General features: G+C 62.6%; 61 protein-coding genes and 5 pseudogenes (1 of these 66 only partly in view). 11 read left to right on the plus strand and 55 right to left on the minus strand.

Features of this window, described 5'->3' with window-relative positions; genetic code table 11:
- Positions 1-667: 667 nt before the first annotated feature.
- The 6 genes from HIJ39_RS04005 to HIJ39_RS04030 all read right to left on the minus strand — a co-directional run bounded on the left by HIJ39_RS04005 (position 668) and on the right by HIJ39_RS04030 (position 8,118).
- Positions 668-952 carry a hypothetical protein gene (locus tag HIJ39_RS04005; RefSeq protein ID WP_169096958.1) on the minus strand — a complete coding sequence of 95 codons (285 nt, stop codon included), beginning with the start codon at positions 950-952 and terminating at the stop codon, positions 668-670.
- 363 nt (positions 953-1,315) lie between these two features.
- Complete coding sequence (locus tag HIJ39_RS04010; protein ID WP_169096960.1) at positions 1,316-2,851, minus strand: TniQ family protein; 1,536 nt, start codon at positions 2,849-2,851, stop codon at positions 1,316-1,318.
- Positions 2,829-3,800, minus strand: a complete 972-nt coding sequence (locus HIJ39_RS04015; protein ID WP_169096962.1) for an AAA family ATPase — start codon at positions 3,798-3,800, stop codon at positions 2,829-2,831. The genes HIJ39_RS04010 and HIJ39_RS04015 overlap by 23 nt, the downstream gene beginning before the upstream one ends.
- 21 nt (positions 3,801-3,821) lie before the next feature.
- Positions 3,822-5,741, minus strand: a complete 1,920-nt coding sequence (locus tag HIJ39_RS04020; protein WP_169096964.1) for a hypothetical protein — start codon at positions 5,739-5,741, stop codon at positions 3,822-3,824.
- The gene (locus tag HIJ39_RS04025) at positions 5,728-6,423 is read right to left on the minus strand and encodes a TnsA endonuclease N-terminal domain-containing protein (protein WP_169096966.1); all 696 of its coding nucleotides are present in this window, start codon (positions 6,421-6,423) and stop codon (positions 5,728-5,730) included. Before HIJ39_RS04025 ends, HIJ39_RS04020 begins: the two co-directional genes overlap by 14 nt.
- 105 nt (positions 6,424-6,528) lie before the next feature.
- Positions 6,529-8,118, minus strand: a complete 1,590-nt coding sequence (locus tag HIJ39_RS04030) for a hypothetical protein (protein WP_169096968.1) — start codon at positions 8,116-8,118, stop codon at positions 6,529-6,531.
- 228 nt (positions 8,119-8,346) lie between these two features.
- On the opposite strand from HIJ39_RS04030, the gene HIJ39_RS04035 reads away from it, so the two are divergent.
- Positions 8,347-9,354 (plus strand): tyrosine-type recombinase/integrase, encoded by a 1,008-nt coding sequence (locus tag HIJ39_RS04035; protein WP_169096970.1) that lies wholly within the window; start codon positions 8,347-8,349, stop codon positions 9,352-9,354.
- A 121-nt stretch (positions 9,355-9,475) separates the two neighbouring features.
- Here the strand turns inward: HIJ39_RS04035 and HIJ39_RS04040 are convergent, their stop codons facing one another.
- From HIJ39_RS04040 to HIJ39_RS04085, 11 genes and pseudogenes are all read right to left on the minus strand, one after another.
- Positions 9,476-9,820 (minus strand): hypothetical protein, encoded by a 345-nt coding sequence (locus HIJ39_RS04040; RefSeq protein WP_169096972.1) that lies wholly within the window; start codon positions 9,818-9,820, stop codon positions 9,476-9,478.
- Positions 9,821-9,938: 118 nt separating this feature from the next.
- The gene (locus HIJ39_RS04045; protein WP_169096974.1) at positions 9,939-10,394 is read right to left on the minus strand and encodes a hypothetical protein; all 456 of its coding nucleotides are present in this window, start codon (positions 10,392-10,394) and stop codon (positions 9,939-9,941) included.
- A gap of 81 nt (positions 10,395-10,475) precedes the next feature.
- Positions 10,476-10,721: a hypothetical protein gene (locus tag HIJ39_RS04050; RefSeq protein ID WP_169096976.1), complete on the minus strand. Its 246-nt coding sequence runs from the start codon at positions 10,719-10,721 to the stop codon at positions 10,476-10,478.
- A gap of 84 nt (positions 10,722-10,805) precedes the next feature.
- Entirely contained in the window at positions 10,806-10,940 is a 135-nt protein-coding gene (locus HIJ39_RS24540; RefSeq protein WP_275107253.1) for a hypothetical protein, read from the minus strand.
- Positions 10,941-11,487: 547 nt separating this feature from the next.
- On the minus strand, positions 11,488-12,360 hold the full coding sequence (locus HIJ39_RS04055; RefSeq protein WP_207711460.1) for a DUF4396 domain-containing protein: 873 nt from the start codon (positions 12,358-12,360) through the stop codon (positions 11,488-11,490).
- Between the two features lie 151 nt (positions 12,361-12,511).
- On the minus strand, positions 12,512-13,702 hold the full coding sequence (locus HIJ39_RS04060; RefSeq protein WP_169096978.1) for a redoxin domain-containing protein: 1,191 nt from the start codon (positions 13,700-13,702) through the stop codon (positions 12,512-12,514).
- A 17-nt stretch (positions 13,703-13,719) separates the two neighbouring features.
- A complete protein-coding gene (locus HIJ39_RS04065) occupies positions 13,720-14,409 on the minus strand; it encodes a cytochrome c biogenesis CcdA family protein (protein WP_169096981.1) in 690 nt (229 codons plus the stop codon).
- 119 nt (positions 14,410-14,528) lie between these two features.
- Positions 14,529-14,696 (minus strand): annotated as a pseudogene (locus tag HIJ39_RS04070) (heavy-metal-associated domain-containing protein); the annotation flags it as partial.
- 130 nt (positions 14,697-14,826) lie between these two features.
- The gene (locus tag HIJ39_RS04075; protein WP_169096985.1) at positions 14,827-15,033 is read right to left on the minus strand and encodes a heavy-metal-associated domain-containing protein; all 207 of its coding nucleotides are present in this window, start codon (positions 15,031-15,033) and stop codon (positions 14,827-14,829) included.
- A complete protein-coding gene (locus HIJ39_RS04080) occupies positions 15,015-17,447 on the minus strand; it encodes a heavy metal translocating P-type ATPase (RefSeq protein WP_243239328.1) in 2,433 nt (810 codons plus the stop codon). Before HIJ39_RS04080 ends, HIJ39_RS04075 begins: the two co-directional genes overlap by 19 nt.
- Positions 17,448-17,460: 13 nt before the next feature.
- Positions 17,461-17,703, minus strand: a complete 243-nt coding sequence (locus HIJ39_RS04085; protein ID WP_169096987.1) for a metal-sensitive transcriptional regulator — start codon at positions 17,701-17,703, stop codon at positions 17,461-17,463.
- Between the two features lie 308 nt (positions 17,704-18,011).
- Between HIJ39_RS04085 and HIJ39_RS04090 the strand changes: the two genes are divergently transcribed.
- A complete protein-coding gene (locus HIJ39_RS04090; protein ID WP_169096989.1) occupies positions 18,012-18,218 on the plus strand; it encodes an SHOCT domain-containing protein in 207 nt (68 codons plus the stop codon).
- A gap of 92 nt (positions 18,219-18,310) precedes the next feature.
- Here HIJ39_RS04090 and HIJ39_RS04095 read toward each other — a convergent pair whose 3' ends face one another.
- The 6 genes and pseudogenes from HIJ39_RS04095 to HIJ39_RS04120 all read right to left on the minus strand — a co-directional run bounded on the left by HIJ39_RS04095 (position 18,311) and on the right by HIJ39_RS04120 (position 22,960).
- Positions 18,311-19,393: an ATP-binding protein gene (locus tag HIJ39_RS04095; protein WP_169096991.1), complete on the minus strand. Its 1,083-nt coding sequence runs from the start codon at positions 19,391-19,393 to the stop codon at positions 18,311-18,313.
- 190 nt (positions 19,394-19,583) lie between these two features.
- Positions 19,584-19,853: a hypothetical protein gene (locus tag HIJ39_RS04100; protein ID WP_169096993.1), complete on the minus strand. Its 270-nt coding sequence runs from the start codon at positions 19,851-19,853 to the stop codon at positions 19,584-19,586.
- Between the two features lie 510 nt (positions 19,854-20,363).
- A complete protein-coding gene (locus tag HIJ39_RS04105) occupies positions 20,364-20,951 on the minus strand; it encodes a multicopper oxidase domain-containing protein (RefSeq protein ID WP_169096995.1) in 588 nt (195 codons plus the stop codon).
- Between the two features lie 315 nt (positions 20,952-21,266).
- Positions 21,267-21,587: pseudogene (locus tag HIJ39_RS04110) on the minus strand (peroxiredoxin family protein); the annotation flags it as partial.
- 12 nt (positions 21,588-21,599) lie between these two features.
- On the minus strand, positions 21,600-21,815 hold the full coding sequence (locus tag HIJ39_RS04115; RefSeq protein WP_169097000.1) for a hypothetical protein: 216 nt from the start codon (positions 21,813-21,815) through the stop codon (positions 21,600-21,602).
- Entirely contained in the window at positions 21,812-22,960 is a 1,149-nt protein-coding gene (locus tag HIJ39_RS04120; protein ID WP_169097002.1) for a hypothetical protein, read from the minus strand. The genes HIJ39_RS04115 and HIJ39_RS04120 overlap by 4 nt, the downstream gene beginning before the upstream one ends.
- Positions 22,961-23,171: 211 nt before the next feature.
- Between HIJ39_RS04120 and HIJ39_RS04125 the strand changes: the two genes are divergently transcribed.
- Entirely contained in the window at positions 23,172-23,870 is a 699-nt protein-coding gene (locus HIJ39_RS04125; RefSeq protein ID WP_207711461.1) for a response regulator transcription factor, read from the plus strand.
- A gap of 11 nt (positions 23,871-23,881) precedes the next feature.
- On the opposite strand, the gene HIJ39_RS04130 is transcribed toward HIJ39_RS04125, so the two are convergent.
- From HIJ39_RS04130 to HIJ39_RS04140, 3 genes are all read right to left on the minus strand, one after another.
- Complete coding sequence (locus HIJ39_RS04130; RefSeq protein ID WP_169097004.1) at positions 23,882-24,244, minus strand: hypothetical protein; 363 nt, start codon at positions 24,242-24,244, stop codon at positions 23,882-23,884.
- A 947-nt stretch (positions 24,245-25,191) separates the two neighbouring features.
- Positions 25,192-26,052, minus strand: coding sequence for a C39 family peptidase (locus HIJ39_RS04135; RefSeq protein WP_169097006.1), 861 nt, complete (start codon positions 26,050-26,052; stop codon positions 25,192-25,194).
- Positions 26,053-26,257: 205 nt separating this feature from the next.
- A complete protein-coding gene (locus tag HIJ39_RS04140) occupies positions 26,258-26,404 on the minus strand; it encodes a hypothetical protein (protein ID WP_169097008.1) in 147 nt (48 codons plus the stop codon).
- A gap of 144 nt (positions 26,405-26,548) precedes the next feature.
- Between HIJ39_RS04140 and HIJ39_RS04145 the strand changes: the two genes are divergently transcribed.
- Complete coding sequence (locus tag HIJ39_RS04145; protein WP_169097010.1) at positions 26,549-26,971, plus strand: ArsR/SmtB family transcription factor; 423 nt, start codon at positions 26,549-26,551, stop codon at positions 26,969-26,971.
- 97 nt (positions 26,972-27,068) lie between these two features.
- On the opposite strand, the gene HIJ39_RS23640 is transcribed toward HIJ39_RS04145, so the two are convergent.
- The 21 genes and pseudogenes from HIJ39_RS23640 to HIJ39_RS04245 all read right to left on the minus strand — a co-directional run bounded on the left by HIJ39_RS23640 (position 27,069) and on the right by HIJ39_RS04245 (position 41,493).
- Positions 27,069-27,545, minus strand: a complete 477-nt coding sequence (locus HIJ39_RS23640) for an MBL fold metallo-hydrolase (RefSeq protein WP_338055067.1) — start codon at positions 27,543-27,545, stop codon at positions 27,069-27,071.
- 433 nt (positions 27,546-27,978) lie between these two features.
- Complete coding sequence (gene merA / locus HIJ39_RS04155; RefSeq protein ID WP_169097012.1) at positions 27,979-29,388, minus strand: mercury(II) reductase; 1,410 nt, start codon at positions 29,386-29,388, stop codon at positions 27,979-27,981.
- Between the two features lie 122 nt (positions 29,389-29,510).
- On the minus strand, positions 29,511-29,840 hold the full coding sequence (locus HIJ39_RS04160) for a hypothetical protein (RefSeq protein WP_169097014.1): 330 nt from the start codon (positions 29,838-29,840) through the stop codon (positions 29,511-29,513).
- Positions 29,841-29,983: 143 nt separating this feature from the next.
- Positions 29,984-30,466: an organomercurial lyase gene (merB, locus tag HIJ39_RS24875; RefSeq protein WP_169097016.1), complete on the minus strand. Its 483-nt coding sequence runs from the start codon at positions 30,464-30,466 to the stop codon at positions 29,984-29,986.
- Positions 30,459-30,812: an ArsR/SmtB family transcription factor gene (locus tag HIJ39_RS04170; protein ID WP_169097018.1), complete on the minus strand. Its 354-nt coding sequence runs from the start codon at positions 30,810-30,812 to the stop codon at positions 30,459-30,461. The genes merB and HIJ39_RS04170 overlap by 8 nt, the downstream gene beginning before the upstream one ends.
- Positions 30,813-30,866: 54 nt before the next feature.
- Complete coding sequence (locus tag HIJ39_RS04175; RefSeq protein ID WP_169097020.1) at positions 30,867-31,472, minus strand: TlpA family protein disulfide reductase; 606 nt, start codon at positions 31,470-31,472, stop codon at positions 30,867-30,869.
- Between the two features lie 28 nt (positions 31,473-31,500).
- Positions 31,501-32,070, minus strand: coding sequence for a hypothetical protein (locus HIJ39_RS04180; protein ID WP_169097022.1), 570 nt, complete (start codon positions 32,068-32,070; stop codon positions 31,501-31,503).
- A gap of 237 nt (positions 32,071-32,307) precedes the next feature.
- Positions 32,308-32,637, minus strand: a pseudogene (locus tag HIJ39_RS04185) (OsmC family protein); the annotation flags it as partial.
- A 340-nt stretch (positions 32,638-32,977) separates the two neighbouring features.
- A pseudogene (locus HIJ39_RS04195) lies at positions 32,978-34,607 on the minus strand (ISAs1 family transposase); the annotation flags it as partial.
- Positions 34,608-34,680: 73 nt separating this feature from the next.
- Entirely contained in the window at positions 34,681-34,815 is a 135-nt protein-coding gene (locus tag HIJ39_RS24550) for a hypothetical protein (protein ID WP_275107255.1), read from the minus strand.
- Between the two features lie 473 nt (positions 34,816-35,288).
- A pseudogene (locus HIJ39_RS25085) lies at positions 35,289-35,558 on the minus strand (ISAzo13-like element transposase-related protein); the annotation flags it as partial.
- A gap of 97 nt (positions 35,559-35,655) precedes the next feature.
- Positions 35,656-35,880, minus strand: coding sequence for a hypothetical protein (locus HIJ39_RS04205; RefSeq protein ID WP_169097030.1), 225 nt, complete (start codon positions 35,878-35,880; stop codon positions 35,656-35,658).
- Positions 35,881-35,938: 58 nt separating this feature from the next.
- A complete protein-coding gene (locus tag HIJ39_RS04210; RefSeq protein ID WP_338055068.1) occupies positions 35,939-37,057 on the minus strand; it encodes a prolipoprotein diacylglyceryl transferase in 1,119 nt (372 codons plus the stop codon).
- Between the two features lie 335 nt (positions 37,058-37,392).
- The gene (locus HIJ39_RS04215) at positions 37,393-37,629 is read right to left on the minus strand and encodes an SHOCT domain-containing protein (RefSeq protein WP_169097031.1); all 237 of its coding nucleotides are present in this window, start codon (positions 37,627-37,629) and stop codon (positions 37,393-37,395) included.
- The gene (locus tag HIJ39_RS04220) at positions 37,626-37,931 is read right to left on the minus strand and encodes a hypothetical protein (RefSeq protein ID WP_169097033.1); all 306 of its coding nucleotides are present in this window, start codon (positions 37,929-37,931) and stop codon (positions 37,626-37,628) included. Before HIJ39_RS04220 ends, HIJ39_RS04215 begins: the two co-directional genes overlap by 4 nt.
- A 31-nt stretch (positions 37,932-37,962) precedes the next feature.
- Positions 37,963-38,490 carry a class I SAM-dependent methyltransferase gene (locus HIJ39_RS04225; protein WP_169097036.1) on the minus strand — a complete coding sequence of 176 codons (528 nt, stop codon included), beginning with the start codon at positions 38,488-38,490 and terminating at the stop codon, positions 37,963-37,965.
- A gap of 122 nt (positions 38,491-38,612) precedes the next feature.
- On the minus strand, positions 38,613-38,780 hold the full coding sequence (locus HIJ39_RS24005; protein ID WP_243239329.1) for a hypothetical protein: 168 nt from the start codon (positions 38,778-38,780) through the stop codon (positions 38,613-38,615).
- Positions 38,777-39,370 carry an MBL fold metallo-hydrolase gene (locus HIJ39_RS04230; protein ID WP_243239330.1) on the minus strand — a complete coding sequence of 198 codons (594 nt, stop codon included), beginning with the start codon at positions 39,368-39,370 and terminating at the stop codon, positions 38,777-38,779. The genes HIJ39_RS24005 and HIJ39_RS04230 overlap by 4 nt, the downstream gene beginning before the upstream one ends.
- A 195-nt stretch (positions 39,371-39,565) precedes the next feature.
- A complete protein-coding gene (locus HIJ39_RS04235; protein ID WP_169097038.1) occupies positions 39,566-40,201 on the minus strand; it encodes a class I SAM-dependent methyltransferase in 636 nt (211 codons plus the stop codon).
- 2 nt (positions 40,202-40,203) lie between these two features.
- A complete protein-coding gene (locus tag HIJ39_RS04240; RefSeq protein WP_169097040.1) occupies positions 40,204-40,959 on the minus strand; it encodes a cupredoxin domain-containing protein in 756 nt (251 codons plus the stop codon).
- Between the two features lie 294 nt (positions 40,960-41,253).
- Positions 41,254-41,493: an SHOCT domain-containing protein gene (locus HIJ39_RS04245; protein ID WP_169097042.1), complete on the minus strand. Its 240-nt coding sequence runs from the start codon at positions 41,491-41,493 to the stop codon at positions 41,254-41,256.
- 1,821 nt (positions 41,494-43,314) lie between these two features.
- On the opposite strand from HIJ39_RS04245, the gene HIJ39_RS04250 reads away from it, so the two are divergent.
- Positions 43,315-44,409, plus strand: coding sequence for a hypothetical protein (locus tag HIJ39_RS04250; RefSeq protein ID WP_169097044.1), 1,095 nt, complete (start codon positions 43,315-43,317; stop codon positions 44,407-44,409).
- Between the two features lie 59 nt (positions 44,410-44,468).
- Positions 44,469-44,651 (plus strand): hypothetical protein, encoded by a 183-nt coding sequence (locus tag HIJ39_RS04255; protein WP_169097046.1) that lies wholly within the window; start codon positions 44,469-44,471, stop codon positions 44,649-44,651.
- Positions 44,652-44,882: 231 nt separating this feature from the next.
- On the opposite strand, the gene HIJ39_RS04260 is transcribed toward HIJ39_RS04255, so the two are convergent.
- On the minus strand, positions 44,883-45,332 hold the full coding sequence (locus tag HIJ39_RS04260; RefSeq protein WP_169097048.1) for an OsmC family protein: 450 nt from the start codon (positions 45,330-45,332) through the stop codon (positions 44,883-44,885).
- Between the two features lie 312 nt (positions 45,333-45,644).
- On the minus strand, positions 45,645-46,196 hold the full coding sequence (locus HIJ39_RS04265) for a cation efflux transmembrane domain-containing protein (RefSeq protein WP_169097050.1): 552 nt from the start codon (positions 46,194-46,196) through the stop codon (positions 45,645-45,647).
- Positions 46,197-46,257: 61 nt separating this feature from the next.
- Here HIJ39_RS04265 and HIJ39_RS04270 point away from each other — a divergent pair, with 61 nt between their 5' ends.
- Both HIJ39_RS04270 and HIJ39_RS04275 read left to right on the plus strand, forming a co-directional pair.
- Positions 46,258-46,830 carry a winged helix-turn-helix domain-containing protein gene (locus HIJ39_RS04270; protein WP_275107256.1) on the plus strand — a complete coding sequence of 191 codons (573 nt, stop codon included), beginning with the start codon at positions 46,258-46,260 and terminating at the stop codon, positions 46,828-46,830.
- 20 nt (positions 46,831-46,850) lie between these two features.
- Positions 46,851-47,336: an IS630 family transposase gene (locus tag HIJ39_RS04275; protein WP_338055071.1), complete on the plus strand. Its 486-nt coding sequence runs from the start codon at positions 46,851-46,853 to the stop codon at positions 47,334-47,336.
- A 12-nt stretch (positions 47,337-47,348) separates the two neighbouring features.
- On the opposite strand, the gene HIJ39_RS04280 is transcribed toward HIJ39_RS04275, so the two are convergent.
- From HIJ39_RS04280 to HIJ39_RS04295, 4 genes are all read right to left on the minus strand, one after another.
- Entirely contained in the window at positions 47,349-47,678 is a 330-nt protein-coding gene (locus HIJ39_RS04280; RefSeq protein ID WP_169097056.1) for a class I SAM-dependent methyltransferase, read from the minus strand.
- A 582-nt stretch (positions 47,679-48,260) separates the two neighbouring features.
- Positions 48,261-49,409 (minus strand): NAD(P)/FAD-dependent oxidoreductase, encoded by a 1,149-nt coding sequence (locus HIJ39_RS04285; RefSeq protein ID WP_169097059.1) that lies wholly within the window; start codon positions 49,407-49,409, stop codon positions 48,261-48,263.
- Positions 49,410-49,431: 22 nt separating this feature from the next.
- A complete protein-coding gene (locus HIJ39_RS04290) occupies positions 49,432-49,782 on the minus strand; it encodes a DsrE/DsrF/TusD sulfur relay family protein (RefSeq protein ID WP_169097061.1) in 351 nt (116 codons plus the stop codon).
- 23 nt (positions 49,783-49,805) lie between these two features.
- Positions 49,806-50,966 (minus strand): aminotransferase class V-fold PLP-dependent enzyme, encoded by a 1,161-nt coding sequence (locus HIJ39_RS04295; RefSeq protein WP_169097063.1) that lies wholly within the window; start codon positions 50,964-50,966, stop codon positions 49,806-49,808.
- A 518-nt stretch (positions 50,967-51,484) separates the two neighbouring features.
- On the opposite strand from HIJ39_RS04295, the gene ltrA reads away from it, so the two are divergent.
- The 3 genes from ltrA (at position 51,485) to HIJ39_RS04305 (ending at position 54,291) form a co-directional block, all read left to right on the plus strand.
- Positions 51,485-52,753 carry a group II intron reverse transcriptase/maturase gene (gene ltrA, locus HIJ39_RS04300; RefSeq protein ID WP_169097065.1) on the plus strand — a complete coding sequence of 423 codons (1,269 nt, stop codon included), beginning with the start codon at positions 51,485-51,487 and terminating at the stop codon, positions 52,751-52,753.
- Between the two features lie 159 nt (positions 52,754-52,912).
- Positions 52,913-53,422 carry a transposase family protein gene (locus HIJ39_RS23645; protein WP_207711463.1) on the plus strand — a complete coding sequence of 170 codons (510 nt, stop codon included), beginning with the start codon at positions 52,913-52,915 and terminating at the stop codon, positions 53,420-53,422.
- Positions 53,344-54,291, plus strand: a complete 948-nt coding sequence (locus HIJ39_RS04305) for an ISL3 family transposase (protein ID WP_207711464.1) — start codon at positions 53,344-53,346, stop codon at positions 54,289-54,291. Before HIJ39_RS23645 ends, HIJ39_RS04305 begins: the two co-directional genes overlap by 79 nt.
- Before the next feature lie 533 nt (positions 54,292-54,824).
- Here HIJ39_RS04305 and HIJ39_RS04310 read toward each other — a convergent pair.
- Both HIJ39_RS04310 and tnpC read right to left on the minus strand, forming a co-directional pair.
- The gene (locus HIJ39_RS04310) at positions 54,825-55,949 is read right to left on the minus strand and encodes an RHS repeat-associated core domain-containing protein (RefSeq protein ID WP_169097067.1); all 1,125 of its coding nucleotides are present in this window, start codon (positions 55,947-55,949) and stop codon (positions 54,825-54,827) included.
- A gap of 33 nt (positions 55,950-55,982) precedes the next feature.
- Positions 55,983-56,034 carry the end of an IS66 family transposase gene (gene tnpC / locus HIJ39_RS04315; protein ID WP_169097069.1) on the minus strand. 1,535 nt of this gene lie beyond the right edge of the window, so 52 of the gene's 1,587 nt are visible here — the last part of the coding sequence; its start codon lies beyond the right edge, outside the window; its stop codon occupies positions 55,983-55,985.

Raw genomic sequence — 56,034 nt, forward strand, 5'->3', positions numbered from 1 at the left:
CCCGCGTCCCAGCTTTGGGGAGCAATGCGCGCCGACTCGGTGTTTCACTCTACTGTCTATTTCACAGAAAATTCTGCCGGGTCGCTATCCGGCCCGTTAGTGCATGAAGCCTCCCCTTCTTTTTGGCTCTTGTCATGCCTGTACTGTAAGTACAGACCGTCATGTCAATAACTTTAGTTCCGCTGGGCGGACTGTCAGTAACTTTACTTCCAGGCTTCGGAACTAAAGTTGTTGACACCTTGAGTTGGGATGGTTTCGGAGCGCGGTTTTGCGGGAGGTTGATGTGTCAGCAAGTTTACTTCCCCGGACAACAGGGAACTAAAGTTGTTGACACTTGGGAAGTAAACCTGCTGACACTTCTCGTTTGGGAAGTAAAGTTGTTGACACCTGCGGCCGCATCGGACGCAAAATTGGAAGTAATGTTGTTGACAGCACCCTGGATTTGGGAAGTAAAGTTGATGACACTACGCACAGTCGAACCGGCACTTAATCAGCTTCCGTGGCAAATTCTATGCACGAATGCCGCCGTTCTCATGATTAACGGCAAGAAACAATGACATCATGGGTTGTAGCATTCCGGGCACCGGGCGCTTCATTAATTCCGCTAGTCCAGCGGCGCCTTTACGCTCAGGGTGTTTTCGCAAGGACCAAGCGACGACATGTTCCACTACAGTGGGTCCTCGGAATCCCCAAATCCTGCTAACGTGGAGGGCGGAAACCGTGGGTCGTCCCATAATAGCCCGGTCATTTGCTGTGCGGAGGTGGCATCCCACAACAACTGCAAGTCATGACTTCCCCAGACGATAAATTCGGAGCTGTTGCCCATGTTGCTCGCACTTAATTTAGCGGGGTCGAGTTGAGTAGCCACAACCGCTCGTACCGTCCAACCCGGAAGACGCCCTTCAATACCGGCAATCGCCTCGCTAAAGTTTTTCCTGTCGTCGAAACTCACTCGACCACTTCCGCCTTTGCAACTAACGACGGCGAGGGTTCGGGCTTGGTGCGCGGAGGTCTTACATGATGGTCTTTCGGGGACATCGAGGTCCCGACTGTGACACTCACTAGCATAGCCCACACTGTTTCGCACGTGCTTCCAGCCAGGAATCTCACGTTTGTCCACCTATCGTGGTTTGGTCGTTTCACAGGCGACTCCCCCTTTTGCATCATCAGATCGTAGCTGGTGCAACGCAGCAGCCCCAATACCAAAGTTGCAACTAGAACTATGAGGAGAGTTGTCCAGTCCTGGCCCCATTCCAGCGGAGACTTAGCGGTCCCCGAAAGATCATCAAACCAACACAGTTTACCACAGTTGCGACTATTCGACCAGGCCCCATGGGAGGATGCCATGGGTGGATTTGGGGCTGGCGCGAGAGCCATTGCGGGTGAGTGAGAGGCGCTCAACCTGAGCCATGATGCGTGCACGCATCACGCTCTCGATATGCAGGACTTGGGCTTGAGTGGTCTGCCGATGGACCTTGCGGCGTTGTGTTTCAGGTGGCTCGTCGCCATACGATGGCCAACAGTAAAAGCGAACAGTACCCGAGGGGTGTTCCTTGATGGATACCGCAGGAAGACCATCAGACACGAGATGGGGATCCCAGACCATTTGGCCGGCGTTCTCCATCACCGCGGCCAAAGTCTCGCACGCACTGCGTGTGATGGAAAACATCAGCGTCGCCTCATGTTCAGCCAACCACCGCGCGCTAGCACTTTCGCGTTCGGAACAGCGCTCTTGGGTGCCCCAGTACCCATCCGCAAGCACGGTTCGACGTTGAGGAAACTGATGTAGGCGCCCCTTTATGCGCTTCCGGTCAATCTGTCCCGGCTCCTCAAAGGTGTTCCAGTACATGCGCCAGAGAATATAAGCAAAGGCCCACGGGCAAACACGGTCGGTCGTATACCAATCGCACGCGGAGGTTGGCACAATCTGTACATGTCGGACGATGAGGCGAATGCAGGAACGATGATGGCGAAGCTCCCGCCGCCAATGGCGCGCGTACGCTTTATATAGAGTTCGCAGGGCCTGTTGGCGGGCCGCCGGCCCGTCAGCCATGGCATAGGAATTGGCCGCACCTTCCCCTCCCCACTCCACGACTTGCACCGTGCGACCACAGTCCACCACCATGCCAAGCACGGGGGGCGGATGCACCTGATACCAGTAGGACACCAAACCCTCCGCTCCGCCGTTTGCTCCGGAGCCTTGAGATTGCCACCGTACTAGCGGTGTCGCCCCTATCCCCCACAGCTTCGAACGGGCCTCTTGGAGCCATTGCCATACCGTATCCATGATGAGACTCACGTCCACGTTGGGTTGTCCCACTTCTGTCATGGCAGGCCAAAGCGGGTGACCGCAGGTTGGACACCCGTATGGGGTCCAAAAGGCAGTAGGGGTGGCCTGATACGGGATGACCTGGCGGCAACGTGGACACGCCTTGTCCAGCTGAATCTCGTGGATGGGACACTGCCCGATGCCCCGGACCTGAAATAACGGCGTGTGGTAACCGAATTCAGCGCACGCTGGGCAATAGCGGAGGTGATCCCATGTCATCACTCGCCAGATGCTGGGCGGAGTTGCGCCAAGGTAGTCCAATATGAACCCCTCGCCCGCAGGCCGTTGCCACAGGATTTGGAGCCGGTTCAGGTCCCATCCTGCGGGGTCGCGCAGGTCGCGGGTCGTCACCCTGTGACCCAACATCGGTGCACGAAACAACTGGCGGATGACGTCGGTGGAGGTTTGATTTTGATAGGCAAATTTGTGGATCCAAGACCAGAACGATTCATACGGCACGTGCGGCGGAATGCTGTAGCCCGGCCACCAAGTCCCGGGTTCAATCCCAGAGCATTTCCGCATCGACATACCCGGAATTGTAAATCGCTTGCAGCACGAGGCTCTCAGGCATCGGATCGGGCCCCTGGATTGCGGCCCCTCGTCTCAGGAGATACTCGACCGTGCGAGTAAAATATTGCATGGGAATGTCGCGACCATGGGGAATGGCATGTTCTTGGCGGATGTGCGCGAACCCGTCCCAAATTTTGTTGGTTTCCTCCTGTAGCCGCCAGCCGGTGTCAAAGCGCGCCGGAAAATAATAGCGGCTGAACGACCACCCGGTGCCCGCCGGATACTCGGTCGCCGTATCATAGCCATTGAGGCAGACTTGGATGTCCTCCTGAGATCGCACGCCATAGAAGTGATGCACTTGTACCATAAACCGCCCCACAATTTGGTATTGCTGAGCCTCGATGAACGCCGACCGCTGGCTGACGAGCTGATCTTGCCCGACGAGAATCGTAATCAAGCTGACACCCATTGCATCGAGGTCGTTATAGACGTCCATGAGCCAATTGAACTGGCGCGGGTCCAAACGCTGCGCGTCATCCGCGAACAACAAGAGGCGGTTTTGGCCCGACCGATGGGCCTGTTCCCAGAGCCACTGCGTGAGTCGATCGCGTTTGGCGGCCGGCTTGCCTGAATGCACCAAGGCATGGCCGGAGGCCCGGAGCAGGTCTTCGAAAAACACCGCTTCGGAGGGCGTTTTGTACTCGCGGCACCGCCACTGGAGGATGGGGACGGCCCCCAGATCTTGGGCCAGCCATCCGGTGACATACTTCAGCGCCCGGGTCTTGCCGAGCCGGGGGCGACCGACAATGACGCCGCCGGGCACGCGGTTATCGGTCCACCGCTCGACCACTGCGTGCAGTTCGGCAATGGCGGGTGTTGGGAGGACGTAGCGCATCGTTTCGATGGGGTGTTGCCCTGCCGGAACGGTCGGCGGCAACTCCGGGACGGCTGATGATGACATCACAGCGATAATCCTTTCCAGTTAATACACCAGGGCCTTCAGGCCCGTGGGTTGAACGACGATTGGGCTGGGTGGGGTGGTGGGCGGTTCTGCGTTTCTTGTTGCCGGTTCGGACAAGGCGCTGGCCTCTACCGCTTCGTCCGGCGCTGCCCGTGCGGCGGCCTCGTGCGTTTTCTTCCACCGATTCCGGGCACGTTTGTGCTTTTGCCCCTTGGTGCTCAGATACGTCAGATACACGTCAATGGGGTCGTCGGCTTGACTCCAAAACAGCTCACGGCGGCGCCGTAAGCGAAAAATCGCTCGGCGCACCTCCAACGAGTGGGGTGTGCGGCCCCACACGCCGTGCGCGGTCAGGATACCCAGATCGCTGCCATCGGGGAGTGCGGCGCGGATATTGCGGATGTCTGCGGGATTGACGGTGAGCGTTAGGGTCTTGCCAATGAGTCCGGGGGTTCGGGACAATACCGGATTATGATACCGCACATGCTCATAGGTGATATACGGCCGTCGGCCCTGCCGTGGGTTGCCCGACACGCGCCGGGTTAGCGTCAGCCGCGCCAGGTGTCCGGGCTCTCGGGCATGGACCGGCACTGTGCGGAGCCAATTGGCGGGTTGTTCCAGATAGTGCTGCAGCGCTTCCAAGGGTGTCCGAAAGCCGATCCCCTCATGGGGGGCGCTATTCCATCGGGCCACCATGACATCCATCAACTGCAGGAACTCATCGTAGGTGATGTGCCAGCGCTCCGCCGCCGCTTCCGGATCGCGCCGACGAGGGTCCTTCGGGTGACTGCCCACGGTATTCGGGGTCCGATGAAACCCATGCTCCTCCAAGATGCCGAAGAATCGCTCCAATGCCCCGCGGCGTTCTGGTGTGGCCGGCGGGCCGGCGATAATGGCACACCCCACCCCTTCCGTGAGCCGTTGCCGTACCAGGTGCGCCCGGTTCGCCATGGCATTGTCGTAGCTGAGCTCATCCCAGCACGCCCAGGCACATTCCGGGAACAACCCCGAGGGCAATCCTCCGCCGTCCGGATATTTGAGGTTGGGGATGGTCAGTGTCCGCGGTGTCCACGGTCTGAGGGCGTTTTCCATGCAGCGTAAGACATCCTGAGCGGAGTACTCGGGAGACAGGCTGACCGCATAGCCCAAAATGTTGTCCGTCGCCACGTCGTAAAGGGCTAGAAGCCAGAAGCGTTCCAACACCTGCTCCACGGTGCCACCGAGTGGCGAGGGCATCTCGATGGTGAAGAACGCGTCCACCCGATGGCCGTCAAATTGCACCCGCTGATAGGGGCGCAATACCGGGTCTCGCGTGCTGGGATCGCCGGTGCCCAGTTGCCGCGCCGCCGCAGCGCGGACCGACTCCACCATATGGCGCTGGTCCAGCGCCCGCAAATAGTCGCCGAGGCTCCGCCGACCTTGTTCTTCCGCATAAAATGGCCAGGCCGTCTCGGGGATCCCGACATCCCGGCAGAGATGCAGAAACTGGCGATGAATGGATTGGCGGGTGATACGCGGTTCGTGGACGGCCCGATGTTTTTTCCGCCGGAGGTACAAGGCATCGATATGCTCCTGAATGGTGGGATACTGGGTAAACAGCTGCGAGAGCGCGCCGGCGGCCCCGCCTTGTCCACCGCTCGTGGCGACCGGCGCGCGCCGCTGATAGCCGCGCACCCGTTGCTGGGCCAGCAACGCGCGAAATCCCCAAATCCGCCCATCGGGGTGCCCGGACAGACACCGCGCGAGGAGTCGATACAGTTCCTGGCGCGTGACGCCGTGTTCTCGGGCGCAATAGGCCATGGACGCACCGCCTAAGTAAGCGCGAAGGGCCCTCTCCCGTGTACGGAACCGAGCCAGCTCCGCCGCGTCCAGCACGTCGATATTCACGGACGGCCAGACCGCCACATCGCGGAGTTCCGGGATCATGTCATCGCGCCGCATGGGACGGTGTCCGCCTTTCCACGATCAGGCTCGGTCCGACGGGCACCCGATCCAACGGCGCCTGCAATTGGCCACGATGGAGGAGCCGGGTTAAGGCCGCGCGAATGGGGTCTGCCCCAAATCGGGGGGTTAACGCATCGATGACACCACCCCAAGGGATGGGACTCCGAACGCAGGACCACACGGCTTCCTGAACGACTGTGATGTCCCGCTGCATCGTGGGTCCCAGATACGGCAGCAGCCGCTTCCAGTTGGCGATGAGGAGACGATGAGGATGCAGATCCTCCTCCGTGATGACGCGGTACGGGATGTCGTGTTGGGCGCACCACTGGGCTTGCGCCCGCAGTTGGCGGCCCACGCGGCTCTCGGGGTGGTCCTGGGCGTCGGCGACATCGCGGGCATACTTGACTTCGCGGTACTCTTCTACACCATCCTGCCACTGAATCCACCCGTCGAAGATCGACTCCACCGGACCGTCTGGCGTCGCGACGCGAATGCGGCGCGGTTGTTCACAATGCCACCGTACACGGGGGTCACTCTCCACCCACACCCAATGGTCGTATTCCAGATCGCTGTAGCAGGTGACCATGCGTCCGATGCGGGCGCTATAAGCTTCCCAGAGATTATTGCCAAACCGTCCGCGCAGATCGGGTTTGACAGGTTGCATCGCCGTGCCGTCCATGATCTTGACCCTCCTCATTACCAGGTTCTGGTCCGTGTTGCTTAGTATGGCCAGAAATTCCACTTTTAGCATCGGAGGGAAACACCTCGAGAACAGTCACGGCGATCAGCCCGCTGGTTGGGATCCGTTTGGGTCACGTGGGGCATCAGGCGCGGTGTCCGGAGGAGCACATGACCCACGGCACCACCGCCACGCCACCGCGTTCCGTCGTGCGCGTCCCCCCTCCCCCCAAGTTCCTGCCGTGTCGTTCGCCAGAGGGCTGTCGAGCCAGTACACCGCAGCGGGCATCCGCTCCTCTACATCCGGCACCAGGACCAGGGTCAACCGCCATCGCGCCGGAGGCTCGGGCCGCGCGCTGACGGCAAGGTAGCCATGGCTGTGCCCGGCCGCGGCCATGACCGCCAGCCACTGCCGAAAGCGCATCGCCGCCAGGAGTCCGAACTGCTTGCGCAACGCCCACAGGACGACATGTTCTCCTTCCGATTCGTCTTGCCGGTCATCCTCCCAGTCCTGCGTATTCAACCACTCGCGCCGCTCCATTTGGTCCCGTATCGGCTTGAGCCACTGGCTCGTCCGCCAATCGGTGAGGGGCAGAATCCAGTCCCCGACGCCGACCTGGCTGCGCGGCACCCGATCAATCTGCTCGATCTGCCGCCAGCCCTCGACCTCATCCCGCCACGCGAGATAGGCCGCGGCATAGGGACACGCGATGTGCCAGGGCATTTGCCTCTGACGGTCCAAACAACGGCGGTGGTGGCGGAGGAGCGTGCGCCGCAGTCGACGGGACAGGCATTTGAACGTCTGGTACAGGTCCTGGTGGATGCGGGCCGTCCGATGCGGAGAGGGTTCCCGGGCGGTGACGGGTGGGTGGTTTGCACGGGCCGAGCCATCCCGGGGCATGCCAGGGCGGATCGGACCCCTGCGTTGGGGAGCGGGGCCCACGGTATGTCCGGTCCAGGCCAATGGGATGACCGATCCTGGGTGAGGCTGGGCTGCCACGGCCAGGAGTCCCGCTAAGGCTCGCTCTGATTGCGTGCGTAGGGCTTCTTCGGCAACGCCGACCTGCTGAATCCGGTGGAGACCCTCCGGAGGTAACGTCGTCCAGGTCTGAATTGCCGGATCGTGAATGACGAGAGCGCCGACTTCACACCATCGCTGGTGTGTCGCGATCGAGATGGGTTCGTCGTAGCCCATCGCACCGCACACACAACCAAATGGCGGTATCTTGTTGTTTTTGAACAACCCGTAGGGCCGCTCGACACCACAGTGCGGGCAGCGCTCGTCAAGAGGCACGCGATGAAACGGGCAGTAATGCCAGAGCTCAAACTGGTGAAATGGGCTGTGAAAACCCCTGGTGAGGCACTGAGGGCAGGTCGCCAAGTGCGCCCGACGCAAAGCACGGCCTCGTGCCAAAGGCCGTTCGAGGCACTGCCATAGCGCCCCCTCGTCCGCGACAACTGGGTGATGAAAGACCGCCGTCACACGGTCGGGAACGAAATTGGCGAGATGAATCCGCGTGACCTGTTTGAGCGGGTTTCCGAAGATTTGCCAGGCGTCGGGGGGATCCGCCATGTTGGCGTGGCGCCATCGCTCCACCAGACACCACAAGGACGCCCAGGGATGCCACCAGGCGTCTGTCCAGCATGTGGCGCGGTCCAGCAGGCCATCAGTTGGGAACTGTGTGGGTGTGTCCAATCAATCCCACCCTACCCGTGATTATCCTCAACACTATGGGTCTACGGTGTTCGATGTCGCGCCGTTTTATTCCGAGACTTGTCCCCTCCGTGGCAGCGAGGGATGCCCTCAGACGCGATCGGTCGCTGGGATGATGCTGGATAGACTTGGTGATAATGGGATTCATGGGGCATGGTCCTGGCTGACGTTTCCCCCATACGCCGCGAGCCCGGCACAAGGAGGATGCAGATGGATTACGACACCATGGTTCAGCGCTTTGTCGACGAATTGACGCGTCGAGGCAAAGCACGACTGACCGTCAAGACCTACCGATCCGATTTGCTTGTTTTTCGCACGTGGTGCGTGCGGAACGCGCCCGACGTGGTTTGGGAGGTGGGCAACTTGCGGTACGATCACATTCAGGCCTTTTTGCGGCATGACCGCGTTCACGAACCGCTGCCCGTTCAGCCCTCGCGATTCAATCCCCATCCGACAGCAGGTCTTCCGGCGCGCGGTGCGCACTATGCCGCCCGCACCTACCAACGGAAGACGGTGGTTCTGCGGGTGTTTTGTGCCTGGGCGGAATCCGAACACTATCTCGGTCGTTCGCCATTCCCTACCAACATGGGCATGAAAGCTCGCACCGATATGGGCGCTCTTCGAGCCGCCCCGGTCTATCTCAGCGAGGCAGACATGACCCGTTTATGGGCGGCGGTTATGGCGGGGCTGCCCGGGAACAAATCGTGGCAACAATGGCGCGACCGGGCGCTGTTCGGCCTGATGCTAACCACGGGCGTTTGCGTGGAGGAAGTCTGCGGCATCAGTTTGGCCGATGGCGAACAGTTTGTGAGGACCGGGGGTGAACTGGCGGTAACGGGATCGGCCTTCAAGCCCAGGACCGTCGTGGTGCCCACCCGCATCGTGCGAGTTCTAGAGCTCTGTATGCAGGTGCGCCCCGGCCAGTCGACGTCGCCCACCTTGTTCGTATCCACACGTGGGGGTGCCATCTACCCGCGCCTAGTCCAACGGCGGTTTCGGGACTACGCCACGGTGGCGGGGCTCCCCCCCACCGTGACTCCCCGGAACTTACGCCATACCGTCGCGACCACCCTGTTCCGTGAAGGACTCAACGTTCGCGAGGTCCAGGAAGTCTTGGGTCATGCGCAGGGATCGACGACAGAAATCTATATTCAAATCCTCCAGGTCGACGCTCAGCGAAAAATGCGAGACATCAACGTGTTCAAGAACCTCCAATAAGGCCATCTGTCAGTGCAATGCCGGGGAGAGTGTAACCGCTGTAAACCTTGACACGATGCTTCCAGCGGCCAACGCGCAGGCATCTTGAGGACCTAACGGGTGCGCGCACGCACTGCTGTCGTCATTCTCGTCCATACACACCCCAGCCACAGAGCGTGCCGCCCACCATCCCTGCCATGCTGGCCATCATAATCGGCATCATGGCGCTCGGAGCACACACGAGTCGTACGACGATACCCCCCAGCAGCCCACCCGCGGTGCCGCCCACCATGCAAACCATGGCGGTGTCTCCTATATGAGCAGATCGGCGGATGAGCAGCGGAACCAGCACCGGCATGGACAGCGCCACCACCACGCAGGCGATTTCATGGTTGGGCAGGAGACACCAGGTTAAGACCACCATCGGCACCGCGACCAGCATCGCGGGCCACAGAGTTGGGTGGGGCTGAGCCCATCGCGCCACCATATCATCCCCTCTTGCAGGATTCCCCACAAGATATGCGCGGGCTGACCACCTTAGACGTGACTGCGTCGGCGACCACGTTGGCACGCAGAGAACGGTCCACGGGCGGCGGAACGACTTGTTAGAGAGCCGGCTGTTCGCGCGCGATGACGAGATACGCCAGCATGGCAACCAACCATCCTACCGCCATGGTATACGACATCGCGTCATGTTGTCCGGCCATCAGAAATTGCAGACCCGCCCATCCCGCTACGAGGATGGCGAGCCAGCCGACCCCCGCCGCCGCGACGAGATGCGCACGGCGAGCCGCGAGAGCCCCCATCCCGACAATGAACCCACCTGCCGCCAGACCAAGACCCCAGAGCCCATGGAGCATGACGAGGGGTGACGTCCCTGCCATGTTCATCATGCCCCCCATGCTGCCCATCGGGCTCAGGAGCGCTGTCGCGTGCATCGGTATGGACACAAAGAGGTTGACGTACATCCCGAATAAAAACTGAACGCCGAGCGCCCCCATCATCCAAACAGCAGCCGTTGATACCCAGAGACTTCCATGGGCCGCGCGATGATCCACCATGGCGTCTCACCTCCTCAGATTCCGGTGTGTGGGCTGTGTTCCGAGATGGCCCCCGCATCACCCCGATGCTGGGTGTCGATATTACCGCATCCGCGGCATGGGAGCGTGCCCCGCCTCCTGGGCTTGACGGGCGCTCCACAGGAGTCTGAGCGCAGCCGCCCACGTCAAAAGAAACCCCACCACCATGAGTGCATGTGGCCACGGGTGGAGCAGCCCCTCACCCTGCATCGTGTGATGCCAGACATCGTGCCACGCGGCGTCGGCGCCCACGCCCGCACTTTCCACCCCGAGCGCCCCAAACAGCGCTCGGATTGCTTGCTTTGGCATTCGGAGGCACCTCATTTTTTATTTTGGGTCAGTGTATCCGCGGTAGAGGGATTGTATGTGCGCCACGCTGCGGGGATCGCATGGTTAGGGCCGTGGAACTCGTCGTACCAGTTTCATGGCTAACCAAATCACCGCGGCGACCAGCCCGAGTCCCACGAGCACCATCAAGACCATACCGCCAAGCCCCCAGCCCGCCATGGATCCACTCCATCCCGTCACATGTATCACCTCCGCCATGGGCGATAACCGATCCCGCGTTGTGGATTGTGATGTGCCGTGTTAATCTCCTCGTCCACCGCTGCCACCGAATCCCAAGTCTGTGGGGCGGTTGGTCGCGGGTCGCAAGAGATCAAATGACAACGGTCCCGACTTGTCGATGGGAGAATTGCGGAGCTTGTTGTCTCAAGACGAGCTGACCCAGAACCGCTGACGACCTCCCTGGCGACAGGGCGCGTCCTCTTCCCCTCTCCATTCGCTGGCTCCGTGTTCGCCCTTAATGGCCTTTGCAGTGACACGTGGAGCAGTGGCATTGATCCGAACACGTGCAGCCCGACTCGCAGTGGCCGCTGTGACACGCAGAACAACAACAATGGTCGCCAGCCATCCCCTTCACCCCCCTGTGGTTAGGACCTGCGCGTAGGATGCCCCGGTACCGCCATGGTATGCATTATGGAGCAACCAGTCGAGTTTAGTTCTACACGGGTCATGGGAGACCCTTCCACACAAACTAGCGAGTCCATTCCGAGGCCGCCGGTGTGTGGCCTCGTTATGCGACGCCCAGCCAAATGCCCACAGCGAGGATGCCCAATGTCAGGAGGGCCATGGGCCCCACTTCGGCCGCACGAGGCGGGCTGACCGTGCGTGCTGCATGTGGTCGCCCTGGCGCTCGGTCATGCGGCGTGGCCGCCATGTCCTGGCGTAAGGCTTGCCCACTGGTAAAGAGTCCAGACGCTAGCGGGACGGGCCGCCCGCGGGGGCGGACGGTCATCATGCCGTGCTTGAGTCCCCGGTGCACCAGCCACGCGTTGATGGGGTAGGCGACCAGCAGACCGGCTGTGAGGGCCATCCCCATCACAAACCAAAATTCCGGCGTCGCCGGATCGTCGGCCCGCGGGACCAGGGGCATGCCCCGCCCCATCACAAACGCCATGCCCGCCATGACCCCGTTCATGGAGAGAAACTCGGGCCACACGGTGTTGCGCAAAGACGCCGTATATGATCCCCCAGCCATGCTTTTCATAAATAGGGCCTGAAAAACGGTCCACCCGAAGAGAAATCCTGTCGTGTATTCAGCGATAAGCGACCAGCCCCAGGACCAGTGTCCGAGGCTCGCGATGACAGCCGCCGCGACGATGCCCAGACCATCCCCAGCGACACAATGCATTGTGGATCCCAGCGCCTGACGCCAGGCGGCGCGTACAAAGGCCTCATGGGTACCCGGCAGCGGCTCACGACACCCCAACACATAGAGAAAGGCCCCTAAGGGCCCGGTAAAGACCGTCACAATGACAAATCCCCACTTCATCACCGGGTCTTCGGGGGTTTGCCGGATATCGATGGCCACATAGCCCACGGCGAGGATCGTGAGAACCCCCCACACGGTCACCACGCCTTGCCAAAAACTGACCGACGATGCCACCCTCCGTGCCTCCTTTGCCACCACCCCATCAGGCCATGTGGACCGTTTGTTCCGCCACAGGGGCACACGAAACTGAGGCGAAATGGGCGCCGCGCTGGCTCCGTGTCCATGGCTAGGGCTTTAGAGCTAGGATGCACCGCGGATCCCCGCGTTATCCCCCCGCCGTCCCATATCGCTGCACCGCTTGTCGCAACGCGGCCTCCGCGATCAGCCCTTGGTGATACCAGAGGATGTGGCCGGAGGGGGAGACCAATACCTCCGTGGGGATCCCGCTCACGCCGTAGGCGGCCGCAATCGCGCCGGTCGTGTCCAGCGCCACGGGATAGGGCAAGCCGGTGTGGACCACATAGTGCTGGACCGCTTTGGTGGAGGATTCCGACAAGCGCAGGTCCACGCCCAGCACGCGCGGGAGATGGTGGCGCGCCGCCTCGTGCTGGTACGCCGTGAGCGCCGGGACTTCCTCCTGGCAGTCCGGGCACCACGTGGCAAAGAAGTCCAGCAGGATCGGCGTTCCGCCCTGACCGACGTGAACGGAGGCCACGCGGCCATCGGGCCGGATGGCCGGGGCGGAAAACGGGTGGGCGTGCCCCGTCGGGCCTAAGGTGCCGGCTAGATAGGTCAACTGGCGGGCCTGCGGAAACTGGCGGAGTGCTGGGTGGCCCGGCAGCAACGGCGCGATGTGGGCCATCAGATTATGGACTTGGGCGGTTAAGACCGGGGCGCTATCATCACTGGCGTTGATATACAGCCACCGCTCGTGGCCGCGGGGGCCAATGACGTACACCGCGGGAACATGCTGGACCACGCCACCCTTCAACACTTGGCTGGACACATAATAGTGGGCCCATACCGCCTTCAACGCGGCCGCAGACCCCGTGAGATAGGCCCACTGGTGCAACATGTGGTGTTGGGCGGACCACTGCCGCACGTCCGCCACACTGGCGGCCGCCGGGTTGGCATTGACCGCCACCAACTGTACATCGGAGCGGTAGGCACCCAGATCGTGGCGGACATTCCGTAGCACCACGGCCGTCAAAGGACAGACGGTCGTACAGCGGGAATCGATAAAGCTGAGGACCACCACCTTGCCGCGGTACTGCCGGAGGCTCACGACATGGCCGTCTTGGTCGGTCAGCGTAAAGTTGGGGGCGGGTTTGTGCAGCGTCACGCCGGAATCCACTTCCGTCTGGACCGAGGTCACCCGGGCGATGGCCTGGGTGCCGGAGGCCGCGGTCGGCCCGCCCGGATGCCAGCTGGTAACCAAGCGATCCGCGCCCCAGACGCCGCCAACCACCAGGCCGAGCAATCCGATCAACATCACCCATGACTTCCAGCGTGTCATCGCATCTCCTCCTTGGGCTACAACAAACCGACATGCCGGCCCGGGCCGCCAAACCAATACCAGAGCAGATACACACTACCCAGCGCCAGAACGGCAGCGCTCAGTTTTGGCATCAGCGGCATGAGGGTTTGAATGGTCGTTTCGGCCACGCGCCGGGCAACCACCGTGAGCACGGCCAGCACCGTCACAATGAGGCCCATGCCGGCCGCATACACCCCATACCGGACCAGCCCGACGGCGAGGCTTTGGTGAAACCCGGTCGCGGCGACCGCAAGAAAGACGGGGAGGCTGCAGGTCAACGATACTAAGCCATAGCTGATGCCGTACACAAAGAAGGACCCCTGCACGGCCGGACGCAACCACTGCAGCACCCCATGCTCCAACCGCGCCATCCCCGGCAGCCGGATGGGGCGCCCGCGCCAGAGCTGGATGGCCATCGCCACGAAGCTCAGGGACACGATGAGGGAGGTGACCGGTGCCAGCACAAAGAGGGCTTGTCCCAAGCCAGCGACCGCGAGCCCCGCCAGACCAAAGAGGATCACAAAACCTACCGTCATGCCGAGCCCCGCCCGAATTCCCATGGTCCAACCGCCCGGGGTGAGTCCCCCGCGCGTCAGCAACATCGAGAGGAAGGCCGGCAACATCGCCACCCCACACGGGTTGAACGCCGTCACCAGGCCCGCAGACAAGGCCAACGCCAACCCCATGGCCATCGCTCCTTCCGTCGAATGATCCCGTCATCCTAGCGTATCACGCTCGTAGGCTCCGACACCAACCCAAAAAATACCCAGAGGCCGCGCGTGGCGCGACCTCGACGGTGGCGGGCTTAGGTATGAATCCGCTCGCCGGGGTAACCGGCAGCCATGAGGGCCCCGAATACGGCCGGCATGTCGATCTGGTCGGGGTTGACCACGACCGCGACGCGGTGAGTGTGGAAATCCGCCTGTACATCGACAATCCCCGGTTGCTGTGTGAGAATCCTCGTCACGGAGGATGCACAGCCCCCTCAGGTCATCTCGGGCACGTTCAGCGTCCATGATTCCGTCATTGATAGCGCTCCTTCCAGAAGTCTCGTGGAGGCGCGTCGTGCCGCCCCGTCCTTGCGCGATGCGGGTGGCGGCGGATTAGGCCACCGTGTAGCCCGCCGTCTTGACCGCCTCTTTCATTTGATCGACGGAGGCGTGAGCGGGGTCATACGTGACCTCCGCGTGTTGGTCCTCCAGCGTGACTTTGGCGACTTTGACCCCGTCGACCCCTTTGAGAGCGTCGGTGACGGTGCTCACGCAGTGACCGCACGTCATGCCCTGGATTGTCAGCGTAACGCGTTCCATGATGCCATCCTCCTTAACGTCCAATTTAAGAGCAACGAGTTGGTGACCACCGTGACCGAGCTAAAGGCCATGGCGGCGCCCGCAATCATGGGCGACAACACACCGAACGCCGCCAGCGGAATCATCAACACGTTGTAAAACAGCGCCCAGAAGAGGTTCTGCCGCACCTTGCCGATGGTCTTTTGCCCCACCGCCAAGGCTTGGAGCACCGCACCCACTTCTGAGCGCATGAGGGTGACTTCGGCGGTTTCGGTGGCGACATCGCTGCCGCTCGCCACCGCCATGCCTACGGACGCCCGCGCCAGCGCCGGGGCATCATTAATCCCATCCCCGACCATCGCCACCGACCGACCCTTTGCTTCGGCCGATGCGATGAAGGCCGCCTTGTCATGCGGGGAGAGCTCCGCGCGCACGTCGGCAATACCCACCTCGTGGGCCACCCGCTCGGCGGTCGCTCGCCGGTCGCCCGTCAACATGACGGTGCGGATGCCGCGCGCGGCCAATGCGGCAATCGTGGTCCGCGCATCGGCCCGAATCCGGTCCGCGATGACCAGGGCACCGAGCACCGTGTCGTGCTGGGCCAGCCAGACCACCGTCCGTCCCGCTTGCGCTTCCGCTTCCAGCGGGGTAGCCAAGGCCTCGGGCACCGAGACCCCATAGGCGGCCAGCAGCTTCCCATTGCCCAGTACGACGGTCTCCCCATCGAGGAATCCGACCATGCCCTGGCCTTCCTCCATGTAGACATCCTCAATCTCCATGGGTTCCGCCGCTTCCGCTGCCCGGAGAATGGCGCGGGCCAGCGGGTGGCTGGAACTCCGCTCCAAGGCGGCCGCCATTCCCAGCACGCGTGCTTCCGGAACGGTCCCGTGGGGGACAATCCGCTCGACGTCTGGATGGCCCTCCGTAATCGTGCCGGTCTTATCGAGGGCCACCATGTCCACTTTGGCCACCCGCTCGAGCGCCTCGCCGTTGCGGAAGAGCACGCCCAGCCGCGCCCCAATCCCACTGCCGACCATCACCGCCGTCGGGGTCGCGAGGCCCAACGAGCAGGGACACGCCACCACTAAGACGGCCACCGCCCGCAGCAGCGCCGCCCGATAGTCCCCGGTGACGACGCCGGTGCCGACGAACGTGACCACGGCGATGCCGAGCACAATGGGCACGAACACATTCGCCACGCGATCGGCAAACTGCTGAATGGGAGCCTTCGCCGCCTGCGCCTCTTCCACCGCATCCACGATATGGGCCAACACGGTATCGCGCCCGACGCGGGTCGCCGCCATCTGAAAGGCCCGATCGCCGCGATGCACCGTCCCCGCCGAGACGGTCTGGGCCGCCGTCTTGGTCTGCAGGTCGGGTTCCCCGGTCAGCATGGATTCATCGACCAGCCCCTGCCCGCGGACCACCTGGCCATCCACGGGGATGTGATCGCCGGGGCGAATCTCGAGGATTTGTCCCACCGTCACCGCCTCGACTGACACCTCCGTCACGTGTCCCGTGGGGCCCACGACCCGGGTGGTTTTGGGCCGTAGCGCCAGCAATTGGCGAATCGCTTCGGACGTTTTTCCTTTGGCCACCGCCTCGAGATATTTGCCCACCAGAATCAGCGTAATCACCGTGGCCGCGGTGTCAAAATAGAGCGGAGCGTGGGCGAAGACGCCGTAGACCGACACACCCCAGGCCGCCAGCGTGCCGGCCGCCACCAGCACATCCATGTTGGCGTTGCCGTGCCGCACATTGAGCCAGGCCCGTCGGGTAAAGGAATACCCGGGACCCCACTGCACCACCGTAGCCGACACGAATTGCATCCAGGGGTTGGTGAACCAGAGTGGACCGACGCCGAAAAACATCCGCCCCATCGCGGCCCACAGCGGGAGCGTAAAGAGGACGGACAGCGCCAGTCGCCGCTGCGCCTCGCGCGCCTCCTGCGCCCGCACATCCACGACCGCGCCGTCGTCCAGCAGCGACGGGGACAACCCGGCCTGGCGCAGGGCGTCGAGGACGGCCCCCACCTCCCCCACCCCGCGGATCCACGCCACCGTCAGTGTGCCTTTGGCCGGGTTGCTGTGGGCCCGGACCACGCCGGCGACCGTTTGGGCGGCCCGCTCGGCGCGATCCCGCACCGGGGCTTCTTCCAATCCCGGCACCGCCAACACCCGGCTCTCCGTGCGGACGGCATAACCCGCCTGCGAGACCGCCAGCACAAAGTCCGCCGTTCCCGTCTCGGTCGGCTTGAAGCTCACCCGCGCCTTCTCTAGGGCCAGGTTCACATTGGCGGTCTCGACCCCGGGGACCTTCTGCAACGCTTTTTCCACATGCGCCACACAACTTGCACACGTCATGCCGGCAATTTCCAGTTGAATCTCCGCGGCCTGGTTTGGTGCCGGTGTCCTGACTGTCATTGCTTCGGCCATCTGATCCCCTCCTTTACCGCCGAATCACTTTCCGGACGACGGCGATGAGGTCTTCGATGCTCTCGTCACCCTGCTGCTGCTCAATGGCGTCCCGCACGCACCCATTGATGTGGGAGCGGAGCAAGATGAGGGAGACCTCATCGGTCGCGGCGGTCATGGCCGCCACTTGCTGCAAAATGTCGGGACAATACCGACCGTCGTCCACCATGCGCATAATCCCTTTGACCTGGCCCTCAATGCGCTTCAGCCGCGCCATCAAGTTCTCTTTATCGTGCTCATACTGATACAGGATTATCGCCCCCTACTCATACTCCCTAGGTGTACCATAAACCAACGGACCCGGCAATGCAAGCGCCATGATCACCCGGTGCTTCGGGTCCCCTACGGGCTCGGTTCAGAGCCCCGGGGCTTGGGGCGCCCTCCAAGGAATGGATTTCCGCTGCGCTGACAGGCGTTTTCCGAGACCGATCCCCATTCTGGGGGCGGGGCCAGGCACGGCGGGTGGCATCCCCGTGTCATTCTGGACACGGAGCCTTATAATACCCGTGGGAGGTGGTGCGGGGCATGATGTGGATGATGTGGCTCAGCAACTTCATCTGGATCGCCATCTTGATTTTACTCGGCCTCGGTATCTGGACCTGGTATCGGCAACGCCCGCGCATCACCCAAGGGGTGGATAATCCGTTGGCCATCCTGGAGTTGCGCCTGGCGCGCGGGGAAATTAGCCCAGCAGAGTACGATGAGATTCGCCGCCGACTGACCTCGTCGTAGCGCGGGACGTGCTGGTCTGCCTGGCCGGATGGGGCGACGAACGTCGCCGGCTCGCTGTGCAACCGCGGGACCATGGTGACTGACGGGATGACCTAACGACGAGACGGTGGGCGGTCCGCTGACGCGGTGGGTTCGGGTGTCGCGGAAGACGTGACCGGAATGCACGCGCACACGCGGGCACCGCCGAACCGACTCGGACCAATCTGCAAGCGCCCCCCGTGGGCACGCAGCCAGGCATCGGCCACGGCCAATCCCAGTCCGGCCCCCGGCGAGCGCGGGTCTCGGACAAAAGCCTCCCGGACATGCTCCCGGAGCGCTGGGGCAATACCGGGCCCCGAATCTTCCACGCACCAGCACCCGACACGGGAGTCCTCTTGGGTCAGGACGATCCGAATGGTCCCACCCGCCGGGGTGTGCCGAAGCGCGTTATCGAGAATATTAATGAGCACCTGTTCGATCCGGTCCCGATCGGCCCACACCCGCGGGATGTCGCCCAAGGTCGCCGTAAGTGTGAGCCCTTGGCTGTCCGCCAGCGGGCGAAACCGCAACACGAGAGCCTCCAGTTGCTCGCGCGGATCATAGGGCGTGCGCTGCAACGGAGGCGCGAGCCCCTGAGCCCGCTCGAGCCACAGCAAATCATTCACCAGGCGGGTGAGGCGAGTCACCTCGCGATGCAGGGCCGTCCATCGCTCCGGAGCGGGCACCAAGACCCCCGCCGCAAGTCCCTCCAGATTCCCGCGCAAGACCGCCAGCGGTGTCTTCAGTTCATGCGCCACGCTGGCTAAAAATTCATGCCGGGCCTCCTCGGCCGTGCTTAACCGATGGGCCATCCGGTTGAGGGCATAGGCCAACGCCCCCCACATCGTACTATCGGGCACCGGCAAGGCGTTCCAATGCCCCTCCTCGACGTCATCAATCCAGTGGACCAGTTGCGCCACATCGCGTAGCGATGCCTGCTCCAAGCGCTGAACAGCCCACCAGCCCAAGACGGCGATCCCCGCACTCGTGATGGTCGCGACGACCAAATAGCGCGCTTGCGCGGCCGTACCGCTCGCGTGCGCCAGTTGGGCCCACCATCCGCCCACGAGCACCACGATCCCCACGGCGCTGATGGTGGCAATCATGATGCCAAGCCAGATGCCGACGGCGAGTCGGGGCGACCGTGCAGGGCCCACGCGCATCCCCCTCCTTCTGCCGATGTGGCTCCCGGGTCACGACGCCGGCGGTGCCAACCCGGGTTCTCGCGCCCCATTCCCGGGTTGCGACCATGGTGGTTTTCGCGGCGGACCTTCCTCGTTAGGATACTATAGCGCGTCCAGTCCCCGGATAGCGGAACGAGGTTCCGCTATCCGGGGGCTCGGGGGCCTAACTGCCTTGGTCTCGTGTGACGGGGGCATCGTCCTGGGAATCAGACCGCCTGCGTGAGCCGGGAACGGCCGGGACTCTGAGGGCCGTAATCGAGCCCGCCACGTCCTGCCGTCGCTTGGCCTCGCGCTTCCTGAAGCATTCTCGCCCTTCCTGCGCGATAAAATACAGCACCGCTAAAGCCGCCAACGGATTGAGCCCCCACCACCCCATCGTGGCGGTCACCAGCAGGTCGCGCCACCGTCCCAAACCGTGCTCTGTGCGCTGCATGAGTGTGTGGCAGCGTATGACACCGACCCTACGCTTCAACCGGAAATGGCGGCCGGAGTGCACCATGAGCCCCCGTGGTAATCAGCCACAACCGGACGGTTGGGCGGCTCATGGCGCTTCGTGGTCGCAGACCCACCATCAGACCATGTAAAAACGGTCATACCCCGCGCACATCGGAGACGCCGAGCCATCCGATGGGTCGAGAGCGAACGCAGGTCCTGCCCCGTTTGTCTGATGATTCTCGGCGTCGGCCCTGCCGCACGCGCCGCCGTTTTAGCGATCGGCAGAGTCGGCTCTGGCGGGTTCTGCGATAACCGGATTCCAAGTTTTTCAATCCGTTGGGTACCTCTTGCCAGACCCTGCCACCGTTTGTCCGTTCATGGATCTTGGGTGGCCACCCGCAGGGCTGTCCATGGTCATTGAGGGGCTTTAGAGCCATGACCCTTGCATCCGACGAGCCCGTGGGGACTCCGCAGCACAGAGTCCCCCATGACCATCCTGTTCGGCGGCCTAAGTGGTCACCTCCCAGGTACCGATCATGCCGCGAGCCGCGTGGCCAGGTAGCCAGCACACATAGTGGAAGGTCCCCGCCCGTGTGGCGTGAAACGTGGTCTCCGCCCATTGATCCCCGACCGGCGTAATCGGCGCCACCATGCCAATGAACGCATCCGGGTTCATCGGGACATCCCGCGGATTGCGGCGGGCGTCCCGCACCGCCGTGACCGAAAATCCGTGATAATGCGTGCGATCCGCGTTAATCACCACCACGTGCACGGTGGCGCCGAGCGGCACCCGAATCGTGGGATTGATTAAACCGTCGATCTCCCAAAAGAGGCCGACGCGGTGGATCGCCACCGGCGACGCCAAAGCGACGAGGGTCACCTGCCGCGTATGGTAGGTGACCATGGGACCGTGCGCGTTAATGACGGTCCCTCGGGCCCCTTGCTGCACCCACTGCGCGACCGCTGCCGCGGTCAGTACCGGGGACTGCATCGGTGATAAGGAGGGTCGATGAGCGCCATACAACACCCCGTGCCCGATGACCACTCCAGCCATGGCCGTCACGGCGGCCCGGACGATAAACCGTGCGATTGTCATGCGGATTCTCCTCCTGCGTTACGGAATGTCCCTCTGCGGATCGAGCAACCGTTGGAGCGACGAGACGAGGTAATCCACATCTCCCTGCTGGCGGAGGAGATCATCCGGAAATGCCTCCTGCGTAAACGCCGGCCCAGGAATCGGGACCTGACTCCGCGCGTCGCCGAAAATGGTATCCCCAGCGATATACGCGGTCTTCTGGCCACGGACACGACTTCGGGATCAAACGTCTGGGGGGCGTCGCCGCGTAACCACCGGGCCACGTTGTGGGCAATCAGGTGGTCGCCCTCATCCCCGCACCGTACCGCGACCCACTCACCGGCCCCCGGCGTGTTGAGCCGCTCGCCAAATGGTCGCGCGGGGAACGTGCATATCCGTGGGTTCCGCCGCCAGGATAATGCGCCCCTGGGCGTTGACCACGATGATTGCATGCGCATCCATGGGCATCCGCTGGCCCCCATATACCCCGTAGTCCCGGCCAATCGCAAACGTTCGGTCTTGAATTATCGGGAAACGAATCCGGTCATGGCGTGCCAGCGCGCGATCAGCGTGCAACGGACTGCCGGAAATGGCATAGGTCGCGACGCCCAGCGCCCGAAGCCGCACTTGCAGGTGTTGCAACTGTCCCAGTTGCCTGAGACAGGCGGGTCACGTGTCGGCCTCATAAAAGTAGAGAATAGCGGGACCCCGACCGGAAAACGCCACCGGCCCGCGCGTCGAGCCCGCCCGAAACGGCGGGGCCGTCATCCCCACGGCCCGAGGTACCGTGCGCCCCGGGGCAAGCTGAAGTACCCACGCGGCGCCACCCACGACGAACAGGCCCAGCATCCCCATCGCGACGGCCAGCGATCGCCGGCGTCTCATGGGCGGGGCCCCAGGGCGGCGGCTACGGCGGCGGCTTCCGGGGTACCGCCCCCCATCGGGGACGTCCGGGGACCTGTCCGAGCCCCTTGAGCAACGTCGCCGCCCGACGCGCCGGCGTAGCCTGCCGCCATCAGCAGCGCTAACACAGGAGCCGTTTGCGGATCCGTGCCCACGCCGCCAAACACCCCAAAGTCTTGCCCGAGCCACCACAGGGCGGCCAATATCACGCCGGTGAGGATTCCCGTTACGCGGCGATAGGGCCGCCAGAGCCAGGCCAGACCGACGGCGAGCAAACCGACGGTGGCGACCCCGTTCGCGAGCGGGCCATGCAAGGCGGTCCACAGCGCCACGTGATAGATCGGGCGCGAGATCCAGGCCGGCTGGGCGTTTTCGGCGGCCTGCAAAAAGATGGGACTGAGGTGACGCCAATACCCGCTGCCAGGTCGCGACTGCAGGATGGCGCCGACAATCCAGAATCCTGCCAGACCCCACCCCAGAACCGCGGTCACCTGACCCGAACGCCAGCGGCGATCGGGGAGAAGCAACAGCCCGGCACTGACCATGTACATCAACACCGAACCGGGGCTGCCCGCGATCCAGGAGGCGGATCCGGTCAGGAGGCCACCCAGTCCCTCGCCCCACATCCAGACCACCAGGCCCCACCCGAGCGTGGCCCAGAGTCCGAGGCGACCCCAGCGGTGGTTGCGCCCCAGGATCAGCACCAGCCCGATGCCCCCCTGAATCCAGACGGCTGCGAGATTGGCCATGACCGGAGCCTCGGACCACCGCTGGATGCCGGCCCCGAGCACGTGGATCATCCAGGTCGGTTGCCCACTCAAAAGCGGCGTGATGACCATTTCCAAAAACGCACTGTTGGGCATGGCCGGTTGGAGTTGCAGGAGACCGTCAAGAATCCAGACGGCCCCCAATCCCCAATAGAGCCACCGGTATCCGCGGGTCCGATGCGCCAACGGCGTCAGCACGGGACGCAGCACGGCTGTCGCGTCGTCCAATCGACGGAGCGCCCACACGCCACCCAGCACCATCAGCGCGGTGCTGAGCACCGCAATGAGGCTCCACCAGAGGTCATGATAAAAGAGGGCCGTCACGTGGGGACTGACCATCGTCTGTACGGGCATCGCCACCGTGGACTCCTTTCGGTCGGGAACTCCGCTTTAGCATGACGGATCTCTGTATCAGACATGTCACGGTTGTGTCACAGAATTGTCACAGCGTCGCCCGCTTCACGGGGTCGCTACGCGTTATGCCCTCTGTGCTATACTCACAGCGATGCGGGCGCCATGACGGCCGTGGATAAAAAACAGGCGGGAGGCGACAGCCATCGACAAGCCCGGTTTGCTCATCGTCGACGATGATCCCGGCATTGTGGAGCTCCTCCGCGCCTACGGTGAACCGTGGGGCTGGGCGGTCATCGCCGCGTCCAGCTTGGATCAGGCCTTGACCGTGGTGGGCCAGGCGGCACCGGCGGTCATTGTCTTGGACTGGCAACTGCCGGACAGCGATGGCCTGGCCTCGCTCAAGGCCCTGCGGCAACGGACGGCGGTGCCCATTTTGATGCTCACGGTGCGCGATCAGGAACCCGATATTATTCGGGCCTTGCAAGTCGGAGCCGATGACTACGTGGTCAAGCCGTTTAGTCCGGGCCAAGTCCTCGCCCGGTGCGGGGCGCTCCGCCGTCGGGACCGCAGCCGGTCCGGGGACGCGTCCGCGGACCCCCGCCAGGTGCAGGACCTCCTCTTCGATCGCTCCCGCCGCCAAGTGCGGCGCGGGTCTGAATTGTTGGACCTCACGGCGCTGGAATGGGATTTGCTCACGCTCATAGCCTTCTCGCCTGGACGGGTGTGGACACGAGGCGAATTGCTCGACCGGATTTGGGGGGATGTAGGCGAGGTATTTGAGCGCGCCGTCGACATGGAAATGGTGCGGCTCAGGAAAAAATTGGGGGATAGCGCCGATCGGCCGCGATACATTGATACCGTGCGCGGCGTGGGGTATCGTTGGCGCGCCGAGGCCAGACCACCGGAGGACTCCTAAACCGGTGGGCTCTATACCCCGCGGAACAGCCCGCCACCCAAGACCCCGCCCACCATGCCCACCATGCTGGCGGTCATGAGGGTCATCGCGGTCGCAGTCCCGGGCAGACCCACAATCGCCGCAACCAGATCGCCTAAAAAGCCGCCGAGGGTGCCTCCCACCATCATCTCCATGGTCTCCATCCCCGCGCCGACGTGCCAATGCGCACGTTCCGCCGCCCCCCAGTGCGGCACAAGCACCATGCCCAGAACCGTCAGGACGGCCGCGATGAGGCTGTTCGGGATGAGCCACACCGCCAGGATCCATCCTATCCCGGCCGTCTCCAATCCGAGCGCGAATGGCCTGGGGTACCAAGCAACGCGGTCATGGGCCATCAGCCGCCCTCCTCCCTCCTACGCAGCGCATCCACACGATGCCCGCTGCTCATGATCTATGTGGGGCCCGATGTCGGCTAGACCACAAGGAGACAACATCGTCACGCCGCATGCGGGGGCAGGCACCCAGTGGCGACGGTGGAAAGGGTGCAAAATTTAAAGTAGCGGGCACCGTAGAAGTTTTTGTTTCACAGATGAGGCAAAACGTGACGATGTCCATCAGCGGACGTCCGAATAGTTCCTCCGGGATCGGAGCAAAGTATCCACATGACTGCGACTAACATGGATGTCATGGGATCTGGCGAGTCGGCGGCAAGGGCAGTGCTCGTGACATCAGCCCAAAGGGCTGGGATTCGCGTTGGCCGAACGGCCTCAGACCGCGGCCTACGGTTAACGCGAATGGTCGGTAGAACTGTCAGGGGATGCGGAGGACTGGGGAGTTGGGAAGAAAACCCCATTGAGGCCACCCGACTCATCACAACCGCAATGAGTCCAACCGATGTCAAAATGACTTGGGGAAAACAGTCAGATCTCAACCGGATACCCTCGTTCTGGCAATGGAGGGCGAAAATCCACTTGTTGGTCGATTCGGTACAGGCGTTGGTCACCAGACGGTCACAGTCAGCAAAAATCTGGTCGTGCTCAAGGCCTCATGGCCGTGATCGAGCGCCCTGGCAACGATGTCCACCCGTTTGACGATGGCCCCCGGCCATGTCCCCTGAATGGGGCGCCGACTCATGGTCCCGTGTGGTGGTCACCGGTGAACCGCAAGGGTACGTCGTAGGCTTCGGGGTAATAAGGTTGATGAACCCCGGTGGTAAACGCCACGTCACCGGATGATAGCTGGCTGCTTGCCATGATGGGCGGTAGGATCAAGCGACTTCGCTGGGATGATCTATGATGGGGCACTTTAGTCGGCGGAACTCCGCAGTGTTGGCGCGACTCCATTAACGGCTGGGCTTGGTCGTGATGGCCTGCTTCCCCAGTTGTTTCCACGCGGCGACAAAAGGGGCCTGGGCCACCGCTTCCGCGGCTTGTCCCGTCCACGGATTGTTAATCAATAGGACGTGCGGACGATATCCCACCACCAGCACGGCGTGCTCCAACGGCGTGGCATGCACCAGGCCTTCCGGGCTGTTCCACGTCACCCAATCCGTGGTTGGTTGAAACGTCAGCGTGGTCCACACCTCGACCGGAATGCCGTGGGCCACCTGCGCCAAGATGTCGGAAAACGGGTGCCCCGTCAGATTCTCGGCTCGGCCAGGCAAGACCTGGTTCAACAGTGTCATCATCGGCCCATTCGAGATGCCGTAGCCATAGTTGGCTCGATAAACACTCCCCACAAAGCCCACGTTGGGATTGCCCCAATACACGACCTTATGCACAATTTGTCCCGTCGCCGTGGTGACGTCGGCCAGTTGCAACGGCGTCGGATCCTTGGGCATCTCGGCCGCCAATGTCATCTTACTCACCGGGTGACCCACGGCCGACAGCAACATCGACAGACTCGTCACTTCGCACCCGTTAGGCAGCTGAGGAAATTGCGATTGGGCCGCCACCGGAATGACAGTGGATGACGGGACAGCCGGGGTGGGGTCCTGCGAGACCTTTCTCGGGTGATGCGATGGGATAGAGGCGCGTCTTCTTGTCTTCAAGAGATTCGGCGTGCCGATCGTGCGGGGCTGCCGACTGTGGCCCCACCGGTTGAACCCCCAAAGACCGAACACGGCGAGGATGCCGAGAATGACCGCCGTGCGCGGCCAGACCCAGCGGCGACGGGGGGATCGTCGGTGTAATGCCCGTTTCATGAGGAGAACTCCTTCCTGGTCTGAAAAACGGAAAACTCTGGTCTACCCTCCTACATCAGGGTGGTAGACGACTCCGATGCCCGGCCCACCGCGACAGCGTCGGGTGCTTTAACCCAATAAGGACACAACATGAGGACGCGATCAGTCCTCTCTACCGCAAGTTTTTCAAACACCCTCTTATTGTGGGGATTCCTGTTATGATGGCTCATCGATCCTTCGTCATTAAGTTTAAGTCCTCGGCCACATTCCGGGTCCTATGGGTCTCCCGCATACGGACCATAAGGACAGCCGCCATAACCACGACGAGGAGACCCATGATGACAATGGTGCGCGCCGCGCCGACACGCGCCAACAGTCCCCCCCCCCCCCCACGGCAATCCCCTCGACCAGATAGCCGCCATCCCGCCACAGACGGTAGACCCCCAACACACTGCCCCGCCGGTCCGCCGGAGCCACATCGCTGACGGCCGAATTGAGGGTGGGATATAAGAGGGCCATGCCCGCGCCGCTCTCGGACGATTTAGGTACCGTATTTAAGGCGTTGGCGGATCCCTTGCGCCGGCGGATCTTGCGGCTCTTAAGCGATGCCCAGTATCATTGCCGGAATGGGGACAAGACGGTGAACGGGATCTGTGTGCAGGATCTGTCGAAATATCTCGAGGCGCCCCAATCCACGATTTCCCGCCATCTGGCGATTTTGTCCGGAGCCGACTTGGTCTTCCATGACCGCGATCGCACCTGGCATTACTATGCGGTGAATGCGTCACGCGTCGGCGCCGTCGTGGACTGGATGCGCACCCTGATTCCCGTGGGGGAAGGGACGCGGGAGGCGACTAATCGCCTCCACTCCCCCCGCGAAAATTTTGGTGGCGAATCGCCGCAAAGTCTGGCGACTGAGTCGGCAGACTCGTCAGGATAAACGCGCGGAATTCCGTCGGCGTACGGGGCTGTAACGCGGTATTGTACCGGCGTTCAAACCCGATGGTGGAAACGACCTTTCCACTCAAGTCACGCCCTCACGTGGATCCGGCGTAAGCCCCCGGAAAGATTTCGACATAGTCCGGCAGCGCCAGCAGCCGCTCAAAGAGACTACCGTACAACTGGTCCGCGCCGTCCTCCGCCACCAGATCTGGCCGGCCGGCGTCGCCAATCATCAGCGTGTGACCTGTCAAGACGCACCAGGGCTCGGGACCCCGCTTGTGGTCCGTAATCGCGAGGCTGATGTGTTCCGGGGTATGACCGGGTGTATGCCAGACCGTGATCGTGACGTTCCCCAGCGTCAACTGGTCCCCATCACGAACCGCGGTAAAGGGCACCGTCAAATCCGAGGCGGCCTCATGCATGACCAGTTCCGCCCCGGTGGCCTGGGCGAGCGCCCAAGCCCCGGAGAGATGATCGGCATGAATATGCGTGTCCATGACGTACCGGAGAGACAACCCATCGTGCTGAAGCGTCTCTAAATAGGGATCGAGATCAGGCAGCGGATCCACCACTGCAGCCTGGGCTTGCCCGACTCAGCCGAACAGATAGCTCGCCGCCACGACCGGTGTATCATGAAGAAATTGGCGGAATAACATGGACAGTCCTCCTTAATCCGTGAGTCCGAATATAGTGAAGTATAATAATAAATCGCCATCACGCATAGTCCCGGGACCGCATGGTGTGGGCGCCCCTACCCATCACGACCGGACGGACGGCTGGCCCCGCAGTCGCAACCAACGCGCCGCCGTTGATGGTCGATCGCTGGACCGACGCGCCGCTGTCCCCGGGGATGCGGACCGGTCTGCGCACTGTCGGACCGCCACCCCCGGCCCCTGGGTCAGTGCCGCCGGCCAGAGATTGGTCGCAGCAAGGAGCAACGCTCCGACCGCGCCCCCCAGACACCCCATGGCCCGGGGCGGCATCGCGTGGCCCTGCAGGGGCGGCTCAGCTGCCGGCGCAGCAGGAGAGTGTGCTGACATCTTTATGGAAGGTGATGGCGGCCAATTTAACCCCTTCGACCATGGTCAGATAGGGGAAGAAGAGGCTCGTGACGTCGGACAGGCTCATGGCATATTTCACGGCCAGCGTGCCCACCTGAATGATCTCCCCCGCTTCCGGGGCCACCACGTGCATTCCCACAATCCGCTCCGTTCCGTGTTCCACCACCAATTTAATAAACCCGCGGGTATCCCGATTGGCGAGCGCGCGCGGCACATAGGCGAGCGGCAGACTGGTACAGGTGCAGTCGAGTCCCGCCGCCTCGGTTCCCGCGTCGGTTAAGCCGACGCTGGCCACCTGCGGGTCGGTAAACGTCACCTTGGGTAGCGTCGTCACATCGAGGATGCGGTCGCCGAGGCCCAGCGCGTTGGTGGCGGCAATGCTGCCGGCCTCCGCGGCCACATAAACAAACATCGCCTGGCCGGTGACATCCCCGGCCGCATAAATGGTGGGGAGGGACGTTTGCAGGCGGTCGTTGACGACCATCGCGCCCCGACTGTCCATCGCCACCCCGACCTCGGCGAGCCCGAAGTCGGCGGTGTTGGGCCGGCGCCCCGTGGCCACCAGCAACCGATCCGCCGTGAAAGTCTGCGCCCGCCCCCCGCTTAGGGCCTGGACGGTAAAATGCCCGTCCTCGTGGGCCACCGATTGAATCTGCACGCCCACGTGGATGCCGAGCCCCTCCGTCCGGAGGTATTGGGCTAACCCCTCACTCACTTCGGTGTCCTCCAGCGGGACAATCCGGTCCAATGCCTCTAGCACGGTCACCTGGCTCCCGAGCCGTTGATAAAGCTGCCCGATTTCCAGGCCGACCGCGCTCCCGCCGATCACCAGCAGGGTCTCCGGCAAGGTCTCACTCGCCAGCGCCTCAGTGCTGGTCCAATAGGGCGTATCGGCGAGTCCGGGGATGGGCGGCGCCCAGGGATGGGCGCCCGTGGCCACGATGAGCCGCGGGGCCACCAGCGTGTCGGTGCCCACCGTTACCGTCACGGGATCGGTCGTGCGAATCACCCCGTGGCCGGCCACCCACTCGATCTGGGGATACGCCGCCAGCACATCGGCATATTTGGCTTGGCGCAATGCCTCTACCAAGGCGGTCTTGTCGCCCATGACTGTCGACCAGTCGACGGCCGTGCCGCTTAGATTCAGTCCTTGAAACCGGGGGTGGAGGGCGGCGTGGCGCGTGTTGGCCGCCGCAATTAGGGTTTTGGAGGGGACGCACCCCACATTGACGCACGTCCCCCCCATGGTGCCGCCTTCAATCATCGCCACGCGTTTGTTTGCCTCCGCCGCGCGAATGGCGGCCGCAAATCCGGCGGAACCCCCGCCTAACACTAAGAGGTCATAGCTCTGCATCGTTTTGCGCTCCTTGGTCATCGTCGATTTCTGATGCTCATAATCGAATGCGAGAATATATCTAGCAAAGAAGGGGCGTGAGGTGGCCGAATCGCTCAAACCACTGGGTTGTGAATCCGCCATTACCGCTCGTCTGGCACCCCGGTCCCTGGGGCCTGCAGGTTCGGCTGACATGTCGCGGATCCCGCACGGCGCAGACGCCAATAGCCCCAACCCATCGCCCCTAACATCAGCACCCCCAGGCCGATCCGGACGGTGATACTGGCCACCCACGCGCCCACGAGGGACGCGACGCCTGTGAAACCGAGCACGGTGAGTAAAACCGGGGCACCGCAACACACGACGCCAATAATGGGCACCGCCCATAGCCACCCCGCCCGCTTTTTCTGGTTCATCGTATCCAGCGGGCAACCCGCCTCCTCGGCCGGGGCCTTTTGTACGTTCGTCATCATCGACATTGCCTCCTGTCTTATGCGGGATCAGGGAGAATCCACTGTTGCCATAACTGCCCCGCCCAGGGTAGGAGCTGCTGCACCGACGCCACCGTGTCCGATTCTCCGAGCCGCTTACCTAAGCGGACAAACACGATGTCTGTTCATGTCCCGCCACACAACGGACGGGCGACTTGGGGTTCCGCGAGCCGAATGCCGAGCGTGGCATCGGAATCGGTCCACGCGCCATCCTGAAAGTACAGGTGTACCACTGTACCGTCGGGGGCCACACGCGAGTCGACGCGGGCGTCTCCCCCCAGCGCAGCGGGAATGCCGATCGCATCCAGCGCGCACCAGGTCCAGTAGCGGCGGCCGTTCCACTGTAAGCGGTGGGGGGCGGGGACGAGTGACAGGCCACCCACGCCGGTGACGTAATCACCGTCGGCGGTCGCCAGCCCCTGATCGACCATCGTGTGCACCGTCTGGGTCACCGCTTGGTCCGACGCCCCTAGCGCACAGGCCAGATCGGCGATGGTTGGGGCCCGACCCGTCAGGAGTCGGCGAAACGCGGTGCGTGTCACGGCGCGTTCGTCCGCCGATCGCGTGTGCTCCCAGTCTTCCCATGCCTTCAAGACTCGGCTATCCACGGCTAGGCACCCCCGGCCGGCCGACCACGGCACAGGTCGCCACGCCCGCCCAATGATCGCTAAAAACAGCTTCACCCACGTCCAGTAAGGCGGGGACCCGGTCGTCCGCAATCCGATAGTAGACATAGCGGCCCTGGGCCTCGGTGCTCACTAGGCCGCAGTTTTTGAGACACGCCAAGTGATTCGAGAGATGCCCTTGGCCAATTCCCAGCCGATCCACGAGTTGGCCGACATTGAGGTCGCCTTCCTGGCGCAACGTCGCCAATACCCGCAAGCGAATCGGATGACTCAGCGCCTGCCAGAAATCGGCCCACAGGGCGTACGTCTCGCTCGTTTTCTCGGTCATAATGTTCCTCCTCGATGGGTCCCCGATGGGGTCGTTCTGCGGCGCCCGGCCCGGTTAGGCGTTCGCCTGCGTGGTCAGCCGTCCGAGTTGGGCATTTGACGGCAACGCGCCGTCATAAAGGAGGTGCCCATTTTTCGCGATCACCGCCACCGTGTCCAACTGAGTCACATGGTAGGCGTTGACGATGGCATTCGTGCTGAAGGCCTGCGGCCAATGCGCCCCCACCGCATGCGCCATGGCCAAGACACTCTGTGGACTGTCATAGCCCGGATCCACATCGAGCGAGAGCCATTGGACCGACTTCGGCGTGGTCGCGGCCAAGTGGGCCAGTTGCTGTTCCCCACTAAAACAGCTCCCGCAGCCGGACGACATGAAATACGCCACCGTGGGCCGCCCATTCGGCACCGTCACCGTGCCCGCGTTGAGCGAGGCCACGTGAAACGCCGGCGCTGTCGTCGTCGGGCCGCTCGAGGGGATCGGGCTGGCCGAGGTTCCCACGGGCACACTCCCATTCGCCGGGGGTGGCGCGGTACTCACCACCGCCACCGGATGGATAGGTGCTGTGGCCTGGGGCGTCGCCGAATGTGTAAGGTGATAGCCCACCCCCGCCATGGCCCCTAGGGCCCCAAATCCGGCAATCCACCACCATCGTATTGTCATCTCTTGCACTCCGTTCACCCCAGCCAGACTATGCCCAGAAGTGTCCTGGCCCCCACAGCCAGTAATATCCCAAATACCCCCCGGCCCCGACGATGATGATTCCAAGCGCCTGATTCAACCACGGGCCAATCGCCCGGATCGCTCGAAGCAACCCATCCCGCGCAAATAGGGTGACGAGCCCGACCCCGACCAAGACGACTGCCGTGCCGAGTCCAAAGGAGCTCACGATGTCGATCACGATGCCCCAGCCGCCCGCCACGGCGGGTGCGAGCGCGGCGAGAAAGAGCGGCAAGGTACAACTGAGCGCCGCCACCCCGTAGACTATCCCGGCGATCACCAAGGTCCACCCGGAGCGGCCCCGGGGGGCCACGCGGCCCATCCCGGTCCAGCGGTCGATGGGAAAGTGAAAGAGCCCCAACGCCACGGCGCCGCCGCCGACAATCAAGACGCCACTCAGGGTGAGCATGACGGTATGGAGGATGGGAGATAGCACCTGTCCAATGCCGTGCATGACCACCGCAAGGGCCGCCATCACGGCGGTAAAGCCGACGGCCATCAACAGGCCGGACTGTACGCCCATGTAAAAGGCGAGATTCATCGGTGAAGGCCTCCTGCTTCGTCACGACTTATTGCAATAATACAATGTCACCATCAATCCAGCAAGCGGCCAGGCGCAATTTCCCCCTACGTCCTTTATCTGCCATCCAGCGCTCGAGGGACGCGAAACGCCGGCGGAATCCGGCGTTTCGGTTCGCTCCCCGACGATGAGCCGGGTAGGCTCTTGTATGATGGCACAATGCTCAGGTCAGTGCCTGGGTCCCCCCATCCCGCAGACTTAAGACGCCGCGTGGATTTGGAGCGGGCCAGCCTGAATCGTGACCCCGCCCAGCGTATCTTTCACCGGGCACATGCGCTCGGCGTGTTCCACCAGCGCAGCCACACGGTCCTGCGGGCTCGGCGAATCAATGGTAATCGTATAGCGAATCTCTAGGAATCCGGGCCGGACCATCGGATTCACGCCCGTAAAGCCATCCGGATCGAGGTCCCCTTCGACGTGAATCGCCACGTGCGATAGCACGACCTCATGCAGGGGGGCAAACGAGGCCAGCAGGACGTTCAAGCACCCGCCTAGTCCCGCGAGCACCAATTCCACGGGGTTGGCTCCCTGATCGGCCCCACCCCCAAGGAAACGTCAAAGTCAGACCGGCCAATCCATGCGTCCATGTGCTAACCGCCGACGATCGTGGTAACGACCGGGTGCCGAGTTCGCGGAGGAGTCCAATGGGAGGGAAGTTCGCAAACCGGTGATAAGCCCGGTCGTACGACCGGGGAATAAGCTCTACGCAGACGAGGTCGGGTTAACCGAGAAGCACGCGCGCCACGTGTTCTGGGTGACGATTTAAATAGTTCACGGCGCGTTGGATATTGGGCACCTGCAAGCGGCGCAACAGGCCAATCGCGGTATTCCGTAAGGTTGCCATGACCCGCGGCCCGTTTTGGGTCCGGATTTGCGACCGATCCTCATCGTAGATCATATCGCGCTCCCAGTGCAACCGCGTTTCGATGCCCCAGTGTCCGCGCACCAGGGCCCCAATGTGGGCGGCGTTGGCCTGCTCGGGAGTGAGGTCGGTAATCCCCAATGCCACCTCATCCCGGGGATGGGACCCGTCTAAATCTGTGACATGGCGGTCGATCCGGAACGCTTGCCCCAGATAGGGCCACTCGACGTAATCATTCAGCACGGTCGTGGTCCGCACGATACGGGTTTCGATGCGGCCGTGGCCCCGGTCGATGGTCTTGGCCACCTGAGGGGGAAAAATCATCGTGGCCGACGGCCGCGATGGCTTCTGCGAGGGTGGCCTGATTCCCTTTGACCTCCATCACATAATGCGCCTGTTTTTCCTTGACAATGTAGCGGGCCGTGTCCTTTTGCGTGTGGAGGGCGTCGACCGTGATGATTTGCCCGGCGATGTCCAGCGGGTCAAGTAACTCGCGTAACTTTGGAATTTCGTTGGTTTTCTGGTCGACATTCACCTGCCCGACCACGTGGCCCGTGCGATGGACCAGACCCGATAAGAGATGCACCGGGCGCGACCGGGCTCCGTGACCGGAGCCTCGCAGACTTTTACCGTCGACGGCGATGGCATCCCCTAAGCGACGCGACTCGTCGTCCAGCCACCCATTCAGAACCGCGTCCACGGCCTCCGCATCCACCTGTTGCAAGACCCGGCGGATGGTCGGTTCACTCGGGACTTTATAAGTGTCGCCCCACCGCCGACAACCAAAGCGGCGACGCGCTTCCGGGTCGAGGTCGTGAATCCAGTCGCTGATGGCAATATAGTTCTGCTGTCCCGCCAACACCGCCGCTAAGGCAAGCACCAAGACCTGATCCATGGCATGGCGAATGCCGCGACGGTGCCGCGGATCGGTGAGCGCCGCCAAGCGGTCGCGGAGACCGTTCGGTCCCGTCCAATTCAAGGCATTAAAATCCAACAGGGTGAGTGCCCCTCCCATCAGCGCGGCGGACAGAAAGGGAGCCCGAAGGACCTCCGGACTATCCGGCCCTAAGGGCCGGATCCACAGTTGTTTGGGATGACCGTGGCGCACATAACGCTTGTGACGGCGCGCGAAGCCGCGCGTGTCGCCCAAGTATTGCCATCCTGCGGCCCGGTAGCTCGTGCCGGCAAATCGCGCCGGGTCGACGAAGGTTTCGGCTAACACCACGGGGTGACCATACACCACCACCCAGTCGTCCCGGAGTCGCCGGAGGTTCAGGGCGAGCACCTTGGACGCCAAATTGGGCACCTGCACGTCGGGCAGAATTAAAAACCGCGCATTATTCACGACAAATCGGAGGCGCGCCCATTGCTGGGCGCGAGTCCAGCCAATCCACTGATCCCGCGGGCGGGACATCCAGGCCGCAGCTGCCCATCCTAACAAGGCCACCCACTCATCCTCGACGCACGCCACATAACTCAGCGATTCGCCGACGAACCCTCGAAATCCGAGATAATGATGGGTGGCCATCAACGTGCGCCACAAATCCCGCTCCTCCGGCCGAATAGGCCGGAGCTCAAGAGACGCTGCCCAGTGCGGCACCAGCCGACCCCGAATTGTCGCTGTGTCGGTATGCATGCTAACACGGTAACAGCCCGTCGATAAAAAGTCCAGTCTTAGATCCCGAGCAGAGGATTATCAAGGCTTTCCGCTACTTTGACGAGGCCTTGGCCCCACCCCACGTGACCGGTTCATCAATCGTCATCTGATGCTGCCGAATCTGCGCCCGGGATTGTACTCCGTGTTGCACCCATTCCACATCCGTCGAGAGCATAGTTTTCGCCATCAAGCACCGCCTCCTTGCCTTTCGTCTTGGGACCGCGTCCGGATCTGCCGATGGGCTTCCACGGCACGGATCCGCCGATCCCCCGACGCTGCCGCTATCATACACGAATAAAATCCGAGTAACAAGATAGGAATACTGTTATATTGATACAATCAGAGATTCGGGAAACTGAGCCGGATAGATAAAATGCGGGGTATGTCTTGGCCGACATGGGTGACCAAAGCTATCGGCGGTGAATGCGCAACCGGCGCGAGGCCCGCTATAGTCTCGCTGCGCACGGGCATCCGTGCCCGCTATCGCCCGATTGCCGAGTAGGGGGCCAATCCTATGGTAGGCTAAGCATCCAGCGCCGAGACCTCCTTCCGGAGATGGCTTTCCGGATGCTCGCCCCCGAACCGTACGTACACCTCTCGATGTGTACGGCTCTCCATTTACTCGTCAGCTAGTGTGTGTGAATCCCCGCGTGGCAGGGGTCACACACCACTAGAGGAAGCAAGTCCCGTGGGTTTTCGGTCAAGTTTGTCGCGTCTCGGACAAGATCCCGCGTCGCGATCGGGTTGGATAGTAGCCCCGTTGTCGCCGGGTGGATATTGCTGCCCAGGTTCACGACCGTGTCCACCGTGATCAAGGTCGTCCGCACCAATTGGGCTAATCGCGGAGAACATGCGATGCTCAATTTTCATCCACTTGGCGCGAGGTGCAAAGTGACAGACGATGATGGTGCCGCCCGTATCATCCGCGACACGCTGTAAGTCGACGCCGCCGCTTTAGGGGGTGCGAGTCGACACCCGAGTTAAGGACGCCCGGGCACGGGACATTTCCGGCATCCACCGTCAACGCCTACATGCTCGTCCTGAGCGGCTCCTTCCGCTGTAGATACCTCCCGAGACAGTCTCGACAAATAAAGTCGATTTCCGTCAGGTAAGCGGGCTCGTAATAGGTGTCGTAGTGATACGGAAAGGACCGGTGGCATTGACGACAGGCATGCATCACCGCCTTCAGCGGCGCGTTGTCCTCGCACGCCCCGGGCTCCGGTAAACGCGGCCCGAGATGCCGTGCACTCATGGCCGCGCTCCTGGGGACCGCCGCGGCCGAGCGGCCGCCTCCGCGCTCCGATCCCGCCTCACGACTGACCCCCCACCGCAGGGCGGCGCACGTACACCCGGTGAATGCCGCGATGCCAGACACTGACGGCGGCCGGGTTTCCGGGGTTCACGTAGAGTTCCCCGGTGGCCGTATACCCTGCGGGAGGCGCCTCGAGCACGGCGCGATAACGGCGTGGCCACGTCCGGACCATGATGGCGAACACGAGGCCCGCGCCCAAGAGGTAGCCGCCGATCGCCGGAAGGCGGATGCGAAAGAACGCGAGGGCCCCGAGGAGACTGGCCAGGCTGGTCAGCCCGATGACCCGCCGGCCCACGCGCACCGATCGAGAGGGCGGCAAGGCCCCGGGCTCCCGGAGGACCCGCGCTGAAAGCTGCCGAGCCGAGGCGCGCCACGTCCGCCGCATCATCACCCCGGTGACGAGTAAAATGGGGGGCGTAAACAATTGCATCAAGGTGGTGAAGCCCAGGCCCCAGTGGGGGTTGACATAGTGGATGAGGTACAAGGGATTGGCCCGGGTCGTTTCCCCGATGAATCCGCGGAGAATGGCGTAATAGAACATGGCGGACCAGAACTGATAACCCGGCGGCGGCGTCCGCCGATGCTCCATCCAGAAGTAGCGCGCCAGTAAGAACACGCCAATAAACGATCCCCACAACTGCTCCGGCCAGCGGCCAAACCCGAGTTGCGTCATGTGTCCGAGGACTTGGTGATCAAAAATGTTGCCAATCCGGACCATAAAAATACCCAACGCGATGCCGGGGACCGTCCAATCCATGATGTGATTGAACAACAGTGGCCGCCGTCTCAACTGCACCCAAAACGCCAGAAGACCAAAGAGCAGGGCCCCGTCGATGGCCAGACCGCCCTGCCAGATTTTCACCGTTTGCAGCGGATCCGTCCAGATCCATTGCGGATCATTGGCGAGCACGAACACGAAGCGCGCGCCGATGACCCCCCAAAGCACGGTCCAGGGGACCACATTGGATATTCGGTCTGGATCCTCCCCCCACTGCCGAGCACGTTCTAAGAGGTAGTATCCGCCCCCTAATATAGCCATGACCATGAAGATGCCGTACCAATGGACCCCCACGGGGCCGATTTTAAACGCGTAGGGATTTAACCAAGGAATATACACGCGCGTCCTCCTTTAACTGTGCTGGCGTCGACGGACTCCCCTGAGCCCCGCCCGTCCGGGGTCCGGCGGCCTCCCATCCGGTGCGATCGCGCGTCCGAATGCCTACCCGGGCCACATCTCGGTGAGCCCTCAAACCGTGGACCGCGTCCCACGCGCCGCCATGTCTCGGCGCCATGGGGGGGGCTACCATGCCGCGGAAGACGGTCGCCACGTGCGCCACTCCGCGATTCCTCGCGGAGATGGGGCGGTTCGGCACGTTCGAGCCAAGGCTTGTCCGCTTCACACCGTCTCCCACCCTGTGTCGCGGCCTTCCGGGCATAGGCGTTGAGGCATCCTCATCCCCGGAGACTCTCCTCGCGTTCACGCAGCAACGCCCGCAGATGCTCATATTCGCGCACCGAAATCTCGCCCCGGCGGAGCCGAATCGACAAAATCGCCTGCGGATCATCGTGGCGGATGGCCCCCCGCCACTGTGTCCACCACCCCCAGATCCCCGCGATCAACCCCAGGCTGAGGGCGAACCACACGAGGGCACTCCCCCACATGGCCCACGCCATCGATGATCCCATCATGGTCCCGCCCTCCTCCGGGATCCTGCCGTCCTGGAGCCGACCGGCCAACCGCCCCACCGGATTCCGCCAGGACGCCGTCCTACGCCGAACGGGGGGGTCCAGGCGACCACCGCCACGCGATTTCGCGGCGCGATCACGCCATCCCGGGGGGCCACGATCCGCTCCCGGAGCAGTATCGCCAATTGGGCCCGCTGCGCCTCCGTCGACAGATCCAAGAGGGTCGCCATCCCATCGAGCACGGTTTGCGGATCGCGCCAGACGTCACTCCGCGGGGGTTCTTCCACGATGCGCACATCCGCCACAATCCCCTGCTCCCACAGGAGCGAATAGAGATCACGAAACACGGGGCGCCGGCGCGGGTCGATCGGGGTGGAACCGGGCCCACAGATCCTGCAGTGCCGCCCATCGGTGCTCGACCGGGATCGCCACCACACAGCGCCGCGTGGCCACCGCCTCCATGGCCCGGATAAACGCGCGGGGGGCCGCGGAAAAGTGAATCACCCAGGCCGCCAAGGCCACCTCCACCGGAGCCACCGCCGCCGTGGGCCAGATTTCCGGCACCGTGTGGATCCGCGACGCCGCTGGGGACGCCCCTACCGCCTGGGCTAATTGCTCCCGCATGATCGCGGACGGCTCCACCGCCCAGACGTCGCAATCCGCTTCGGCTAACGGTACCGTAAAGCGGCCAATCCCGGCGCCGATGTCGACCACGGTCCGCTGAGGCCCCAGGGACTTCAGGACCTCGTGGGTAATGGCGTGGTCGCGATAATCGGACGCCGGCTGCCGTCGGAGCGCCTCCGCCATCCGCGCCATCGCGGTTTCGGGAAAGATGACGGGCTGCCAACGGGTCGAGTCACTCATTCGGATTCCCTTCCTCTCGTGCCGGTTTTCTTTTCACCCCACGTTCGCGGCGGGGGCGGGAGCCCGACCCTCGCCGGTGGTCACGGATTCCCGCGAACCGTCCCTCCGGGGTGTGAGGGCGCCTAATCCGCGGTCTGGCCCAAGTTCCCGGCCCGAATGGTGGCGGCCTCGGCCGGCGGGGGTTTTAACAATTTCAAGACCTGATCTACAAACGCCTCGGGATCGGGCAGCTGGACGAAGCGATTCCAGTGCCGCTCAAACCCAATGGTGGACACCGGTTTGGGACTCAAAAACAACCCGCCGCAGGCCGACGCGCCATAATGGGCGGGATACAGTTCCGTCGTATCCGGCAGGGTGAGAATTTTGCCGTGGATCGAGTGATATTGATCCACGGCCGCGTCCCGGATTCGCGCTGGCGTCGCCTCCACCAGATCGGGGCGCCCCACGTCGCCCACAAATAACGATCGCCACTCAAGATCAACCACGGCTCGGGTGACCGCGTCCGGTCGGTCACCACCAAGGACAGGCTATCCGGGGTATGCCCAGGCGTCTCCCAGACCTGCACGTGGACCTGGCCGAGGTCGATCGCATCGTCCTGATGCAACGGGTTCACGGCATAGGCGACGGGCGCTCGATGACTGAGCGACACCCGGATCCCGAGTTTGTCGGCGAGCTCGCGCGCCGCCGACGGATGGTCGGCATGGACATGGGTTTCCACGACCGCGGTGATCGCGAGACCCCAGTCCGCCGCCTCCAAAATGTAGCTATCGGCTCCGAGTTGGCCTAAGGGATCCACGACCAGGCCCTGCCCCACCACGTCATCCCCGACGAGAAAGGAGGCGCAACCCCGCGTATGATCCCACAGCGGCACAAAGATCATGGCCGTTCCCCTCCCCGTCGTGTCATCCTACACCGCCGCATCCGGTCGATGATGACCTCGGCGGCCCCTGCTTTCGGATCAGACATCCCTAAAATCTCCTCCTTTGTTCCGAGGATCGCGCCCTGTGGCGCGCGTCCCGCCGCCTGCTCAGATCCGCCCCTGCGCAGGTCTTCGGGCCTGTGGTTCCGGCTGGGGTTAGGCTCCCCGGACCGCACGCCCGCGAATCACGGGGAGAATCCCCCCGCTCCGGGCACTGTCGCACGCGGTCAACCGCAACGGGGAGTGGGTGACGGCCGTGTGGACGTCTCGGGTCAACCGACAGCCTCCCCCCACGCGCCGCCACACCGGCTCGATGCCGTGCTGGACCCACCGGACCCCCGGCTGGGGACTCACCACGTGTTCCAAAAACAGATACTGGCCACCCGGCGTCAGCACCCGGGCCACTTCCCGCAAGACGCGCGCCACATCCACCACACTGCAGAGGACCAAGGTGCTAATCACGGTGTCAAAGGATTCCGGATCAAACGGCATGGCTTCGGCGGGCCAGGCCACCACCGGCAGGTCGGGATACCGGCGCGCCAAGGTGCGCCGCATGGTCGCATCGGGCTCCAGCAAGATCAACGCGGCCACCCCCTCGCCGAGGGCAGGAACATCCAATCCCGTCCCCGCCCCCAGGATGAGGGTCCGGCCCACCGCCTGGGCATTTTGCTGCCGTCGGGCCTGTCCCACCGCGCGCTCTAAGAACCGCTCCGTGTAAGGATACCACCGGCTAAACCGGGGATGGTCGACCCAACGGGCGGCGCCCGGTCCGCGTCGGTCCGCGCCGCCCATAATCAGGACACCACAAACTGGCCGACCATGCCGTGCGCCGCGTGACCGGGCACTGGGCAAATGTAGTGGTAAGTCCCAGCCGTCGCCGCCGTAAACTGCGTGCTCCGGTGGTACTGGCCTTGGCTCGTCTCCGGCAAAATGGGCATGACAAAGGATCCGGAGAAGGCCGCCGTTCCCTGCATCATGGCCATCTCTTGAAAGGGCGGGGTCGCTTTGGTGACCTCGAATCCATGCATGTAGCCCTGGTCGGCATTGACGAGGTCCACGGTGACGTGGGCCCCCTGCGGCACCACCACGGTCGGGTTGATGAGCCCGTCAATCTCCCACTGCATGCCCGGGAGGTGCAGGGCCGCCGGGGCCGCCAAGGGCACGAGGAGGTCCTGCGTGTTATGGTACGTGATGGTGTTGGTCGCCCGGTCGATGGTGACGCCCCGCTCGCTCTGCTGCACGAGCGCCGCCACGTGGCCCGGTGTCCACACCGACCCCGACGCCGCCGCCATCATCCCGGATCCGCCGGATCCGACGTAGCCCATCACGGCGTGTGTGTTGCCCATGTATTGATTCATCGCCGCCGCCATCCCGCCGGTCGACCCGCCGCCCATCATGGCGCTCATACTGGCCCCGCTTCCTCCAGGCGACACCGCCCCTGACGTCGCCGGGCGCACCGACGTGCCATGCGCTGCCGCCCAAGCCACCCCGCCGACGGTACCCGCCGCCATGAGACCGAGCCCCACGGCCAATCCACTCCATCGCTTCATATCTGTCCGCTCCCTTATCATGTCTTGTCTCCGGTCTCCTCCATCGCGACTGCGCCCCCACCGGGGGACCAGCCGCTGTGCGGGGCCCTCCTGGCCACCCCGACGGGGGCGCACCCCAGGCCTAGCGTCCCATCCGGCTGCTCATGGCGCCGACAGTCCCCATCACGGCACCCACCCCCGGTCTGGCGCGACTCCACCGCCGACGCCTGCGATCAACAGGCCCAACCCCATCACGAGGCCTCGGTATCGCTGTCGCAACGTTCCCGCCTCCTTCGATCGCTGGTCTCCCGCAGTCTAATCGCGCAAGTGCGCCCGAAGCTCCTCATATACATCCGGCGTAATCTCGCCCCGAGCCAAGCGCAACTGCAATTGGGCCAGCGGATCGTTCGATCGCCAGGGCTCCGACGAGCGCGGGGGTAGCAACGCACGAATCGCCCAGACAATGAGCACAATGACGCCGGCCAAAATGAGTAAGCCGAAGAGCCCCATGATCCACATCCCCGCGAAACCGCCCGCCCCCAGCAATCCCATCATGCTGATGCCCTCCTCTCGATGAATCCTCCTCAGGATACCCGCGTCGTGTGACGACGGTGTCACCGTCCTGTCACAATTTCGTCACAATCATTCCGCGTGACATATTTTTTGGCCACCGCCCGGCATCCCGGGCCTTTTTCCCGCGTTGGTCATGCGTTTACGAGTCGATGCCCTACCTCCATAAGACCGCCAATCCGCAGCCATCGCCACCAACGCCCACAACTGGGACGCGCCAGCGCGCGGCACCCACCGCGGCGGTATATTCGATCGAAACAGCGGATAAGCTAATGCCAGGGGAACGGATGCAGTGGCACTCGGGTGATGCGTGGTTCCTGCTCTGAGAAGGGAACGCGCCTCATGTGGGGGCGTCACGGCGGGCGTTGCCTGTGCCATCGTCTAGTGGGGCAAGATTTCGGGGTGTTCGGCGGGGTAGGCTTGCGCGGAGACGCGGTCGTCGGATCCCGGCGGTTGACCGCCCGGGGCACCGTGCAGATTCAAGATGTTTGGCTAATTTTATTTGTCATGACTGACGCTAAGGATTTCAAAGAGTTTTGGCATATATCAGGCGAATCTTTAGTGGCAGTACGGCAGGACCCAAGGGGTACTCTCGTTCGGCCGTTCGCCCAACGAGAATCGCGGTCTTTGCGGTTCCCTGAGTTCAGGGAACGGTCTCCTGCCACCCGTCAGTTATGCCATGTCAGTTGAGTCGACACGGAGGACTAACCCTCTTGGCAATGATGGTCACCGCTGCCAAAGATTGTTCGCGCCAACATCCAAGACTCCGGAGGTTCTATCGGTGCCCACTGTAATTAAACCTGACATGACATTAAGGCCGTGGACAGACCCTAAGGCAACCGCGTTCTCGCTATCCAGACCATCATCGCGGCGGCCGCCATCCCCCACACGATCAACGCCCGGGTAAAGCCGAGCGACAGCGTACGACTAAACCCCAGGCTGCCCGGCCCAAAGCCCACGAATAGGCACAACACATGGAGTCCCTCGCGAGGTCCCGCGGGGCCGCCAGATCCGTCACAATGCCCGTCAGCAACGGCTGCGTCACACGTCATACCCTATCCAGAACGGGATCACCGCGATTTTGGGGAGGAGTTCTGGTGCGGGGACAGCCAACCTGATGACAGAGGTCACCGCCAGTCTAGAGGGAATGATCCGCCAGCGTCCCCATTGGTCGGAGAGGCGCCCAATGAGGGGCCGCGAACACAAACCCCGGGATGCCATAGCCGAACAATGCCAGACCGACGCCCACCTCGCTGAGATGGTATCGGGTGACAAAAACCATCCCACGCCAGGTATCGATGCCGGAGTGGGATCCCGTTGAAGAGGACAGAGGCATAAGTCCGGGCCCCCCGCGGGTGGCGAACCAGACTGAGCCTGACCCACCCGACGTGGCTGAGGGGCATCGGGTGACGGCATCCTGCCTGATCGGCGAGGGTGGTCCGGTAATGCCAGAGGACCACACCAACGCCCGTGTCCAATCCCACCACCCGGAGGAACAGCCCACGCCAAGTCACGACTGGTTCGAGCACCGCGCCCCGGAGGCACTCAACGCCATCCCCCCGACCATTGGCCCCGAACACCCACCCGAGTGCGCGCCCGCGATCGTAATAAGGAAAGCGATCGCCAACCGTCGCCAACGCGATGGGCGCCACCCCGCCGGTCCACCCGGTCCAAGAAATGAGTGTGGTAGTAGCCCCATAGGGAATCAAATTTTTTTTGCGTACGCCAGTCGCATGTGACCGGGGTGTTGGCCGGGCGTGGTATCCTGGCGTTCAAAAGGCATGAAGGAAGGTCTGGCGGATGGTCATGCAGGGGACGCCGGCGGTGTCCGTGAATCCGTTGATGCTGTTTTATGTGTGGAATGGGGTGGTCGCGTTGGCGCTGGTGGTCGGCGGCGGCACCCTCTGGGTGGCCCATCGGACGTCCTATCCGCATCCGCGAGTCGACCGCGAGCCACGGGCGCGCCAAATCCTCCTGGTGGGGCTCGGCGGTCTCTGGATTGTGGATGGCCTGTTGCAGGCGCAACCGTTGATGGTGACCGCCTTCGTGCGCGGGTTGCTCGTACCGTTGCTCCCGGGTCAACCCCCCCTCGTGGCGGCCGTGGTCCAGGAGAGCATGCGACTCTGGCGCCTCCATCCGCTGGCCTGGGATCTTGGGGCGGTGTGGCTCCAAATTGGGCTGGGGTGCGCCATTCTCCTCGGCGGCGGCACCCGATGGCGGCGGGTGGCGCTCTGGATGTCCACCGGATGGGGCCTCCTCGTCTGGATTGCGGGCGAGGGCGTGGGCAGTCTCCTGGCGGGCGGCGGGTGGTTTGTGGGGAGTCCCGGCTCCGCCATTTTATATGCCCTCGCAGCCGGGCTTTTGCTTTTGCCTCCTACCGCGTGGGTGCATCCGCGCAGTGCCGACTGGGGCCGTCAAGGGATGGCTGGCTTGTGGCTCGTCCTTGCGGGGCTTCAGGCATGGCCCCCCTCGGGTTGGTGGTCCCGCCAACTCAGCACCGTCATCCTCAACCAAGCCCGGATGCCCCAACCGGCGGTGGTCTCGGCCCCCTTGTATGCCGCCGTCCACCTCATCGCCCCATCACCCCGGCTCTGGAATGCCGCGATGGTCGGTCTGTTCCTCCTCCTCGCGGCCGTGTGGGGATGGCGCCGCCCGACGCGCTTCACGTGGTCGCTCACCGTAGGCGCGACCTTTGTGACCTGGTGGGTGGGGCAAGACCTGGGTGTCTTCGGCGGCATGGGGACTGACCCCAATAGCGGGGCCATCGTGCTCTTAGGCCTTATGGCCTATGCCGGATTCGGATTCCCCTCCTCGGGCCTTTCCAACCATGACCGTGGCCTACGTCAGTCATGGCTCGCGGTGGCCGCCGGCGCGGAACTCGGCGCGAGTGATCCCCCGTAGACTTCAGCAGCCGGCCCGCGGCCACGATCCTCCTGGATGGCACTGACAGGAGCCCGGTCTTGGAGCGGTTATGCAACCCGCATGGGATGGAACTCTCGGCGCGCGCGGGCCACCGCGAGCGCCCGGTGCCCACACCTGTGCTTGTGGGCAGCCCTGTGCGTCGCCTCCGCCAGTCGGCGCAGCCCGACCCCCTCGTGGAACGGGAACCGGGTAAGCGACAGATTCGCATGGGGGCGGGCTAGACACATGCCATACTTTCCTCCGTGGCCACTCAGCGGCCGTACATAAGGAGACCATTCATGGACGGGGCGCATGGCGCGGATACGCGGTGGCTCATCATCGACGATGATCCTGGTATCGTCGAGGTCTTACGGGCACTCTGCGGCCGCCAGATAGCCCCTCGTCCAGGCCTAGGCCTGCCGATACCGGGCGTACCAAGCCGGATCCGCCTGGCACACCGGCATCCCGTTGAATTACGAAGCGTGGATTTGGAGCGGGCCGGCATGAATCACAACCCCGCCCAACGTGTCTTTCACCGGGCGCATGCGCTCGGCGTGTTCCACCAGTGCGGCGACACGGTCCTGTGGGCTCGGCGAATCAATGGTAATCGTATAGCGAATCTCCAGGAATCCGGGCCGGACCATCGGATTCACGCCCGTAAAGCCATCGGGATCGAGGTCCCCTTCGACGTGAATCACCACGTGCGATAGCACGACCTCATGCAGGGGGGCAAACGAGGCCAGCAGGACGTTCAAGCACCCGCCCAGTCCCGCGAGCACCAATTCCACGGGGTTGGCTCCCTGATCGGCCCCACCCCACGTGACCGGTTCATCAATCGTCATCTGATGCTGCCGAATCTGCGCCCGGGATTGTACTCCGTGTTGCACCCATTCCACATCCGTCGAGAGCATAGTTTTCGCCATCAAGCACCGCCTCCTTGCCTTTCGTCTTGGGACCGCGTCCGGATCTGCCGATGGGCTTCCACGGCACGGATCCGCCGATCCCCCGACGCTGCCGCTATCATACACGAATAAAATCCGAGTAACAAGATCGGAATACTAGTATGAAACAAGAAGAGCAGCCTCCCCATGTACGCCAAACGCCGCTGGTCGTCCCACCTCAGTAGGGCTGCCTAGCCTGCGACGTGCTCCATCGTCCTCCGCCAGACCCCGGAAACGGTAGTCTTGCGGCCTCGCCAGCCAACCGTCTGGTTCTGTGCTGACCATTCACCCCTTTTATTCTTCGTGCGCTTCTTCCCTCGCCTCGCGTGCTTCCCGCACCACCCAATAGGTGATAAGGAGCGCAGCCAGGGGATCGACCCAAGTCCAGTGAAAGGCCCAGTTCGCGACCAGACTTATTAAGGCCGTGGCCGCCATCCACGCACACACCACACTTTCGGCGGCATCCGCCTGCAAGGCCACGCTTCCCAAAGCACGTCCCAGCGCACGTTTAGTTCCGGCAATCCAGAACATCAGCCCCACAGAAACCGCTGCCAGGACGATCCCCAGGGGGCTCGGGGCTTCGCGGAGATGGCCAAACAGTTCCCACGCCGCAGCCCCGATGAGGTATAGCGCCAACAATCCCAAGAGCGCAGCGGCCCATCGGGCGGCCCGATGCTCAGCCGCCTCCACGGTGTCGGCATCACCCCCGCGCACCTGGACGGTCAAACGCTGCACTAAAATGCTAGCGGACAACAGCTCAATCAGGCTATCGGCACCAAACCCGGTTAACGCGACGGAGCGGGCGTGTACTCCAGCCCAGAGAGCGCCAGCCGCCTCGATGACCATCTATATTAAAGCACCTTAATCTTTTCAGGATTTTCCATCCTCAAAGGATCTAGGCTGATCGATGGCGAAGACCCTCTGTCAAGGAGGGATTCCCGATGGTGAAAGTCACCCAGTCCCACGGCTATACTGTGCGCGCACTCCGCCAATTAGAGAAAAAAAAACCCCGAAGGCCCGGATCCGACTCCGACTCATGGCGGTTCGACTCGTCTGGGAAGGCTATCCGGCCGCGTCCGCGGCCGACATTCTGGGCGTGTCGGCGCGCACCGTGAGTACCTATGTCCGCGCTTGGAATGCGGGAGGACCGGAGGCCTTGGTCCCGCGCCACAGTCCCGGGCAGCCCACAAAAATCCCAGGTGCCATCGAAGCCGAGATTCTGACAGCTCTTGAGTCGTCCCCCGCTGCGGTGGGCTATGGGATTGCCGCCAACTGGGATTCCCGGGTGCTCCAAGCTTTTGTCCGGGATCGCTACGAGATCACGATGTCGCGCGGCGGTCTCCGCCGCTGGTTGCACCGGCACGGGTTCAGCTGGACGCGCCCGACGTATGTCCTGGCCAAGGCCGACCCCGCCCGACAAACCGAATTTCGGAAGGAACTCGCGGCGTTAAAAAAAACGCCACCGACGACGACATCATAGTCTTTCAGGACGAGGCCCATATCCGTGATTATCAGGCGATCGGTGCCACCTGGTATCTTCAAGGGCAACAAAAGCACGTCTTGACGACCGGCAAGCACGCCAGCGCAACGCTCTTTGGCGCCGTCGCGCCCGCGACGGGTCAGATTGTTATCACCGAAGCCGACCAGGCCACGGCCGAGACGTTTCAGACTTTCCTGGAAACCCTTCGCGCCACCTTTCCTGACAAGACCGTCCATCTGGTGTTGGATAACGCCAAGATTCATCATGCAAAGATCCTGCAACCCTATCTGGAGGACCACCCCGAACTCGATTTACGGTTTTTACCGCCGTACTCCCCCAACCTGAACAATACCGAGCGGCTATGGAAGTGGCTCCGCGAAAAGGTGATTCTCAACACCTACTTTCCCGACCTGGAGGCCATCCGACGCGCCATTGCACGCTTTCGAGACTACCTGACGACCGTCCCCGAGGAAATTCAGTCCCGCTTGGGCCGAGTTGCCACTTAGAACCGGAAAAGATTAAGGCTCATTCATATAGCCAATGGACATCCACTCCAGCCGGAGTGCTCGGCGCACCATCGCCGTCGTCTCCATACGTTTGCACAACCTCCCACGATCGTATTTTATGGAATCCCTAGCCAACATGGCTGGGGATTCGTCCACCCTCACCCCCGTACAACCCGCATCCGCCAGCCAACGGGCCGATGTTCCGGTTCCGCAACCCACATCCACCACCCGCTCTCCCGGGCGAGGGTCCAACAATGCACTGACGATCTGACGCTCGATCGCCTCCACAAACGAGCCCAACGGCGTAGCACAAAACGCCATCATAGCGATCCGCGACGGCATCAAAGCGCGTCATGGGTTTTCCTTCCCTCTCCCGGAGTGCAGTCGGCGCATGAGGGCGCCCAGACGGCAGCATTCACCGTATGCCCCGCATGCCCCTGCGGCCACACCCCGCGCCATCAGCGGACCCACACCCAAGACCGACACCACGGTCGTTACGGAACGTCCCCGGAGAAAACGTGTCCGGATGTTCGGTGTCCAGGAGATCCTCAACGAGTCGCTCGAACTCGGATTTCGCGATGAGTCCCTGCGCATAGCGCTCCCGCGCCAGGGCCAAGGGATCCAAGGACGGGCGACTCGACGAATCCTTCCGGTGTCCGTTCACCCCGCGAGTGACGAGAGCCCAGACCACGGAGATGATCATGCCCATTCCCACGAGCGGAAAAATCCAGCCCCAGCCCATTATCATCGGCACAATGCCCACGTCCCTTCCGGAATGACTGCTCTCCGCTTAACGCTTGCCAGGCGGTTCACCTGGCGCACGACACTCTCGACAGCCATCGGAACGCCCCTGCGGGACCGACCGGAGATCTCGGACACCGGCCGTGCCGCCGTCACGGAAGCGCCGCCCGTCTCTGGGTGGATCTACCACCATTGCGCCCACCAGTGACGCTCAAACGCCACCTTGCCGGCGTGCCAATGCCGCCCAGGTTTATACGCGTGGACGGCGGGTGTCGGCTCGGCATAAAAATTGCCGCGGGCAAAGCCGGCGATGCCCCGCCCCATTTCAATGAAACATTCGCCGACGCCGTCGAACGTCGGTCCGGTCTCGCGCCCTGTGATTCGGCGCGCGATGAGGTCCGCCACCACTTCCCCCTGACGGTGGGCAAAAACCCCAGCCTTAGGAAGAGGCTTTCCCAGCGCCAACGGAATGCCGGTGACGTCCCCAATGGCGAAGACGTCCCGAAATCGGGTTTCCAAGGTGTGGGGATCGACCGCCACCCAGCCGTCGGCGGGCGCCAGACCCGCCTCGGCCACCACGGTGGGCACCCGGTGGGGCGGCACATAGGCCAAGAGGTCATACGAGACCGCTGTCGCTTCTTGGAACGTCAGAACCCGAGCCGACGCATCGACCTCGGAGACGACGTGTTGAGGCTGGTAGGCGATGCCGCGCTCCGTGAGGGCATTCACCACGGCCTGACTGACGGCGGGCCCCGCCACCCCCATCGGGGCGGGTTCGGCCGCCCAGACCTCGACGCTCACCCGATCGCGGCGATGGCGCTTGCGGAGCACCCCATCGATCAGCATGGCCGCCTCATACGGAGCTGCCGGGCACTTAAAGGGGACCCGGCTGATGAGCACGACTACGCGGCCCTGGTCCACGGTTTGCAATTGCTCCCAGACCGCCTGCGCACCGGCCACCGTATAGAAATTGCCCGGTTCGTCCGTCAATCCCGGCACCAAAGACGGGTCGAGATCGGCCCCCAGCGCGATAATCAGCGCATCGCCCGCCCAACGGACATCGCCGCTGACCACGGCTTTGTCGGTCGGCTCTATGGCCGTAATGGGCCCGTGGACGACGGTGATCTTCCGCTCCTTCAGCGCGGTCAAGGGGCGCTGGACCTGGTCCGCGTGGCGCGTCCCTGTCATCAGCCACAAGAGCGACGGCCAAAAGGTGTGCATAGGACTTTGGTCAAAGACCACAATCTCATCGGAATCAGCCAGCTGGCGGCGGAGGCGGTGGGCGGACGCCAACCCCCCGACACCGGCTCCGGCAATCAGCACGCGTGCCATCACCATTCCTCCTGGTTTCGTTTTAGTACACGATGACCTTGTCGGCCCATAGGGTCCAACGACTTAATTCATCCATCGAGCCCCGATGCACGCCCGGAATTAAGGCCTCATCCGGGAGCGCCCGGGCGTCCATGCAGGACCCGCACGCCCCGACCTCCACTCCCTGGCGAATGGCAATACTCACCATCCGTTCTACGTTATAGTAGCCTCGCGGCACGATTTGCCCTTGCCGTGCACATTGCACGGCGTCGGCCATCAAAAAGAGTTTCACCACAGTCTTGGGCTCTTTCGCCACCGCGTGGGTGTGGCGCAGCGCGTTATACGCCCGCTCCGTCCCGTACGGGGGATCGTTGACAACGAATAAGAGGTTCATCCCTCACACTCCTTGTGTTCTGATCATGGTAAACGTGGTGAGACCGCTTGGGTCAGCGCGGTCGCGGCCACGGCCAGGTCCTCAGCTGTGGTCTTGCGTCCCAGGCTCAACCGGACCAACCCGCGCGCGAGGGTCGGCGCGACGCCCAGCGCCCGCAGCGTCGGCGAGCCCGTGTCGTCCGGATGGTGGCAGGCCGACCCCGTGCCCGCACGAATCGCGGGACACGCGGCCAATAGCGCGGATCCGGTCCACGCGGGATGAGCCAGGGCCACCGTATTGGGGAGCCGGTCGGCTCCCGTGGCGAACACCGTGATGTCTGGGCACGTCTCCCGCAGCTGGACTTCCAGCGCATGGCGAAGCGCGGCTTGATGCCCGGGCCCATCCTGTTGAATCCACGCACGGGCCAATTGGGCGGCTTTTCCCAGTCCGACAATCAGGGGCACCGGCTCGGCGCCGCTGCGCCGTCCTTCTTGTTGACCGCCACCAGTCATCATCGGGGGCACGGTCACGCCCGGACGGATGTAGAGCGCGCCGATCCCTTTGGGGGCATAGAATTTGTGTCCGGCCACGGTCAAGAAATCGACGCCCAATTGCTCCACGTCGACCGGGATCTTCCCGACCGCCTGTGCTGCATCGGTATGCACCCAGGCCCCGACCACATGAGCCCGGCGGGCGACCTCGGCCACCGGTTGGAGGGTCCCGATCTCATTGTTGGCTAGCATGACGCTGACAAGTGCGGTCTGTTCGTCCAAGGCCGCGTCGAGGGCGTCCAAGCGGATGACGCCCTGTGCATCGACGGGAATGGTGACAATCTCGGCACCGAGCGATGCCAAGACGGCGGCCGTTTCCATCATAGCCGGATGTTCGATGGCCGAGAGGATGAGGCGGTGGCGGCGTGACCGCTGAGCCATCCACACCCCGCGGAGCACCCAATTGTTGCTTTCCGTGCCCCCACTGGTGAAGACGATGCTGTGAGGGTCGCGTTCCGCCCCGAGCAAGGCGGCCACGGCCGCCCGAGCCTGCTCAACCGCCACCTGAACCGTGAGGGCTTCCGGATAGGCGGCCGACGGGTTGTAAAAATGGTCCGTCCAGAAGGGGGCCATGGCGGCCACCACCTGCGGATCCACGGGGGTCGTGGCATTAAAGTCCGGGTATCCGTATTTGGGTGCGCTGCGAAGGCGCACGGCTTGGGGACAAGCCGTGGCCGAACTATGCGAGAGATGAGGGATGGCCCCTCGAAGTCGCCTTGCAGGAGGAGATTTCAAACCACCGTCAGCGGCTGGGGTCAAAAGCCCCGGTCGTGAGCGTGACGGGAAAAGGCCCCGCCAGACGGGGTCAGGTGTGTGCCCGGGAGCTGAACGTCAGTGAACCCCTGACGAGGTGTCGAAAGGATAGAGACGTCATCGAAACCGGGGTCCCGAAATTACCCCGGGACAGGGTGGAGAGGGAACCTGTCTACTGGCTCCACGGTGGCCGGCATGAAGGGGGCAGGACCCGGGCGCAGGCTCTGGCATGGAACGCAGGAACCTTCGTTGCGATGGTAAGGGAAAATGCCGAGCGGTGCCCCGTGAGGCAGAAAGTACCAAAGCGCAACAAGGGACGGAGGCTCTTGTAGTAGTGATGAACCCGCGTAATGGCGGGGGAGCGAAGGGGAGCCAGTATCGAGGGACGAGACATGTCGTCAACCAATGGGGAGGAACGCATGGACAAGCCCAAACCTTATGCTATTCCGAAGTGGCTGGTGTATCAAGCATATGAACGCGTGAAAGCGAATCATGGGGCGGCCGGAGTGGATGGCGAAAGCCTAGCACGGTTCGAGGAGCACCTCAAGGACAACCTGTATAAAATCTGGAACCGCATGTCCTCCGGGAGCTACTTTCCCCCGCCGGTGAAGGCGGTGGAAATTCCCAAGAAGACGGGGGGTGTCCGAATTTTAGGGGTGCCGACGGTGGCCGACCGCATCGCGCAGATGGTGGTTAAGTTGACCTTCGAGCCATTGGTCGAACCCCACTTTCATCCCGACTCGTTCGGGTATCGCCCCGGACGGTCGGCGCATGATGCGTTGGCCCAAACCCGCCAACGCTGTTGGCGGTACGATTGGGTCTTGGAGTTTGACATTAAAGGGCTGTTTGACAACATTCCGCATGACCTCCTCATGAAGGCGGTGCGGCAGCACACCCAAATTCCGTGGGTGTTACTCTACATCGAACGGTGGCTAGTGGCCCCCCTGCAACAGGCCGATGGCACGCATATTCCTCGAACCCGGGGCACTCCGCAGGGGTCGGTGGTCAGTCCGGTGTTGGCGAATCTGTTTCTCCACTACGCCTTTGATGTCTGGATGGATCGGCGGCACGCCGACCAGCCGTTTGAACGCTATGCCGATGATGCCGTGGTGCATTGTCGATCATATGCGGCCGCGGCCCGACTCAAGACGGATCTGGCGGCCCGGCTGGCCGCCTGTGGACTGGAACTGCATCCCACGAAAACCCGGATTGTCTACTGCAAGGACAACCATCGGCGCGGAACCTATCCCGAGATAAGCTTTGACTTTCTCGGCTATACGTTTCGCCCGCGACGCGCCAAGAACCGGTATGGGGAATACTTCACCAACTTCACGCCCGCCGTCAGCCGAGCGGCTCAGAAGGCCATGCGGCAAACCATCCATGATTGGCGCTTACACCTTAAGGTGGGCTGGAGCCTCACGGATTTGGCCCGCATGGTCAATCCGATTGTGCGGGGCTGGATGCAGTATTACGGCCGGTTTTACCAATCGGCCCTGTATCCGGTCCTGCGCCATCTGAATCGCATGTTGGTGCGCTGGGTGGAATGGAAGTACAAGAAGTTGCGCGGCCATACGCGTCGGGCCGAGCATTGGCTAGGCCGTGTCGCGCACCATGACCCACGCTTGTTCGTACACTGGCAACACGGACGACTCCCGGCAATGGGTCGGTACGGGAGCCGGATGAGCTGAGAGGTTCACGTCCGGTTCTGGGAGGGCCTCGGGGTGCGATTCCCCGGGGCTACTCGCCTGATTGATTTGCCGGTTTAATCCAGTCATGTAATCACCGTGTTAAATCGTATTATGTGATTGATCGGCGGGAGATGTTGAATTATCGTAAATTCGTAATCCGTGATTGACACAGGAGAGATCGCGATACAGCCCAACATCCTCAACTTAGCAGCCTATACCGTGACCGCGTTCGAGGAGACGGAGCACGACTATCATATTCATGCGATGGCGCAGACCCCATCGGACGCCTGCCTGCACTGCGGACACCCCCGCTTGCAACGATTTGGTCGACGAGAACAACTGGTCAAGGACCTGCCGATGCACGGCAAGCGCGTGGGAATCTATGTGGACACCCGCCGGTTTCGGTGTCAGGCCTGTCGCAAGACCTTCTATGAAGTGCTCCCGGATGTCGATGGGCGGCGGCTAATGACCAACCGGTTGGTCGCGTGGATCGGAAGGCAAGCACTACACCGCACTTTTGCCAGTATCGCCGAAGACGTCGGGATCGTCGAAGGCACTGTCCGATTGATTTTCAAAGATATGTCACCGAATTGGAACAGCAGATCACCTTTGACACACCCACGTGGATGGGTCTGGATGAAATCCACCTCATCCGGCCCCGAGCGGTGATTACCAACATCCGAGAACGCACCCTCGTCGAGATTTTGCCTCAGCGCAACAAGGAGACCGTGCTGCGTTATTTATCCACGCTCAACGATGCCCAGCGCGTGCAGGTGGTCACGATGGATATGTGGCATCCCTACCGAGAAGCGGTGCGAACGGTTCTGCCGCAGGCGACCATCGTGGTGGATAAGTTTCATGTCGTGCGCATGGCCAACGCCGCCGTGGAGCGCGTGCGCAAGAGCTTGCGGGACTCGTTGACTCCCGCGCAACGGCGCGGCCTGATGCACGACCGCTTTGTGCTCCTCAAACGGGAATCCGATCTCCGGGACCAAGAGGCGTTGCTACTGTCCCTCTGGGTGAAAAATTATCCGACACTTGGGCTGGCCTATCGCCTGAAGGAAAACTTCTTTGACATTTATGAGGCGCCGACCAAAGAGCAGGCTCAGGCGCGATTTATGGCGTGGGAGCAAGCCCTGGCTCCCACCGTCCAAGACGCCTTTCTGGATTTGCGAAAGGCATGGCACAACTGGGAACCGCACATTCTGGCCTATTTCGACCATCGGGTGACCAATGCCTATACGGAAAGCCTCAATAGCCTCATTCGTATCATGAATCGGGTCGGTCGCGGGTATAGTTTCGAGGCCCTGCGAGCCAAAATGTTGTTTTCGGAGGGCACCTTCAAGAAACAACACATCCGGCCCAAGTTTGAACGACGCCGGGACGACGACCGCAGCTTGTCCGACCGAGTGTCGGCGTCCATGTTTGGACAGGGGCCGGTACCGCGGCCCGCGTTCTACGGGAGGACACCCCAAGAAACAAACTATGGTGTTGACATGGAGACACTAATTCGGAGGATCAAACACGGAGAGATTTAATGTGTAAGCGCGGCCAGGCTTCCGGCGAGCGGAATGCTCGTCGGCCGTTTATTCAGCCATGCTCGAGGGGGATCGCTAACCTCAAGTTCCACGATAGCCGGGGCCATATCCTGCATCGGATTGCCGTGTGCTTTAGGCGTTGCCTCCCCCCGGGTCGTCCAAGCACAAATCATGCTCTCCGACGCTGCTACATGCTACTGCCAGCCCCTATTGCCACGCCCATGATTTACCTCTCGGCTTTAGTTCCCATCCACAACCCAAGAAGCAGCCCGACCAAGAGTGCCCCGGCTATTAACACAACTGGTAAAAATGCATCTTTCGGTGATAACGCATGGTGACTATGGGCTATTAAGTAGGGGGGTAAATAATGCCATGCAGCCTCGGTAGGAACTACAAAACCAACAACAAAGATAGTAAGGGCTTTCCAACGCTTACCTCGTCGTTTAGGCAAAACAGGCAACCTCCTTTTTAGGCGGTATAATAAGCTACTCCGCCGTCATAGCAGAAGAGACGGAGTAGCTTACCTTTTGGATTTAAAGCAAGGGAGGGTAGAAGTACAGATTTCCAACATGACTGTTGTGTACGATAACGAATGGCCCGAGATCAGTAATAGTCACATCGAGCGACCCGTTCGGATTTTCTCCCGCCCAATAGTACGCTATAACAAACGCCGCCAGGACGCCTCCTATAACTGCGGCCATCGATGCCGACAGCCCTGCGGCCTCCGCCACCACGGTTCCAAGCACACCCGATCCAATCCAGCCCATATTGTCCACGAAAGAGGCGTCTCTCGCAGACAGATGAAACGAAACCGAGGCACCATACCAAGTGACCCAATTCACTCTTAAGTGACTTCCGTGCCAGAAATAACCTGTGCTATCAACATAATTGATAGGATTATCCGCCGCATACGTGTAGAGATCCAAGGTCTGAGGATTCATTGGATTCACACTGGCGTAACCACTGGGATCCATCTGCGTCCACCGGTCGAAATTAGGATCGTAATAGCGCGCACCGATATGATACAGCCCCGTGGCACTGTCATACACGGCCCCAATCCACTTGAAGGGCTGGGCGACGTTTTGCGTTTGACTCTGAATCCCCCCGTACGGCTCATACGTGTAACTGTCCACCAGGGTACCGGAGCCATTGGTTAAGCCCACCACCGACCCTTGCGCGTCTAGCAGGTAATAGTACGTGCCGCTGGGCGTCCGATCAGAAATCAATTGACCACTCGGCGTCCGGGTAAAGTAGTCGGTGCCGGAACTATTCGTCATCGCGCTGATGCCCGTCACATCGGTTTGGTAGGCATTACTACCTTCCGTCAAGCGGTTCGCCTGGCCCACGCCCGAGTAAGTCATGGGATCGGCTGACCCGCCGGCCGGGGTAATACTTGTGGTCTGATTGGCTGCATTATAACTCAAGCTGAGCCCGGCCGAACTCCCGGTTAAGTTGCCATTGGCGTCATACGTGTAGGTATAACTGCCGTTTTGGGTCATCTCGTTCGCGGCATTGTAGCTAAGGTTGGTGATGGTGCCATTGGCCGTCTTCGACAGCATGTTGCCGTTGGCGTCATAGGTCCAACTGTAGCTATTCAACACGGTGCCACTCGCATTGGTCTGCGTCGCTTGCGCGAGCCGGTTGAGCGTGAGCGTCAAATAATCCCCACCTTGCGGTGGGGATTAAAGATATTACTTACTCTGGCGAGTGGGCGCTGGCGATTTAAGATCTTCCGGGAGTTGG

Source organism: Sulfobacillus harzensis, from assembly GCF_012933365.1.
Classification (GTDB): domain Bacteria; phylum Bacillota; class Sulfobacillia; order Sulfobacillales; family Sulfobacillaceae; genus Sulfobacillus_B; species Sulfobacillus_B harzensis.

Excerpts from the sequence above, each read along its gene's own strand:
- HIJ39_RS04010 (WP_169096960.1), bottom strand. The coding sequence starts at position 2,851 with ATGCGGAAATGCTCTGGGATTGAACCCGGGACTTGGTGGCCGGGCTAC.
- HIJ39_RS04015 (WP_169096962.1), bottom strand. The coding sequence starts at position 3,800 with ATGTCATCATCAGCCGTCCCGGAGTTGCCGCCGACCGTTCCGGCAGGG.
- HIJ39_RS04020 (WP_169096964.1), bottom strand. The coding sequence starts at position 5,741 with ATGCGGCGCGATGACATGATCCCGGAACTCCGCGATGTGGCGGTCTGG.
- HIJ39_RS04025 (WP_169096966.1), bottom strand. The coding sequence starts at position 6,423 with ATGGACGGCACGGCGATGCAACCTGTCAAACCCGATCTGCGCGGACGG.
- HIJ39_RS04035 (WP_169096970.1), top strand. The coding sequence starts at position 8,347 with ATGGATTACGACACCATGGTTCAGCGCTTTGTCGACGAATTGACGCGT.
- HIJ39_RS04040 (WP_169096972.1), bottom strand. The coding sequence starts at position 9,820 with ATGGTGGCGCGATGGGCTCAGCCCCACCCAACTCTGTGGCCCGCGATG.
- HIJ39_RS04045 (WP_169096974.1), bottom strand. The coding sequence starts at position 10,394 with ATGGTGGATCATCGCGCGGCCCATGGAAGTCTCTGGGTATCAACGGCT.
- HIJ39_RS04050 (WP_169096976.1), bottom strand. The coding sequence starts at position 10,721 with ATGCCAAAGCAAGCAATCCGAGCGCTGTTTGGGGCGCTCGGGGTGGAA.
- HIJ39_RS04060 (WP_169096978.1), bottom strand. The coding sequence starts at position 13,702 with ATGACACGCTGGAAGTCATGGGTGATGTTGATCGGATTGCTCGGCCTG.
- HIJ39_RS04065 (WP_169096981.1), bottom strand. The coding sequence starts at position 14,409 with ATGGGGTTGGCGTTGGCCTTGTCTGCGGGCCTGGTGACGGCGTTCAAC.
- HIJ39_RS04075 (WP_169096985.1), bottom strand. The coding sequence starts at position 15,033 with ATGGAACGCGTTACGCTGACAATCCAGGGCATGACGTGCGGTCACTGC.
- HIJ39_RS04080 (WP_243239328.1), bottom strand. The coding sequence starts at position 17,447 with ATGGCCGAAGCAATGACAGTCAGGACACCGGCACCAAACCAGGCCGCG.
- HIJ39_RS04085 (WP_169096987.1), bottom strand. The coding sequence starts at position 17,703 with ATGGCGCGGCTGAAGCGCATTGAGGGCCAGGTCAAAGGGATTATGCGC.
- HIJ39_RS04090 (WP_169096989.1), top strand. The coding sequence starts at position 18,012 with ATGATGTGGATGATGTGGCTCAGCAACTTCATCTGGATCGCCATCTTG.
- HIJ39_RS04100 (WP_169096993.1), bottom strand. The coding sequence starts at position 19,853 with ATGCAGCGCACAGAGCACGGTTTGGGACGGTGGCGCGACCTGCTGGTG.
- HIJ39_RS04105 (WP_169096995.1), bottom strand. The coding sequence starts at position 20,951 with ATGACAATCGCACGGTTTATCGTCCGGGCCGCCGTGACGGCCATGGCT.
- HIJ39_RS04115 (WP_169097000.1), bottom strand. The coding sequence starts at position 21,815 with ATGAGACGCCGGCGATCGCTGGCCGTCGCGATGGGGATGCTGGGCCTG.
- HIJ39_RS04130 (WP_169097004.1), bottom strand. The coding sequence starts at position 24,244 with ATGGCCCATGACCGCGTTGCTTGGTACCCCAGGCCATTCGCGCTCGGA.
- HIJ39_RS04135 (WP_169097006.1), bottom strand. The coding sequence starts at position 26,052 with ATGAAACGGGCATTACACCGACGATCCCCCCGTCGCCGCTGGGTCTGG.
- HIJ39_RS04145 (WP_169097010.1), top strand. The coding sequence starts at position 26,549 with ATGCCCGCGCCGCTCTCGGACGATTTAGGTACCGTATTTAAGGCGTTG.
- merA (WP_169097012.1), bottom strand. The coding sequence starts at position 29,388 with ATGCAGAGCTATGACCTCTTAGTGTTAGGCGGGGGTTCCGCCGGATTT.
- HIJ39_RS04160 (WP_169097014.1), bottom strand. The coding sequence starts at position 29,840 with ATGATGACGAACGTACAAAAGGCCCCGGCCGAGGAGGCGGGTTGCCCG.
- HIJ39_RS04170 (WP_169097018.1), bottom strand. The coding sequence starts at position 30,812 with ATGACCGAGAAAACGAGCGAGACGTACGCCCTGTGGGCCGATTTCTGG.
- HIJ39_RS04175 (WP_169097020.1), bottom strand. The coding sequence starts at position 31,472 with ATGACAATACGATGGTGGTGGATTGCCGGATTTGGGGCCCTAGGGGCC.
- HIJ39_RS04180 (WP_169097022.1), bottom strand. The coding sequence starts at position 32,070 with ATGAATCTCGCCTTTTACATGGGCGTACAGTCCGGCCTGTTGATGGCC.
- HIJ39_RS24550 (WP_275107255.1), bottom strand. The coding sequence starts at position 34,815 with ATGGCGAAAACTATGCTCTCGACGGATGTGGAATGGGTGCAACACGGA.
- HIJ39_RS04205 (WP_169097030.1), bottom strand. The coding sequence starts at position 35,880 with ATGAGTGCACGGCATCTCGGGCCGCGTTTACCGGAGCCCGGGGCGTGC.
- HIJ39_RS04215 (WP_169097031.1), bottom strand. The coding sequence starts at position 37,629 with ATGATGGGATCATCGATGGCGTGGGCCATGTGGGGGAGTGCCCTCGTG.
- HIJ39_RS04225 (WP_169097036.1), bottom strand. The coding sequence starts at position 38,490 with ATGAGTGACTCGACCCGTTGGCAGCCCGTCATCTTTCCCGAAACCGCG.
- HIJ39_RS04230 (WP_243239330.1), bottom strand. The coding sequence starts at position 39,370 with ATGATCTTTGTGCCGCTGTGGGATCATACGCGGGGTTGCGCCTCCTTT.
- HIJ39_RS04235 (WP_169097038.1), bottom strand. The coding sequence starts at position 40,201 with ATGGGCGGCGCGGACCGACGCGGACCGGGCGCCGCCCGTTGGGTCGAC.
- HIJ39_RS04240 (WP_169097040.1), bottom strand. The coding sequence starts at position 40,959 with ATGAAGCGATGGAGTGGATTGGCCGTGGGGCTCGGTCTCATGGCGGCG.
- HIJ39_RS04245 (WP_169097042.1), bottom strand. The coding sequence starts at position 41,493 with ATGATGGGATTGCTGGGGGCGGGCGGTTTCGCGGGGATGTGGATCATG.
- HIJ39_RS04250 (WP_169097044.1), top strand. The coding sequence starts at position 43,315 with ATGCAGGGGACGCCGGCGGTGTCCGTGAATCCGTTGATGCTGTTTTAT.
- HIJ39_RS04260 (WP_169097048.1), bottom strand. The coding sequence starts at position 45,332 with ATGGCGAAAACTATGCTCTCGACGGATGTGGAATGGGTGCAACACGGA.
- HIJ39_RS04265 (WP_169097050.1), bottom strand. The coding sequence starts at position 46,196 with ATGGTCATCGAGGCGGCTGGCGCTCTCTGGGCTGGAGTACACGCCCGC.
- HIJ39_RS04270 (WP_275107256.1), top strand. The coding sequence starts at position 46,258 with ATGGCGAAGACCCTCTGTCAAGGAGGGATTCCCGATGGTGAAAGTCAC.
- HIJ39_RS04280 (WP_169097056.1), bottom strand. The coding sequence starts at position 47,678 with ATGCCGTCGCGGATCGCTATGATGGCGTTTTGTGCTACGCCGTTGGGC.
- HIJ39_RS04285 (WP_169097059.1), bottom strand. The coding sequence starts at position 49,409 with ATGGCACGCGTGCTGATTGCCGGAGCCGGTGTCGGGGGGTTGGCGTCC.
- HIJ39_RS04290 (WP_169097061.1), bottom strand. The coding sequence starts at position 49,782 with ATGAACCTCTTATTCGTTGTCAACGATCCCCCGTACGGGACGGAGCGG.
- ltrA (WP_169097065.1), top strand. The coding sequence starts at position 51,485 with ATGGACAAGCCCAAACCTTATGCTATTCCGAAGTGGCTGGTGTATCAA.